The sequence below is a fragment of the Comamonas testosteroni genome (assembly GCF_014076415.1).
Classification (GTDB): domain Bacteria; phylum Pseudomonadota; class Gammaproteobacteria; order Burkholderiales; family Burkholderiaceae_C; genus Comamonas; species Comamonas testosteroni_F.
Map to the genome: position 1 here is coordinate 2,216,566 of NZ_CP043568.1, position 56,638 is coordinate 2,273,203.

A 56,638-nucleotide genomic window follows, 5' to 3' on the forward strand; every position below is an offset into this window, starting at 1 on the left:
GGACAGGTTGCCCATCACAGCGCCTGCGTATTCTTCGGGCGTCTCCACCTCGACGGCCATGATGGGCTCCAGAATCACCGGGTCGGCTCTCTTGCAGGCTTCCTTGAAGCCCAGGATGGCGGCCATGCGGAAGGCCTGCTCCGAGGAGTCCACCTCGTGGTAGGAGCCGAAGGTCAGCCGCACCCGCACGTCGACTACCGGGTAGCCGGCCAGGACACCCGAGTTCATGGCTTCGCGCAGGCCTTTTTCCACGGCGGGAATGAATTCGCGCGGAATCACGCCGCCCTTGATTTCGTCGACGAACTCAAAGCCCTTGCCCGATTCCAGCGGCTCGACGGCCAGCACCACATGGCCGTACTGGCCCTTGCCGCCGGACTGGCGCACGAACTTGCCGTCCACATCGCGGACTGCTTTGCGAATGGTTTCGCGGTAGGCCACCTGGGGCTTGCCCACATTGGCGGCCACATTGAATTCGCGTTTCATGCGGTCGACGATGATCTCCAGGTGCAACTCGCCCATGCCGGCAATGATGGTCTGGCCCGATTCCTCGTCGGTGCTGACTCTGAAGGACGGGTCTTCGGCCGCGAGGCGCGCCAGTGCCTGGCCCATTTTTTCCTGGTCGGCCTTGCTCCTGGGCTCTACGGCCTGGGCGATCACGGGTTCGGGGAAGGAGATTTTTTCGAGCACGATGGGCGCTTGCGGATCGCACAGCGTCTCGCCCGTGCTCACGTCCTTGAGGCCCACGCAGGCCGCAATGTCGCCGGCGCGGATTTCGTCGATCTCCTGGCGTGCATTGGCATGCATCTGCACGATGCGGCCTATGCGCTCCTTTTTACCCCGGGTCGGGTTGTAGACCAGATCGCCCTTGGCCAATACGCCCGAGTAGACGCGTACAAAGGTCAACTGGCCCACGAAGGGGTCGGTCATGAGCTTGAAGGCCAGGGCGGCGAATCTTTCATCGTCGCTGGCATGGCGTATCAGCGTGGTGCCGGCGCTGTCATCTTCGCTATGACCTTCGACGGCAGGAACATCGAGCGGCGAAGGCATGAGCTCGACAATCGCGTCGAGCAGACGCTGAACGCCCCGGTTCTTGAAGGCCGAGCCGCAGAGCATGGGCTGAATTTCGGTGGCGATGGTGCGCAGGCGCAGGCCGGTGATGATGTCCTCGGCACCGAGGTCGCCACTGTCCAGGTATTTTTCGGTCAGGGCTTCATTGGCCTCGGCAGCAGCCTCAACCATCTTCTGGCGCCATTCCTGTGCGCTGGCCAGAAGCGCTGCGGGGATCTCCTGGTACTCGAATTTCACCCCTTGTGACTCGTCGTCCCAGAAGATGGCCTTCATCTTGATGAGGTCGACCAGACCATGAAAATCGGCTTCGGCTCCGATGGGGATGACGATGGGAACGGGGTGGGCCTTGAGGCGGTCCACCATCATCTGGCGCACACGAAAGAAGTCGGCTCCCACGCGGTCCATCTTGTTGACGAAGGCCAGGCGCGGCACCTTGTACTTGTTGGCCTGGCGCCAGACGGTCTCGGACTGCGGCTGCACGCCGCCCACGGAGTCGTAGACCATGACAGCGCCGTCGAGCACGCGCATGGAACGCTCGACCTCGATGGTGAAGTCCACGTGGCCGGGTGTGTCGATGATGTTGATGCGATGGGCCGGGAAATTGTGCTCCATGCCCGACCAGAAGGCCGTGGTGGCTGCTGAGGTGATGGTGATGCCGCGTTCCTGCTCCTGCTCCATCCAGTCCATGGTGGCAGCGCCGTCATGGACTTCGCCGAGCTTGTGGTTGACCCCGGTATAGAACAGTATGCGCTCGGTGGTGGTGGTCTTGCCGGCATCGATATGCGCGGAGATGCCGATATTGCGATAGCGCTCTATGGGCGTGTGGCGAGCCATGATGACCTCCCTGAAACACAGTTATGAAACTGAAGCGCCGGCACCAGGGTTGCGGAGCCGGCAAGCAGAGGAAATGCATCGGAAATACTAGAGAGATGGCTACAAACTCACTGCCAGAGTGGGTATGGCCCGTGGCATAAAACCAAAAAGCAGGCCGTGGCCCGAGGTCTGTAGCCTGGCAGGCATCCGGCTTTCCCTTCATTCAAGAACAAGGACTTGTGAACATGACAGAGCAGAGTATTCAGACAGCCGCCCACAAGATGGTCTACATCCTGGTGGTGGAGCAAAGCTTGCGTGCTGGCGAGGCAATGAGCGAGAAAGCGCTCGCTTCCGACCTGCAAAAGCATGGCATCGGCGAAGGCGAGGGTCAGTCTGCGCTGGACTGGGCCGTCGCCAGGGGCTGGCTGCAAAAAGCAGGCGGCGAGGTGCGCTTGACCGAAGCCGGCTTCGATATGAATTTCACACAGTAGCGGCAGGGCAGCGGCAACCGCCCGTGCACCTATTCCAGATAAACGCCTTTTTCCTTTTTGCGCGCCCGCATGCCGGTGCGCAGGAACAGCTCGCTGCCGCCCTGCACGGCCAGGGGCTGGCCGGGCTTGCCGCCGTCCTGGGCCAGGTGGGCATCGGCGCGCGCATTCCAGTGCTCCCGCAGATCCTGCAGCGCAAGGCGCTCTGTTTCGGTCAACTGCGGATGCTGCTCCAGGAACTCCTGCAGATACTGGCGCGCATCCTGCTCCAGTTGCTCGCGCGTGGTCGCCAGCGAGATATAGCTGATGTCATCGTCGCGCCCGCTGGTGTGCGTGCCCAGCAGATAGCAGCCGATATAGTCGCCCCGGGGCTGACCCACGGCCGGGTCCTGGCTGAGTTTCTTGAACAGACTGAAGGGCCACATGCGCTGAATTCCTTGGGACTGACGCAAACAGGGACGCACGATAGGCATGAAACACCATGCCTGATCCGAGTCTGCGTAGGTCGTTTACCTAACACCGGGCCAGAGCCCAAACAGGTATTGTCGCCCATGACTGGAAGCGATCAGCATGTGGATGTTGCGCACCGGACGCATGACAAGAGGCGATATGGGAGACATCACTTCGGCGGCAGAGCCCTCTGCCCATCCCTGGCTCAGGCGCTCACTGCATCTGGCGGCCGCGGCCTGCGGACTGGTTTTGCTGGCAGGGGCCGCGTTGGCGGTCTATGGCGTGCGGGCCCAGCCGCGCATGGATGGCAAGCTGGTCCTCACCGGGCTTGAGCGCAGCGTGTGGGTCAGACGCGACGAGTCCGATGTCACGCATATCAGTGCCCGGTCGCCGCAGGATGTCTGGCGGGCCCTGGGCTTTGTCCATGCGCAGGAGCGCGGCTGGCAGCTGGAGTTCAACCGTCGTCTCATGCAGGGGCGGTTGTCGGAGATTCTGGGGCCGGCCACGCTGGAGCTGGACAGGCTGATGCGTGCTCTCGATGTTCATGGCGCGGCGCGTCGCCAGTATGCGGCGCTGCCGCCCTCGGTGCAGGAGGCCTTGAAGGCCTATAGCCAGGGTATGGCTGCCTTTTACGCCAGGCCCTCGCAGGCTGCCGCGCCGGAGTTCCTGCTGCTGGGCACCAGGGCCGGCGCCTGGGAGCCGGAAGATACCGTGGGCTGGGCGCTGATGATGGCGCTGGACCTGGGTGGCAACTGGGGCAACGAGTTCGCGCGTCTGAATCTGCTGCAGGTCCTGAGCACCGAGCAGCTGTGGCAGCTGATGCCGGCCTATCCGGGCGAGCCGCCCGCGACGGCGGTGGATCTGGCCAGCCTGTACCGCCAGCTCGGTGTTTACCGGGAGGCGGATGTCCAGCCCAAGGTCTCGGCACCCGCCGGGCAGATGCAATCAGCCTTGCAGCAATGGGCGGCCTCCATGGCGAGGGATATGGGTACGAATGACGGACTGGGCAGCAACAACTGGGTGGTGGCCGGCAGCAAGACCCGAAGCGGCAGGCCCTTGCTGGCCAACGATCCGCATCTGGGGCTGAGCGCTCCGGCCATCTGGTATTTCGCGCGCCTTCAGTCGCCGCAGGGCCGGGCCGGCGACGGCAGCGTCCTGAGCGCGCTGGATGTGACGGGGGCCACCTTGCCCGGCATGCCCTTTGTGGTGCTGGGCCGCACGACGCAGGTGGCCTGGGGCTTCACCAACACCAACCCCGATGTGCAGGACCTGTATCTGGAGCAGATCAACCCGGCCGATGCCAGCCAGTACCGCACGCCCACGGGCTGGGAAAAATTTGCTGTGCGCGAGGAGGTCTTCAAGGTCAAGGGCCAGGGCGATGTCAGGGTGACGCTGCGCAGCACGCGCCATGGCCCCGTGATCAGCGACGCGCAGCAGCAATACGGCAAGGTCATCAACACCGATCGCTATGCGCTGGCCCTGCGCTGGGCGGCGCTGGACACGGACAACCGTACGGTGGAGGCCGGCCTCAGGGCCAACGGTGCCCGGACCGTGTCCGAACTGTTCGAGGCGTTTTCCATCTACCACTCGCCCATGCAAAGCATTGTGGCGGCCGATGTGCAGGGACATATCGGCTTCAAGGCAGCAGGCCGGGTGCCTGTGCGTGCGCCTGACAATGACTTGCGCGGCGTGGCGCCGGCGCCCGGCTGGCTGGCGCGCTATGACTGGCAGGGCTGGCTGGGCTACGACCAGACGCCCCAGGACGATGGCGGCACGAGCGGCTTTGTGGCCACGGCCAACCAGCGCGTGACGGAGGCTGGCTATGCGCATTTTCTGACCCAGGACTGGAGCCTGCCCTACCGTCACCAGCGCATAGAGCAGTTGCTGGCGGCCGGCAACCAGCATGATGTGGCCAGCATGGCGGCGATCCAGAACGATGTGCAGTCCCTGGCCACCCGGGCCTTGCTGCCCGTGCTGCGCAAGGCGCAATCGAGCCACGCCCTGGCGGCGCAGGCGCAGCAACTGCTGGCGGGCTTTGACGGACAGATGGAGCGGGACAGGCCCGAGCCGCTGATCTTCTCGGTCTGGGTCGACGAGCTGACGCGCGCGCTGGTGATTGCGCGCATTGGCGAGCGACGCTTTGCCATGACCTATGGCAAGCGGGACTTCCGTGCCGGGCTGCAGGGAATGCTGGCGCGCAATGACGCCTGGTGGTGCGCGCCGCTGAGCTGCGAGCAACAGGCAGGGCAGGCGCTGACCCGCACGCTTGACAAGCTGCAGGCCGCCTATGGCGAAGACCCGCGCCAATGGCGCTGGGGCGCTGCGCATCCAGCGCTCAGCGCGCACAAACCCTTGGGCGCGGTGGCGGCGCTGGCCGGCGTGTTCAATGTGAGCGTGGCCTCGGGCGGTGATACCTATACCGTCAACGTCGGGCAGTACAACGCCAACCCCCAACCATCCGATGCCAAAGGCCCGCTGGGAGGGCGCTTTGTCAGCCGTCATGCGCCGTCGTTGCGCGCTATCTACGACCTCGGTGATCCGGAGTCATCTCAGTTCATCTACCAGACCGGGCAGAGCGGGCTGGCACTGTCGGACCGCTATGCCGACATGAGCGCGGAATGGGCCGATGGACGCTACCGCAAGCTGCAGATGCAGCCGGGGCGCTGGCGCCATGTGCTGGAGCTGCAGGCTCGGTGATGCATGAGGCACTATGAATAAATGAGCTTGTAGCGCCTGTTCTCATTGGATTTCAGATATATAACAGTTTGAAATCAAATCATGTCATGCGCTAAAAGCTCTTACTTGAATAGCGATTGATCAGCGCAGAAAGTCCTCGATCAGCCTGGCCACGGCCTCTGGCTGGTCGTGGTGCAGCATATGGCCGGCGTCCTGCACGCGGGCTATCTCGCATTGCGGGATGTGGCGAATGCGCTCGTGGTATTGCTCCAGCGTGTAGCGGCCCTGGTGCCACTGGCCCAGGCTGTCGTCCGAAGCTTCGACCGACAGGGTAGGCGCGCTGATGGCAGTCAGGCAGGCCAGGGCTTCGTCCACGCGGTAGAGATAGGGGTTGGAGAGCTTGTGTGCGGCGTCGCCCAGAATATGCCAGCGGCCCTGATCATCGGGGGCCGACCAATGGTGAGCCAGCCATAGCGCCTTGTCGCGTGGCAGGCGGCGATTGGTTTTCTGCAGACGATTGGCAACGGCCTCCACGCTGTCGTAGGGGGAGAGCCCCATGCCGCCTGCCCGCTGCTCGCGCAGCTGATCCATCCATTGGGCCAGACGCCCGGGGGCCTGGTCGGGCGTTGTGGGCGCCATGCCGAAGCCTTCGAGATTGACAAAGCGGCGTATGCGCCCGGGCCGCGCACCTGCAAACATGCAGGAGATGTTGCCGCCCATGCTGTGGCCGACCAGGTCGATGGGCCGATCGGGCGAAATCTGCTCCAGCAGCATGTCCAGATCGGCCAGATAGTCGGTGAAGTAGTAGCTGTCACAGGGCTCGGTGCTGCGGCTCAGGCCGAAGCCGCGCCAGTCGTGGGCAACGATGCGGCGGCCCTGCACAAAGGCGTCACTGAAGGCGTCGACCACAAACTGATAGGAGGCGGCCACATCCATCCAGCCATGGGCCAGCACCAGCACGGGCAATTCGGGATCGATTCCGGAAGCTGGCTCGGGCTCCCAGCTGCGCAGGTGGTAGTGCATATTGCGCACGGGCAGCATCTGCGAGCGCCACTGGCGGCGCGGCTGATAGGGCGGGATATCGGTGAGCTGGCCGGTCTGCGTGGGGGTGTGCGTTGTCATATTGTCTCCGTTGTTTTGATTATTGCTGCGCTTGCAGCATGGCCCGTCGTGCGCGGGACAGCTGTGTCAGCAAAAACAAGGAGTCTGCCCTGATCTTGCCCTGACCTTGTACTCTCAGGCCCTAAACTTGGAAGCATGACTTCTGCTGCATCCACTTCCCGTCTTTCCATGAATCCCGTTGCTCTGGGGCAGAGCGATTTGCGCGTCAGCCCCATCTGCCTGGGCACCATGACGTTTGGCGAGCAGGTCGACGAAGCCGAAGCCTGGCGCATCATGGATCGAGCCGTGGAGCGCGGCGTGGATTTCTTCGACACGGCCGAAATGTATGCCGTGCCCGCCCGTGAGGCCACCTTTGGCGCGACGGAATCCATCATCGGCCGCTGGTTCAAGGCCCGCCCCGGCATGCGCGAGCGGATCACGCTGGCCAGCAAGGTGGCCGGTCCCTCGCGCGGCATGCCCTGGATCCGCGAAGGCTCTGGCCTGTCGGCGGAGGACATCGTGCGCTCCTGCGACGCCAGCCTTGAGCGCCTGCAGACCGAGGTGATCGACCTCTACCAGATCCACTGGCCCGAGCGCCATGTGCCGGCCTTCGGCGCCATGTATTACGACCCGCAAAAGGAAAGTTCGCTCACGCCCATCCACGAGCAGTTGCAGGCGCTGGCTGGTCTGGTCAAACAAGGCAAGATTCGCCATATCGGTCTGTCCAACGAGACGCCTTATGGCGTGCATGAGTTTGTGCGCCTGGCAGAACAGCATGGACTGCCGCGTGTGGCGGCGGTTCAGAACCCTTATTGCCTGATCAACCGCAGCTATGAGAACGGGTTGGACGAAACCTGTCACCGTCTCGATGTGTCGCTGCTGGCCTATTCGCCGCTGGCCTTTGGCCTGCTGACGGGCAAGTTCGACCAGTTTGCACCGAGCGAGGCCGGTGCACCCAAGCAGGCACGCATCGCCAGGTATGAGTCAGTGCAGAGACAGCGCTGGGGTCGCCCCGATGCGCTGGCCGCCGCGCGCCGCTACAACGCGCTGGCGCGCAAGCACGGCCTCACCCCCACGCAGCTGGCATTGGCTTTCTGCTACACCAGGTGGCAGGTGGCCAGCACCATCATCGGCGTGACTTCGGTGGCCCAGCTCGATGAGGATCTCGATGCCTGGGGAACCGAGCTGCCAGCCCAGCTGCTGGCTGAAATCGACCGCATCCGCTGGGAGATGCGCGATCCCGCTGTCTGACGCTTTATTGAGGGAGAATGGCTGATGGCCCATATCGAACATGCGCCACTAGCTATCAAAATTGAATCATGGCAAAAAAAGACAAAAACGCCCATGTGAGCGAGACTCCGGCCACGCAGATGCTCAAGGCCCACAAGGTGGAGTTCACCGAACACCCCTATGACTATGTGGAGCATGGCGGCACCGAGGAGTCGGCGCGTCAGCTGGGGCTGGACGAGCATGCGGTCGTCAAGACCCTGGTGATGCAGGATCAGGATGCCAAGCCGCTCATCGTGCTCATGCATGGCGATTGCAAGGTATCGACCAAGAACCTGGCGCGCCAGATCGGGGCCAAGAGCGTGGAGCCCTGCAAGCCCGAGGTGGCCAACCGCCACAGCGGCTATCTGGTGGGCGGCACCTCGCCCTTCGGCACCAGGCGCGAAATGCCGGTCTATATCGAGGAAACCATACTCGCGCTGCCACGCATCGCCATCAACGGCGGACGGCGCGGCTATCTGGTGCAACTGGCGCCTGAGGTCTGCACCCTGTTGCTCGATGCCCGGCCGGTGCACTGCGCGCTGGCAGAATAGGGGGCTGGTTAGCCGGGGCAGACGCCGGCTGGCAAAAAAGCAAACAACTAGAACATACGCAATCAGGAATCTACAACGGCATTGCTATCGACAAGACAGCATGCACGGTCCGAACTTGCGTAAGTCGTGACAACAATCGGTTCCGCCGACTTTGGTTGGCGAGCCTAAGGGCCAGTCTCTGGCCGAGGAATTCCTTTGAACGCCCTCTATCCCGTTATTGCCGTCATCGCGGCCTATCTGATTGGTTCGCTGTCTTTCGCCGTCATCGTCAGCCGCGTCATGGGCCTGAACGACCCGCGCACCTATGGCAGCGGCAACCCCGGGGCCACCAATGTGCTGCGCTCGGGAAGCAAGGCGGCGGCGGCTGTCACGCTGCTGCTGGATGCACTCAAGGGTCTGGTGCCCGTGCTCCTGATCAAGGCCTTCGGCGAGCCGTTCGGTCTGGGCGACAGCACGGTGGCATTGGCCGGCCTGGCCGCTTTCCTGGGCCATCTGTACCCGGTGTTCTTCGGCTTCAAGGGCGGCAAGGGCGTGGCCACGGCGCTGGGCGTGCTGCTGGGCATCAGCGGCTGGCTGGGTCTGGCGACGGCGCTGACCTGGGTCATCGTGGCCGTGTTCTTCCGCTATTCCTCCCTGGCCGCGCTGGTGGCCTCCGTGTTCGCGCCCGTGTACTACGTGCTGTGCAGCGGCATCGTCTGGGATGCGGAAACGCCCATCACTGTCGCGATTGTGGTGATGGCGATCCTGCTGGTCTGGCGTCATCGCGAAAACATCCAGCGCCTGATCGCCGGCAAGGAGTCCAGGCTGGGCCAGAAAAAGACCGAGGGCTCCAAGCCTGCAGAGGGCGCGGCCCGCAAGAGCGGCAAGAGCAAGCATCGCTAGGGCGCGGCTGCTACATTTCGCCGGGGCCGCCTTCAGGCCTCTTCCATTCAAGCGCAAGAAGCTCCTGATTAAATAGCAAAAAGATATGGCTTCCAGCCCATCGCAGCGCGACTACAGCGCTCCCTGTCCTGGTTGTGGCGCACCGGTCCACTTCGCCAGTGCGCAATCGAGTTTTGCCGTCTGCGAGTTCTGCCGCAGCACCGTGCTGCGCGATGGCGAGACGCTCAAGCGCATTGGCTCCATGGCCGAGGTGTTCGAGGACTACAGCCCGCTGCAGCTGGGCGCCTCGGGCATGGTCAAGCGCAACGGCAAGCCCGAACCCTTCACCATCGTGGGGCGCGCGCAGTACAAGAGCGCGGCTGGCAGCTGGTCGGAATGGGTGGCTGTACTCAGCAATGGCGAGCTGGCCTGGCTGAGTGAGGACAACGGCAGCTTTGTCTTTGCCGTGAACTGGCAGCCGCCGGGCTGGAACGTGACCGAGTTCCAGCAGCGCGAATGGCGCATGGGCCGCGAGCTCAAGGCCGGCACGGAATCCTTTACCGTCACCAGCATTCAGGATGCGCAACTGATGGCGGCTCAGGGCGAGCTGCCCCAGTTGCCCCAGCTGGGCAAGAGCTTCAAGCTGGTGGAGCTGCGCAGCGACAAGAACCAGATTCTCTCCATCGACTTCAGCGACAAGACACCGGCCTTCAGCCTGGGGGCGGCCGTGGCGCTGGAGGCTTTGCAGATGCAGGGCCTGCGCAGCAGCGCCCAGCAGAAAACCCAGGGGCGCCACTTCAACTGTCCCAAGTGCGGTGCCGTGGTGCCCGTGCGCTTTGATACCACCAAGGCCCTGAGCTGCCCCAGCTGCGGCAGCCTGATCGACATGTCCAAGGGCATGGGGGCGGAGCTGAGCTATGCCGAGCAGCGCAGAAAGGTCAAGCCTCTGATCCCGCTGGGCAGCGAGGGCACGCTCGACGGCCTGAAATGGCAGGTTGTGGGCTTTCAGAGGCGCAGCGGGCGTGGTCTGGGCGAAGATGAGGACGACAGCTTCACCTGGGACGAGTACCTGCTCTACAACAAGAAGGCGGGCTTTTCGTTCATCGTCGATTCGGAAGACGGCTGGAGCACGGCCCGCGTCATCACGGGTGCTCCCAAGCTCAGCAAGAACGGCGCCACTGCCACCTATCTGCAGCGCAAATACCAGCGCGACTACGCCTATCTGGCGGAGACGGAATATGCCGAGGGCGAGTTCTACTGGCCCGTCTTCAAGGGCGCCAAGTCCAGCAATGTGGACTTTGCCAATGGCGGCAAGCAGTCCACGCTGGCGCTGGAGACCGCCAATCAGGAAACCACCTGGACCCACGGGCAGCGTGCGTCGGCAGAGACCATTGCCCAGGCCTTCGGCACCGGCAAGCTCAAGGATCGCTCCCAGGTCAGTCCTCTGTCGGGCAGCGGTTTCAGCTGGGGCACGATCCTGTTCTGGCTGTTCCTGCTGCTGTTCATCCTGCCGTTCCTGCGCGCCTGCATGTCCAGTCCCAACTGCGACCCGCGCACAGATCCCAACTGCACATACAGCCGCTCCAGCAGCGGCTCCTACGGTGGTTACACCTCGGGTGGCAGCCATAAATAAGCGTCGCTGCTCTCACAGGCAGGTCCCCTATCTCATTACAGGAGAGACATCATGAATTTCGACTGGTTCAGCGCCCAGAACTTCTTCGGCTCCATCATCTACGCCCTGGTGGGCGTGGTGGTGTTCTGGCTGTGCTTCATCATCATCGACAAGATCACGCCCGTGGACATGTGGGCCGAGATCGTGGAGAAGCACAACAAGGCGCTAGCCATGGTGGTGGCGGCCATGTGCCTGGGGATCAGCATCATCGTCGCTGCGGCGATACATTGAGGCTCCCCCTGAGGCGCTGCGCGCCTTGCTCCTCTCTCTACGCGCTGGGCGCTAGGGGAGGGAGACGACAGCTTCGCTGCGGGGCGGCGGGGCCGCCCAGGCCCTTGCTCGCTGTCCCTGGCAGGCAGAGGACGGCGCGCCTGTTTTACGGTTAAAGGAATTAGATGACTTCGATGGTGGCCGAGGAGCATAGCGCTGGCCAGGGGCCGCGGCCCATTGATGTGGCGCTGCTGGCCAGCGTGTTCGTGATTGCGGCCTGCGGCCTGCTCTATGAGCTGGCAGCAGGCGCGCTGGCATCCTATCTGCTCGGCGATTCGGTGCTGCAGTTCTCCACCATCATCGGCACCTATCTGTTTGCCATGGGCATAGGCTCGTGGCTTTCGCGCTATTTCGAAGACCAGCTGCCCGCGCATTTTCTGCGTGTGGAGCTGATGGTGGCGCTGGTCGGCGGTGCCTTGCCGGCCGTGCTGTTTCTGGCCAATGCCTATGCGCCGGGCGCGTTCCGCTTTCTGCTCTACGGCATGGTGATGGTGGTGGGCACGCTGGTGGGGCTTGAGATTCCGCTTGTCATGCGCATTCTCAAGCGCAATGCATCGCTCAAGGATCTGGTCTCCAAGGTACTGACCTTCGACTATCTGGGTGCCCTGGCCGTGTCGCTGGCGTTTCCCATCGTGCTGGTGCCCAAGCTGGGGCTGGTGCGCACAGGTCTGCTGTTCGGCTTCATGAACGCGGCCATTGCCGTGTGGGCCCTGGTGCTCTTCAAGCATGAGCTGCGCAATCTGCGTGCCCACGCCTGGGCCTGTGCGCTGGTCCTGCTGGCCCTGGGCGGCGGCATCGCAGGCGCGGATCAGCTGACCCGGCTGGCCGACGAGCATTTCTACCAGGACCGCATCGTGCTGAGCAGCAGCTCGCCCTATCAGCGTATTGTGGTGACGCAGGGACGCCAGGGCGCGCGCCTGTATCTGAACGGCAATCTGCAGTTTGCCCAGAGTGACGAGTACCGCTACCACGAAGCGCTGGTCCACCCCGCCATGGCCGCACATGGCGCACCGAAGAAGGTGGCGGTGCTGGGCGGCGGCGACGGCATGGCCGTGCGCGAGGTGCTCAAGTACCCGGGCGTGGAATCCGTCGTGCTGGTGGAGCTGGACCCGGTCATGACCGATTTGTTCAAGAGCAATGCCATGATGACGGCGCTCAATGGCAATGCGCTCAACGACGCCCGCGTGAGCATCGTCAATACCGATGCGTTTCACTGGCTGCAGGAAACTGCGGACACCTTCGATGTGATCGTGGTGGACTTTCCCGACCCCACCAACTTCGCCATTGGCAAGCTGTTCACCAACAGTTTTTATTCGCTGCTGGACAAGCGTCTGGCAGCCAGCGGCTATGCCGTGATTCAGACCACCTCGCCGCTGATTGCGCGCCAGAGCTTCTGGACCGTGGTGCAGACCGTGGAGTCCGTGGGTCTGACGGCCAGGCCCTATCACGTGCATGTGCCCAGTTTTGGCGAATGGGGCTTTGTGCTGGCCAGCCACCGTCCCTGGCGCGAGCCAGAGGCCTTGCCTGCCGGCATGCGTTTTCTGACCCTGCCCACGCTGCGCCTGATGTTTGACTTTCCTCTCGATATGGCGCGCGTGTCGACCGTGGTGAATCGCCTGTCCAATCAGGTGCTGGTCAACACCTATGAGCGCGAGTGGGGCAAGGTGGAGCATTGATGCCGAACTATCTGCATCGGCGTGACTGGCTCAGGCGGGCGGCAGCCGGCGCTTTCGGTGCGGCCGGCCTGGCCGGCTGCAGAAAGGAGCCGCCCAGGCTGGAAGATCTGCCGGGTGGCTTCAGCGGCGTGGCGCTGGAACGTGGTCATGGTCTGCGCCCTTTCTGGCAGCGCCTGGCGCAGGGGCTGGAGCTGCCCGCACCTGCCGTGGTGCACCGGGCGCCGGTCGTGATAGCCGGTGGCGGCATGGCCGGGCTGGCGGCGGCGCGCGCGCTGGAGCTGGCAGGCGTTCAGGGCGCAGCCTTGCTCGATACCCAGACCGCAGTGGGTGGCAACAGCCAGGGTGGGCAGGTCAAGGGCATAGCCTGCCCCCTGGGTGCCCACTATCTGCCCGTGCCCGGCGACGATGCCCATGAGGTGCAGGACTGGCTGGAGGAGCTGGGCGTGCGCCAGCGCTTCGCCGGCCGCTGGCGCTACGACGAGCGCTATCTCTGCCATAGCCCGCAGGAGCGTCTGTACTGGCAGGGCGGCTGGCACGAAGGGCTGCTGCCGGTGCAAGGCGTGAGCCAGCGCACGCTGGAGCAATATGCGCTGTTTGAAAAACAGGTCGAGGCAGCGGCTCGGGCGGCGGCTTTCGCCATGCCCTCCATCCGTGTCTGGCAGCGCGAAGCGGGTCTGCCAGCCTCTCATGCCATGCTCGATGCGCAGCGTTTCGATCAGTGGCTGGCAGCGCAGGGCCTCGATGACGAGCGTCTGCTCTGGTATCTGGACTACAGCTGCCGCGATGATTTCGGTGCCGGTCTGAGCCGTGTCTCGGCCTGGGCGGGGATTCACTATTTTGCCAGCCGCCATGGTTTCCACGCGCCGCGTCCGCAGTCCGAGCATGAGAGCGAAGCGGATGGCGAGCAGGTGCTGACCTGGCCACAGGGCAATGGCTGGCTGGCGCAGCAACTGGCGGCGGGACTGAAAGCCACACAGCTGCAGACCGATTGCAGCGTGCTTGCGGTCACCGAGGACGCGGGCGGCGTGCAGATCGAGGTTTATCACCATGGCCGCCAGCAGCATGAACGCTGGCTGGCGCGCCATTGCGTGGTGGCGCTGCCCAGTTTTATTGCTGCAAGAGTGCTGCGCAATGCGCCCGATTTTCTGCGTGCCGTAGCGGCTCGCCTGGACTGGGCACCCTGGCTGGTGGCGAACATCCATATCGACCGACCGCTGGCCGACTACCCCGGCGCCGAGCCCGCCTGGGACAATGTGCTGTACCGCGATGGCAATGCAGGCGGGCTGGGCTATGTGGATGCTGGCAATCAGCGACTGGACCGAATCCGCAGCCAGCCCACGGTACTGAGCTACTACCAGGCGCTGGGGGACTGGGCCGATGGGCGTCGGCAATTGATGCAGCAGCCGTTTGCCTTCTGGCGCGAGCGCATCGTGAACACGCTGAGCGAGCCGCACCCAGACTTGCTGCAGCATGCCACACGCATGGAAATCACCCGCTATGGCCATGCGATGGCGATTCCGCGACCTGGCGATCAGCAGATGTTGAGCGAAATAGCAGTCAAGTTCAGTGCCAGCAAGCGCAACCTGCTATTGAATGGGGAGCGAGTGCAAGGTCTGCCCACGCCTGCGACGGCGCGGCTGAGCTTTGCGCATTCGGACTGGGCCGGCTATTCGGTACTGGAGGAGGCGTTCACGCGTGGCCACCATGCCGGCCTGATCGCTGCACAAGGCGTTTAGAAAGGGTTAGCGTCTGCTGCCCGGCAGCTTGACCATGCGGTACAGCTCGGCATTGCCGCGTGCACTGTGAATGCCCAGCTGTGCCATGGAGCGCAGGTCCAGATCCAGCGTCAGCGACGAACGAGCCAGCGCGGAGGTGATGGCCGGCCTGCGTCCGTCCGGATGCCAGATGGGCGGGTACATGCTGTGGCCGTCGCGGTCGATCACGCTGGCAATCTCGGGTTCTTCCAGGCTTTTTCCGCGGCGCAGCACCACGGCCACTTCGCCATTGTCCAGCTGTACATAGGTGCCGGGCGGGTACAGGCCCACGACATCAATCAAGGCCTGCTTGACCTCATCGGCGTATTGGCCGCCCTGCTGCAGCACTTGCAGAGACTCGGTGGCCGAGCGGCCGCTACGGGTCTTGCGTGGGCTGATCAGGGCTGCATAACGGTCTACCGTGCCCAGAATGCGGACCAGACGCTCCAGCGGCTGCAACTGTGCCAGCGGCGCGGGCTGCAGCACCACATGGTGGTATTGCACGCTGTCCAGCCAGAGCGGGTCACGCACCATGAGCCGCTCCAGCATCAGCCGGCCCTCTGTGGGGTGCTGCTTGACGGCTTCGGCCTGCTGGCTGCTCAGCGGTGTACGTTGCTCGGCCAGCTGGTTCTGCAGCACGGTCATGCCGATGTTCATGGTCAGGGCGGCCCGGATCAGCATGTCGCGCTCGGATTGAGGTAGGTCAAGCTCCTTGGCAAGGATATGGCACAGGCCCGCGCAGACCACGGCGTGAGACGGGCTATAGCCCACGGTTGTCGAGCTGGCACGCTGAAACATCAGATACAGCGCGGCATCGCTGTCCTGCGTGATGAGGTCTTGCAACCACAGATCAAGCTGGTGCAGCTTGATGGCAAAGCCTGGGATGCGCAGCGGCTCGGTCAGCAGAACCGCGAGTGCGGCCTCCAGATCCGACCATAGGCCCAGCAGGTCTTCATAAGGGTCGTCGTAGCGTGCGTGCATGGGCGAGAGGCGGGTTCAGTTCTTTTCCAGAACCATCTCATTGCCCTTGCGGGTCATCTGAAACCGGGTCAGCAGGCTGTTGCCTAGCAGCACATAGGGCATGGACTGGGGGGCAACTACGGCCTCTATGCCGTAGACCTCCATCTCGCCCAGTTTGACGCTGTCGAGCTTGATGCGCCAGCCTTGGGCAGTGCCGTTGGCTGTGCGCATCAGGACGGGGACACCCTGCTCGTAGGGCAGGCCCATGCGATCGGCATCGGCGCGGCCTATGGCAATGGTGCTGGCGCCGGTGTCCACCATGTACTGCATGGTTTTTCCGTTGATATAGCCGCGATCCACAAAATGGCCGCGCGAGTCGGCGATCAGGACCAGCCGGCCCGAGCGCGCGGCGCCGCCAATGCCGCCCCGGCTGCCCACGCTGACCGGAGCATCGCCCAGGCGCACGGTCTGGCGCCGGCCCTTGATATCCACCACGGCGGTGTCGCCGCTGATCTGCAGCAGGCGCACCTCCTTGTGGCTTTCGTTGACGGCCAGCGCCTTGGGGGCACTGCCATCAATGACCAGCAAGGCCTTGCTGCCCAGCACGCCAGTCAGGGCTACGGACTGTCCAAAGACACTGCTGGAGGCCACAGCGACTGAAAGCATGAGCCCCATGCGACGCAGGCGGGAGGCGCTGGGCAAGGAGCTGAGCCGGCCGCGTCGCCCTGTGGCAACGGCCTCGCCCCCCTCCCACAAGGCGAGGGAAGGGGAAGCAGCGGAGCTGCGCAGGGGGGGCTTCATTCAATCGCGGAAGTTGTTGAACGACAGAGGGTGGTCGGCCAGATCCTTGCGGATCAATGCCATGGCCGCCTGCAGGTCGTCACGCTTGGCTCCGGTGATGCGGACCTTCTCTTCCTGAATGGCGGCCTGCACCTTGAGCTTGCTTTCCTTCATCAGCTTCTGGATCTTCTTGGCCAGCTCGGACTCGATGCCGTTCTTGACCTTGATGAGCTGCTTGACCTTGTCGCCGCCAATCTTCTGTGCCTTCTGGATGTCCAGGAAGCGCACATCGACATTGCGCTTGGTCAGCTTGTTGCGCAGCAGATCTTCGACTTGCTGCAGCTGGAACTCGGCATCGCCGTAAATGGTGATTTCCTTGTCCTTGAGTTCGACGGCGGCCGATGTGCCCTTGAAGTCGAAACGGGTGCCAATTTCCTTGGTGGCGTTGTCAACGGCGTTCTTCACTTCGACGAAATCGGCTTCGCAAACAGTGTCAAAAGAAGGCATGTGTAATTCCTATCAGTATCAGAGCGGTAAACAGCCACAGTGCGCCGGGCCGTGATGTGCTGCTTGCCAGCAGCAGAGCAGGCGCAGTGCGACAATTGGATGGATGTTAGTCGAGAAAAATGTTCCCCTGCAGCATTGCAACACCTTTGGCATTGCCGCGCGCGCCGAAACGCTGGTGCGCATTCGTAGCCAGGACGATATCCGTCAGTTTCTCGCCGACCCGCTATGGGGGCGGCAGCCTGTGTTCGTCCTTGGCGGTGGCAGCAATGTGGTGCTCACGGGCGACGTAGCCCCCGTGGTGCTCAAGATGGAAATCATGGGCATGCGGCTGCTGCGCGAAACCGACAAGCACTGGATTGTCGAGATCGGGGCGGGCGAGCGCTGGCATGACATGGTGGCATGGACGCTGGCACAGGGCTATACAGGCCTTGAAAACATGGCCCTGATTCCAGGCACGGTAGGCGCGGCCCCGGTGCAGAACATCGGCGCTTACGGGCTGGAGCTGCAGGATCGCTTCGACTCCCTGGACGCGATCGATCTGGTCACCGGCGAGCAGTTCAGCCTCAATGCCGCGCAATGTGCCTTCGGCTACCGTGACTCGGTGTTCAAGCATGCACCGGCTCAGCCCAAGTACTGGCCCGTGACGGGCTCGACGGCTGTCCCTCGCGGCCTGGGACTCAAGGGGCGGGCGGTGATTACCCGGGTGCGTCTGGCGCTGCCCAAGAGCTGGCAGCCGGATCTGGGCTATCTCGATCTGCAGCGCAAGCAGGCGGAAAAAGGCATAGAGCAGCCGACTGCGCAGCAGATCTTTGAATGGGTCTGCGAGATTCGTCGCGCCAAGCTGCCGGACCCAGAAGTCATCGGCAATGCGGGAAGCTTCTTCAAGAATCCCACGGTGACGACCGAGCAATGCGCGGACATCATCGCGCGCGAGCCAAAGATTGTTCACTATCCCATGGATGATGGCTCCATCAAGCTGGCGGCCGGCTGGCTGATCGATGCCTGCGGCTGGAAAGGCAAGACCATGGGCCGGGCGGGCGTTTACGACAGGCAGGCGCTGGTGCTGGTCAATCGCGGAGATCGCCACAGCCTCGACGCCAGCGTGACCGGCGGCGAGGTGATGACGCTTGCAGGGGCAATTCAGACCAGTGTCTACGAGCGCTTTGGCATTCGCCTGGAGCCCGAGCCGGTGGTGATCTGACTTGGTCGGTGCCAACAAAAAATGGAGCCAGGAGGCTCCATTTCTGATGGTGAAGAGCGCTTATTTCCAGAAGGCTGGGCGCAGCAAAATGCCCGAAATACGGTAAGGAGCCTTGGGCTCGACCGCCAGCTCCATGGGTACAAAGCCCTTGGTGCAGCTCAGCAGCACGCTGGTGGCCAGAGGTGTGGAGCTTTCCATGCGGCCAACCGCCTGGCAACTGCCGACGCCGGCGCGCACGGAGTCCAGGGCTTTCTGCACGGTGTCGATGGGGGAATTCTTGAGGAACTCCTCGTTGAAATTGTTGGCAGCCAGCTTGGACTTGCCGTCCATGGCTGCGACAACTGCCTGCAGGCGCTTGCGCAATGCGGCGTCTGCGGCCGCGGCATCCACATTGGCAGGGGCTGCCTGGGCTGCAGGTGCAGCCTGCGGCGCAGCGGCCTTGGCGGCGTCGGCTGCAGCGGCATCGGGCTGGGCCTGCGCTGCAGTCATGAAGCCGGCGGCAGCCAGCAGGGCGGTCAGACAAACAGCATTGCGTGTTTTGGTGGTAATCATCCGTTGAGCCTTTCGTCAAACAACGAGAGGCACTGTAAACCTTCTGCAAGCTTGATTTCGATAGACGGCAAACTGTTTTTTGTGAATAAATGGCAAAGACCTGATGCTGGCTGTGACGGCGGTGCGACTTTGTTGCAGCGCAGACAAGCTTGTTTGTCAGGGTTACTGCTTGCCGATGAGGCTTGTGCACTGCCTAAAATCTGTTGCACTGCAATAGCTCAATTGACGACGGGGCCGACCCCCAGAACATAAAGGACTTGCGATGCAAGAAAACAAAGAGGGCAAAGAGGGTGATGTCCAGGTGGGGAGCCAGCGAATCATCAAGAAGTATCCCAATCGCCGCCTCTACGACACGAATACCTCTTCATACATCACTCTGGCCGAGGTCAAGCAACTGGTCATGGATAGCGAGCCGGTGGTCATCAGGGATGCCAAGACCAATGAAGACCTGACGCGTTCCATCCTGCTGCAGATCATTCTGGAAGAAGAAGCGGGCGGGGCTCCGATGTTCTCCGAGGCCATGCTGGCCAACATCATTCGCTTCTACGGTCATGCCATGCAGGGCTTCATGGGGAGTTACATCGAAAAGAATGTGCAGATGTTCACGGACTTTCAAAGCAAGCTTGCGGGCCAGTCCCAGGGCATGAACCCCGAGGCCTGGAAGCAGTTCATGAGCATGCAGCCTCAAGCCATGCAGGGTTTGATGGGCAGCTATATGGAGCAGTCCCAGAACATGTTCACGCAGATGCAGGAGCAGATGCAAAAGCAGACGGAACAGATGCTGGGCGTGTTCGGCATCAAGCGCTGAACGAAAACTGCTTTTCCATAGCGGGCCAACGGCCCGCTTTTTTTGTGTCTGTTGCTGGCGTCTGCCTGTGCTAGTCCTAATTGACGATGTTTGCGATTGTCGCTGGTCGAACAATGATTTCGTTGCTTCGGAATCGCGAGTGGGCAAGGAAGAAGAACGATCAGAGAAGTTCAATGACAGGTAGATGCATGGTGGATGCATCCAAGGAGACTAGGCATGAAGTTAGGAGAGGGACCCCGTTTGCTGGCGGTCTTGGCTGCAGGTGCATTGTTTGTTGGGGCGGTCTGGGCCAAGGCGACGCCCGATGAACTGGCCAGGCTGGGCAAGTCGTTGACCTGCACGGGAGGAGAAAAAGCCGGTACAGCCAGTGGTGTGCCCGAGTTCACGGGGAAATGGCTGGGTACGCCACCTGGCATTCAATACAACCCGCATGCTGGCCAGCACCCGGTGGACCCCTATGCCGGTGAAAAGCCTTTGTTCATTATCACGGCTGAGAATCTGGCTCAGCATGCCGAGCGCCTTGCAGAAGGCCAGAAGGCCATGTTTGCCAAATACCCCAGGACCTATCGCATTCCGGTCTATCAGGGGCATCGCGACTTCCGCTTTTCGGATGCCGTCTGCGCGGCGGCCCGAAAGAACGCCCAGGATGCGGTGATGAACGCAGACGGTCAGGGCACAACGGGTGCGGTCAAGGGAGCGCTGCCCTTCCCGTTCCCCAGAAACGGACTTGAGCTGGCCTTCAACAATCTTTTGCCATCGCGTGCTTTCACCGAACACACGCTGCGTGACAACGCCAATGTGCTGGCCGATGGAAGCATCGTCTGGGGTCGTGCCGACAATCGCGCCTTCAGCCAGGTCAACGACCCGGCCAACGCAGGACAGCCACTGAGCAGTCCCATGTCCCAGGGCATGAATGCAGTCAAGCTGCCAGAGCGTGAGAAGGGCGGCGTCAGCGTAGTGTCCGAGCCGGTTGAATTTGGCAAGGAAAAGCGCCTGGGCTGGAGCTATGACCCCGGCACACGTCGTGTGCGCCAGATTCCCGAATACGGCTTCGATCAGCCTCTGTCGGGCACCGGCGGCAAGCTGACGATTGACTCCGATCGTCTGTTCAACGGCTCGCCCGAGCGCTACAACTGGAAGTCACTGGGCAAGAGGGAAGTCTATGTGCCGGCCAATGCCTACAAGATTCACGGCAGCAACGTGAAGTATGCCGATCTGCTCAAACCCGGTCATGAAAACCCCGACTACATGCGCTACGAGCTACGCCGTGTCTGGGTGCTGGAGGCTTCGCTCAAGGATGGCTATCGCCACATGTTCGGCAAGCGCGTGCTGTTCCTCGATGAAGATACCGGCCAGGCGCTGATGAGCGATTACTACGATGCACGTGGCCAGTTGTGGCTGCAGGCGGTGGTCAATCATTACTACGCCTTCGACGCCCGGATCTGGCATGCGGGCACCAGCTTTTATCACGACCTGAACTCTGGCGGCTATGTGGCCTACAACCTGTTCCAGGAACGCCCCCAGGGGCCTGTCTTGAACAAGGGCAATATGACTGCGGCCATGTTTACGCCCGAAGCGGCGCGTAACGCGGGCAACTAAAAAATGAATCCGGTAAACAGCCTGTGGCGTACTTTGTGTGGCTGTGGGCTTTTGCCATTCAAGCCAGGAGGCGCTTGCACCTCCTTTTTTATCTGGCCGTAGCAATGCCCTGCTCAGGGCTTGGAAAAAATCAAGAGGAGACAGAGGATGACAAATCGTTTGCAGGGCAAGGTGGCGCTGGTCACTGGTGGTGCCAGTGGTGTGGGTCTGGAGGTGGTGAAGCTGCTTCTTGGTGAAGGCGCCAAGGTCGCATTCAGCGATATCAATGAAGCGGCGGGGCAGCAACTGGCGGCTGAATTGGGAGAACGCTCCATGTTCGTCCGCCATGACGTGAGCAGCGAGACGGACTGGACGCTTGTGATGGCGGCGGTGCAGCAACGTCTTGGCCGGCTCGATGTGCTGGTCAACAATGCCGGCATCCTGCTGCCTGGCGATATGGAAACCGGGCGTCTGGAGGATTTCAGCCGCCTGCTCAAGATCAACACCGAGTCGGTCTTCATCGGTTGCCAGCAGGGCATTGCGGCGATGAAGCAGACAGGGGGCTCCATCATCAACATGGCCTCGATATCCAGCTGGCTGCCCGTGGAGCAATACGCCGGCTATAGCGCCAGCAAGGCAGCTGTGTCGGCACTGACCCGTGCCGCTGCCCTGAACTGTCGCAAGCAAGGCTATGCAATTCGCGTCAATTCCATTCATCCTGATGGCATCTATACGCCCATGATGCAGGCTTCGCTGCCAAAGGGCGTGAGCAAGGAAATGATCTTGCATGACCCCAAGCTCAACCGCGCCGGCCGCGCCTATATGCCTGAGCGTATCGCGCAGTTGGTGCTGTTCCTGGCCAGCGACGAGTCCAGTGTCATGAGCGGTAGCGAGCTGCATGCCGATAACTCGATTCTGGGCATGGGACTATAGATGAGAGCTTGAACCTGACCGTCCCCGGAAGGCCTTGAAGCGTTTTCAAGGCCTTTGCCGTTTTGCTGGGTAGGATGATGCAGGCAATGGTCTTGGACGGTAAAGATGCAGCCGTTCAAGTTCGGTTGGGTTTTGAGAGGATACCTTCATGAAATTGGGTTACACAATCATCTACGTCCCGGATGTCTCGGCATCGCTGGAATTCTTTAACCGGGCATTCGGCATACAACAGCGTTTTCTGCATGAATCCGGAACCTATGGCGAGCTCGAGACAGGGCAGACCACGCTGGCATTTGCCGTCCATGAGCTGGGCGCGTTGAATTTTCCTGGAGGCCATGTCGAAGCGCACAGCTCTGCCAAGCCATTGGGATTTGAAATCGCGCTGGTCACTGAGGATGTGGAGGTGGCCCATAGGAGCGCGCTGAGCGCAGGCGCCATCGAGATGGCCGCTCCGACGGCCAAACCCTGGGGGCAGATGGTGTCTTATCTGCGTTGCCCTGACGGCACCGTGGTGGAGCTTTGTACGCCCATGGCTGCCTGAGCCGGAGAGATGCTTGCCCGCAAAGGCGCAAGGTCCGGGTCGGGTCTCCCGCACTGTTTGCAAGATCGCAAACATGCGGTGCAAGTTGCACGCTGGCAGAGTTCGAGCAGGCAGATCTCTGTGCCGCCTGGCCCGAGCGAGCCTCGAGCAGCAATGCTGTCCCGAGACAAGAGACACTGCGCGGGCACATGGCGGCTCTGTGACGATGGGCCAGGACCAGCCCCATCGGCAGTCATTTCCATGCTGAGGCGGTTTAGTATGGTTTTGATAGCTGTCAACGCTTTATGGGCAAGGTATTGCTTCTATATACTCACATTTTTTTGTGAACAGGGGAAGCAATGCTTGCGCGATGGTCTGGTGCTTTGGTGCTGTCGGCTTGGCTGTCAGTTTTGGGTTGTGCGCAGGCTCAGCCCAGCGAAATGGTCAATGCCGCGAAGACAGGCGATGTCGCGGCACAGTACGAGTTGGGAAAGGCCTATCTTTACGGCAATGGCGTGGAAAAGAATGCCGACGATGCCTTGCGCTGGCTACGTCTGGCTGCTGAGCACAATCACGCGCCGTCTCAGTATCTGCTGGGTCTGGTCTATGTGCTGGGTGCCGAAGGTGTGAAAAAAGATCCTGAGGCAGGCCTGGCACGCATTCATCAGGCTGCAAACGCTGGAAATCTCGATGCGCAGAACCTGCTGGGAACGATCTATCTAAAAGGCGAAACAGTTGAGAAGGATGCCGCAACAGGTGTCGCATGGCTGGAGCGCGCCGCACGGCAGGGCTCTGTGACGGCACAAAATGGCCTGGGCTTTGTCTACCGCAAAGGCGAGTTGCTGCCTCAGGATTTGCAGGCCTCGTTTCGCTGGTATCTGAAGGCGGCCCAGCAGGCCGATGTGCTCGCGCAGTTCACGGTGGCCGAGATGTATTACCTTGGCGAAGGCGTGGAGAAGAATCGTGCCGAAGCCGCGAAATGGCTGGCCCCGCTGGCAGACAAAGGCGTGCAGAAAGCCCAATTGCTGCTGGGAAAGATTTGCTTCGAAGGCCAGGGTGTGGACCCCGACTACAAGCGGGCCGTGCTGCTGCTGCACGCTGTGGCCATCCGCGGCTCGGGCGAGGCTTACTATGAACTGGGCCGCCTGTTCGAACAGGGAGAGGGCGAGTATCGCAACGAGAAAGAAGCGATTGCCTATTACACCCAGGCGCTGAAGTACCAGCATGCGGCGGCGGCGCAGCGGCTGGGGCAACTCTCCGCTTCATCGCCCAAGTCGGCGGAGTTTGCGCAGTCCATGGAATACATGGAGAACCTGAACTCGGCACTCAAGGGCAATGTTCTGGCCCAGTACAACGTCGGTGTCTTTCAATATCTTGGCAAGGGCTTTGCACAACCCAACTACACCGAGGCCGCCAAGTGGTTCACCATGGCAGCCAATCAAGGCTATGCCAAGGCCCAGTACAACCTGGGCACCTTGTATGAAAACGGCGAGGGTGTGGGCAAGAGCCTGGCTCAGGCGCTGAAGTGGTATCGGCTGGCCGCCGAGCAGCAGGATGCCCCTGCCCAGTACGCGCTGGGAACTTTGTACCGGGACGGTCTGGGTGTGAAGAAGAATGCCAAGCAGGCTCGTGAGTGGTTGCAGCGCGCCGCAGAGCAAGGCCATGCACCGGCACAAAAGGCTTTGGCACAGCTCTGACCGGGTGCCGGGGGGCATGCCTCCCGGCCTCGGTTGATCGGAGTTATGGCGGCTAGGCCAGCTCCGAGATTTCGATGAGGTTCAGGTCGGGATCGCGCAGATAGATGGAGCGGATTCGGGATGTGGCTCCGGTGCGCATCACGGGACCTTCTGCGATGGGGATGGACAACTGCTCCAGGCGTTTGATGACCTCGTCCAGCGGCACGGAGGCCAGAAAGCACAGATCCAGAGCTCCGGGTACCGGCGTATGAGCCTTGGGTTCGAACTCGTGCCCTTTCACATGCAGATTGATCTTCTGCTGACCGAACACAAAGGCCTTGCGCTCCACGGGCGGAGTGCCGCCGATGAAGGATTCCAGTCGCATGCCGAGGACTTCGGTGTAAAAGCGTATGCATTGCGCTTCATTGGCCGTGGTGAGAACCAGGTGGTCGAGGTGACTGATCATGACAAGGCTACTCTCTGGTTGTGAAAACGAGTGTGAGGGCACGCGAGCTCGCGTTGCAGGGGAACGGCATGAGCATGGTGCAGCTGGAGGCAGGCATTGCCGTTAAGGCTGCAGTCCGGGTCGATTCTGTCAGGCTGTTGCCGTTGCGTCCTGGCGCATGACGCCCTGCAAAAACGCCTGTTCGGCAAGCTGTGCCAGCGGGGCGCGAGGGATGCGACCGCGGCGTTCTCCATCGATGAGCGCGATCACGGTTCCCAGCCATAACTCGGTCAGCGTTGCGGCACTGAAATCGATGCGGAACACGCCTTCTTGTTGGCCGCGCAGGAAAAAGGCGTCGACCTTGGGTTCCCAGATCGCATTTTCCTCCATGGGTTTTTCGACTTCGTTCCAGTAATAGGTCAGGAACAGCGTGAATTCGCGATGTTCAAGATGCTTGGCATTGAGGCGCTTGAGTGCTTCGAGCACCGGCCCTTCCTCGATACGGGCCTCATCCAGCGCTTCGTCCAGCGTGCGCAGGCTTTGCTCCAGCAGGCGCTTGATCAACAGATCGCGTGTGGGGCAGAAGCGATAGAGGGTCGCCTTGCTGATGCCTATGGCCTTTGCCAGTTCCTGAAGCGTGGCGCGCGGGTGGTTGACCAGGGCCAGGGCCAAGGGGGGGAGGATTGCTGTGTTGTCGTGAGGGGCTGTCGTCATTCGTGGCTCCGGTTGGGGCGGATACGGATGAACCTATTTTGATTCAAGCAGCGTGCCTGAAAGCTTGGGATAGCAACTTTACTTGGTATCAAAATGCCATGAATCAATATAGGTCTTAATGAATCAAATTTGATTCAAAAAATATTTTCATGCATCATGCGCTTCTTTCAAGATTTGACAAGACTCAAAAGCCATGAAGAAGAACAGCCAGAATGTGCGTGCCTGGCCGGCCCTGGCCGCATTGGCGGCCGCAATGATGTTGGCCGGCTGCATCAAGTCGGAAGCGGGCGCCCCGCCTCAGGAATTGCCGCTGGTGGATGTGGTGACCGTCAAGCCCAGGGCGCTGAGCATCAGCGCTGAACTGCCCGGGCGGGTCGAGCCCGTGCGTGTGGCGGAGGTGCGTGCGCGGGTGCCGGGTATCGTGCTGAGCCGCAACTTCAAAGAGGGTGCCGATGTGAAGGCCGGCGAGGTACTGTTCAACATCGACCCTGCGCCGCTGCGCGCGGCGCTGTCGCGGGCCCGGGGCGAATTGGCACGAGCCGAGGCCGCGCTTTCCGATGCTCAGTCCGTGGTGCGTCGTTACGAACCGCTGGTTGCCCAGGAAGCCGTCAGCCGCCAGGATTTCGATAGTGCCAAGGCTGCGCTGCACAGTGCCATGGCCACGCGTCAATCTGCTCAGGCCGAAGTAGAGGCGGCACGCCTGAACCTGGACTATGCGACGGTGAGGGCCCCGATTGCGGGCCGCATCGGCCGTGCGCTGGTGACGGAAGGCGCCCTGGTCGGTCAGGGGGAGGCCACACCGATGGCTGTGATACAGCAGCTCGACCCCATTTATGCCGATTTCCGCCAGACCGCAGCGCTGGCCACGCGCTTGCGTTCACAGCAGCAGGGGGAGCAGTCGCAGAGGAGTGCTTCCGTGACGCTGGTGGCGGACGGCCTGGACGAGAAGCGTCAGGGTCGCATGCTGTTTTCGGATGTGACGGTGGATCGCGGCACCGGCCAGCTTGCGCTGCGTGGTGAATTTCCCAACAAGGATGGCTTGCTGTTGCCCGGCATGTATGTGCGTGTGACCCTGGGGCTGGGTGAGGATCCCGCGGCCATTCTCGTGCCTCAGCGTGCGGTGCAGCGCGGCAGCGATGGACTGGCCCATGTCTTGGTGCTCGATGAGCGCAACACTGTGCAGGCTCAGAAGGTGAGCACCGGCGCCATGTACGGATCCGAGTGGCATATCACCGAGGGCCTGAAGGAAAACGCCAGGGTGTTGGTCGGGGGCCTTGCTGCAGCCGTGCCCGGCACCAAGGTGCAGGTCAGAGCTGCCGCTGCAAATGTCGCGGACGCCGTCAAAGACGCGGAAGCCGCTGTAAAAAAATGAGCAGTATGCGCTGGTCCTGAAAGCGCTGAATGCCCAAAAGACAAGCCTTATTCAAGGATAGATAATGTCCCGGTTTTTTATTGATCGCCCCAAGCTGGCCTGGGTGGTCGCGATCTTCATCCTGCTTGCCGGCCTGCTGGCGATCCCGGCCTTGCCCGTGGCGCAGTTTCCCAACGTGGCGCCGCCGCAAATCTCCATCTCTGCAACCTATCCGGGGGCATCGGCCACCACGGTAATGGAGTCGGTGACCAGCGTCATCGAGGAGGAACTCAATGGCACCAAGGGTCTGCTGTACTTCGACTCGTCCAGCGGTGCCACGGGTCTGGCCGAAATCACGGCCACCTTCGCGCCTGGTACCGATCCCGCACTGGCCCAGGTCGAGGTGCAGAACCGCATCAAGAAGGCCGAGGCCAGGCTGCCCGCATCGGTCATGCAGATGGGTCTGCAGGTAGAGCAGGCCAGCGCCAACTTCCTGCTGATCTATTCGCTGACCTACAAGGGTGACGACAGCGGCAAGAACGAGGTCCGCCTCTCCGACTATGCGGTGCGCAACATCAATAACGAGATTCGCCGCGTGCCCGGGGTGGGCAAGGTGCAGTACTTCGGCGCCGATGTCGCCATGCGGGTCTGGGTCGATCCGCAGAAGCTGCTGGGCTACGGCCTGTCGGTGGCGGACGTGAATGCGGCCATTGCCGCGCAGAACGCCCAGGTGCCGGCGGGCAGCTTCGGCAGCCAGCCCGGATCGTCCGAGCAGGAGCTCAGCGCCACGATTGCCGTCAAGGGCACGCTGAGTTCGCCCGAAGAGTTCGGTCAGATCGTGTTGCAGGCCAGGGCCGATGGCTCGGCCGTGCACCTGGCCGATGTGGCGCGTCTCGAGGTCGGCCAGCTCGATTACAGCTTCGCCTCGCGCGAGGACGGCCACAAAGGAGTGGCGGCCGCCGTGCAACTGGCACCTGGTGCCAATGCGATGCAGACCGCCAAGGCGGTCAAGGCGAGGCTAGCCGAGCTGTCGCAGAACTTCCCCGACGATATTCAGTACGCCGTGCCCTACGACACCTCGCGCTTTGTGGAAGTCGCCATCGGCAAGGTGATCCAGACCCTGGTCGAGGCCGTGGTGCTGGTGTTTCTGGTGATGTGGCTGTTTCTGCAGAACCTGCGCTATACGCTGATTCCCACCATCGTGGTTCCGGTGTGTCTGGCCGGTACCCTGGCGGTGATGTATGCGCTGGGCTTCTCGGTCAATATGATGACCATGTTCGGCATGGTGCTGGCCATCGGCATTCTGGTCGACGATGCCATCGTGGTGGTGGAGAACGTGGAGCGTCTCATGGCCGAGGAGGGCCTCTCGCCGCTGGCCGCCACGGTGAAGGCCATGCAGCAGGTCTCGGGGGCCATCGTCGGCATCACGCTGGTGCTGGTGGCCGTGTTCCTGCCTCTGGCCTTCATGAGTGGCTCGGTGGGCGTGATCTACCGTCAGTTCTCGCTGTCGCTGGCGGTCTCCATCCTGTTCTCGGGCCTGCTGGCACTGACATTCACGCCAGCACTGTGCGCTACGCTGCTCAAGCCGGTTGCCGAGGATCACCACGAGGAGAAGAAAGGCCTCTTCGGCTGGTTCAACCGTCACTTTGCCAAGCTGACAGAGCGTTTTTCGCTGCTCAACCAGCGTCTGGTCAGGCGCACGGGCCGCTATATGCTGATCTATGCGGCCATCGTGGGCGGGCTGGGCTTTGCCTATACGCGCATGCCCGAGTCCTTTGTGCCCTATGAAGACATGGGCTACTACATCGTCAGCGTGCAACTGCCTCCTGGTGCGACCGAAGCACGTACCGAGGCCGTGGTGCGCGACATGGAAGCCTATGTGCAAAGCCGCCCCGCCACGGCCCAGGCCGAGTTCCTCATGGGCTACAGCTTCTCGGGCATGGGGCAGAACGCGGCCATGGCCTTCGTCACGCTCAAGGACTGGTCCTTGCGCGGCAAGGGCCAGGCGTCGTGGGATGAGGTCCAGGCCTTCAATCAGCGCTTCGGCAGTCTGTCCGACGGTGCGGCCATGGCTGTGGATCCGCCACCCATTGACGGCCTGGGCAATTCAGGCGGTTTTGCGCTGCGTCTGCAGGACCGCGCCAATCTGGGCCGCGAGGCCCTGGTCGCCGCGCGCGACGAGCTGCTGAAGAAGGCCAATGCCTCGCCGGTGATCGCCTACGCAATGATGGAGAACCTCGAAGACGCGCCGCAGCTGCGTCTGGACATAGACCGGCGCAAGGCCCAGGCCCAGGGCGTAAGCTTCGCGAGCATCAGTGCCGTGCTGTCCACGGCCTATGGCTCGGCCGTGATCAACGAGTTTCCGAATGCCGGGCGCCTGCAGCGCGTGGTGGTGCAGGCCGACACGGCCGCGCGCATGACGCCCGAGGCCCTGCTGCGCCTGTATGTGCCCAATGCCCAGGGCGAGCAGGTGCCGCTGGCCTCGTTTGCCAGCGTGGAATGGGAGCAGGGGCCGGTGCAGATCTCGCGCTACAACGGCTATCCGGCCTTCCGTATCGCGGGTGATGCCAAGCCCGGGCACACCACGGGCGAGGCCATGGCCGAGCTCGAACGCATCCTGGGCGAGATGCCGCGCGGCATAGGCTACGAGTGGACGGCGTTGTCCTATCAGGAAAAGGCTGCTGGCGCACAGGCCCCCAAGCTGTTCGCACTGGCCATCGTGGTGGTGTTCCTGCTGCTCGTGGCCCTGTACGAAAGCTGGAGCATTCCAGCGGCCGTGATGCTGATCGTGCCCATAGGTGCGCTGGGCTCGGTGCTGGCCACTTCGGCGCTGGGTCTCTCGAACGATGTGTACTTCAAGGTCGGCCTGATCACCATCATCGGCCTGGCGGCCAAGAACGCCATCCTGATCGTGGAGTTCGCCAAGGACCTGCACGAGCGTGGCCATTCGCTGGCGGAAGCGGCATTGCAGGCAGCCCGTTTGCGCTTCCGTCCCATCGTGATGACTTCGCTGGCCTTCATCCTCGGGGTGGTGCCGCTGGCACTGGCCACCGGGGCGGGAGCCTCCAGCCAGGCCGCCATCGGCGTCGGCGTGATCGGCGGCATGCTCAGCGCCACTTTGCTGGGTGTGCTGTTCGTGCCCATCTTCTTTGTCTTCGTGCTCTCTCTGCGGCGCAAGCGCCGCGCAGTGCCGGAGGAAAAAAACACAGACTCCGAAGGAGAACCCGCATGAACGGGCGAAACCCCATGCGTACCGCAGCGCTGACGCTGATTGCCGCAGTGCTCTGCGGCTGCTCTTTTGCACCGACCTATGACAGGCCTGCTGCGCCCATTCCCGGCACCTGGAGCGCGGCATCATCGGCCTCGACTGCATCGGTGCAGAGTTTGCACTGGAAGGAGTTCGTGATCGATGAGCGCCTGCGCTCGCGTATCGAAACGGCGCTGGCCCACAACCGCGATCTGCGTCAGACACTGCTCAATGTACAGACTGCTCGCGCGGCCTATCGCGTGCAGCGTGCGGACCAGTTGCCCGGTCTGGAGGCTCAGGCCGGGGGCAACCGCCAGCGCCTGCCTGCCGACCTGAGCGGCACAGGAGCGGCCAGGGTGCAGAGCAACTATCAGGCGGGTGTCGGGCTGATGGCTTTCGAGCTCGATCTCTTCGGCCGTGTGCGCTCGCTGTCCGAGGCCGCGCTCATGGAGTATCTGGCCACCGAAGAGGCCGCGCGCAGCGTGCAGATCAGTCTGATCGCAGAAGTGATCCAGGCCTCGCTGGCCCAGGATAGCGCGCGGCAGCGCCATGCCCTGGCGCTGCGCACCTTGCAGGCGCGCGAGAAGGAATGGCAGCTGATGAGCGAGCGCAGAAAGACCGGCACTGCAAGCCGTCTGGACGAGCAGGAGGCGCAAGGACAGCTTGAGCTGGCGCGCGCAGAAGTCGAGCGCTTCGAGCGCGAGCTGCGCCAGGCCGCAAACGCACTGGACTGGCTGGTGGGTGATGGCGCGGTGCAGGCTGTCGTGGATTTGAATGCCAAACCCATGGTGCAGGAGATCGGCGCCGGTCTGCCGTCCGAGCTGCTGGTGCTGCGTCCCGATATCCGAGCCGCCGAATATCAGCTGCGCTCACGCAATGCAAGCATTGGCGCGGCGCGGGCCGCGTTCTTTCCGCGTATCTCGCTCACGGGCTCCTATGGCTCGGCCAGTGCCGAGCTCTCCGATCTGTTTGCCGGCGGTCAGCGCTCCTGGTCCTTTATGCCGCAGCTGAGCCTGCCGATTTTTGATGGCGGCCGTAACCGCGCCAATCTGGAAGTCGCTCAGCTGCGCAAGGACATGGCGATCGCCAGCTACGAGCGCAGCATTCAGACGGCGTTTCGCGAAGTCAGTGATGCACTGGCCTCCGTGGAGACGCTGAGGCGCGAGGAGCTTGCCCGCCAGCGCCTGGTGCAGACCAGCGCGAATACGCTCAAGCTCGCCGAGCTGCGCTATCGCGCGGGGGTGGACAGTCATCTGCGCTATCTGGATGCGCAGCGCACCGATTTTGCGCAACAGATGGCTCTGATCGAGGTCAGCACGCAGCGGCAGATGGCTCTGGCCACGCTGTTCAAGGCCTTGGGTGGCGGCTGGGGTCGAGCAGCTGGTTGAGTGTTGCTGGGCTGGTTTCCCGTCAACCAGCTTCGCGCGAGCTCGCCAAGCGAGAGCGGCCGCCGGGAGCAATCCGGCGCTGCCGGTGCAAGAGCCAGGACGAAGTCCTGGCTCTTTTTTTGCGCGTGGGTGGCGGCAAGACCATGCCGTCCCTCACACTTGCCGGCGCCAGGCTGGATACGCGTGGTGCTAATGCTGCACCGTGAATTCAATTCGCACTCACGCTCGAATGCGGTGAAAAGAAAAAAGGCCTTGAATTGCTTCAAGGCCTTTTATCATTTGGCGGAGCAGGCGGGATTCGAACCCGCGGTGGGCTATTAACCCACACACGCTTTCCAGGCGTGCGACTTAAACCACTCATCCACCGCTCCACAGCGATCCCAAAATACTTCATTTCTGAAGTAAAAAATCAAGTGTGGTCGACTTGATTTTAAAATCTGGCGGAGCAGGCGGGATTCGAACCCGCGGTGGGCTATTAACCCACACACGCTTTCCAGGCGTGCGACTTAAACCACTCATCCACCGCTCCGTGTGATGAAGCCGCTATTCTAACCAGAAATTTCGACCTCAAAATGAAAGTGCAGAAAGTTCTTTTCTGCGTGCAGCGTGAAGCGAGCAGGCTCAGGCGCTCTTGCCCACCTGAACCATCTTCATGGCAGAGGCAATCAGGCCGGAGACCTCGGTCATGTTCGCAGGAATGACCAGGGTGGTGTTGGAGTCCGCAGCCACCTTGCTGTAGGCCTCCACGGCGCTCTCAGCCACCTTGAGCTGAACGGCCTGCTCGCCACCGGGCTGGCGAATGGCCGTGGCCACTCGCTCCAGCGCCTGTCCGGTCGCTTCGGCCACGGTGGTGATGGCGGCAGCTTCACCCTGCGCCTTGTTGATGGCCGCTTGCTTCTCGCCTTCGGAGCGGGCGATGAAAGCTTCGCGCTCGCCGGTGGCGATGTTGATCTGTTCCTGGCGGCGACCTTCGGAGGCGGCGATCAAGGCACGCTTTTCGCGTTCGGCCGTGATCTGGGCCTGCATGGCACGCAGAATTTCAGCGGGCGGTGTCAGGTCCTTGATTTCGTAGCGCAGCACCTTCACGCCCCAGTTCAGCGCAGCCTCGTCGATGGCATTGACGACCTGGGCATTGATCATGTCGCGCTCTTCAAAGGTCTTGTCCAGTTCCAGCTTGCCGATCACGCTGCGCAGCGAGGTCTGGGCGAGCTGGGTGACGGCCATGATGTAGTTGGACGAACCATAGCTGGCGCGCATGGGGTCGGTAACCTGGAAGTAGAGAATGCCGTCCACGGTCAGCTGCGTGTTGTCGCGCGTGATGCAGACCTGGCTGGGTACGTCCAGGGGAATTTCCTTGAGGCTGTGCTTGTAGGCGATGCGATCCACGAACGGGATCAGAAAGTTCAGGCCGGGTGTGAGCGTGCCTGCGTATTTGCCCAGGCGCTCCTTGACCCATGCATGCTGCTGGGGAACCACCTTGATCGAGCGGACGATGAAGATGACGGCAATGATGGCGATGGCGAGAGGGACTGCGTAATCCATATTGTCTCCAGCCCTTGTGGGGCGTTGGTGTGAAGAAAGAGAGCGAAGCGTTGCAGCGCCCAGCATAACCATGCCGGGGCTGGCTGGTGATCAGATCTTGTCAACCAGAAGGCGGTTGCCAATGACTTCGGCCACGCGATGCGGGCCCGGGATGGGCAGGGCGCCCTGACGTCCCATGACGGTCCAGGTGGCGCCGCGATAGCGGACCTGGGCCGTGCCGTCGGCATTCCACTGCTCCACGACCACGGTTTCGCCCACATCCATGTTGACATCGCGATTGCTGGAGGAGGGCAGTCTGCGCGGGCTGCGCTTGCGCAGCAGATAGCAGACGAGGACGGCGCCCGAGCCCAGCAGGGCCGCGGCGACGATCTGGTTGCTGGTGCCCAGGCCGAAGTGAGCGCAAAGCGCACCGGCAATGGCACCAAGAGCCAGCATGAGGAGATAGAAAGTACCGGTCAACAGCTCCGCAATGACTAGCAAACCGACAAGCAACCACCACGCGGTGGAGTGATCCATACCTGAGCTCCTGTTAAGGCCTGTATTTAGTGCACCACATTCTGGGTTAAAAACAGCCTGTTTCAAAGCCGCAATAAGGATATTCCTTACACTTCGCGGCTGTTTCGTTTTTTAGGCCTGATTGGTACGGAGGCTGTTCATGAAGTTTCGCTTTCCCATCGTCATCATCGACGAGGACTATCGTTCCGAGAACACCTCGGGACTGGGTATCCGCGCCCTGGCTCAAGCCATTGAAGAAGAGGGCTTTGAAGTCCTGGGCGTGACCAGCTATGGCGATCTGTCGCAGTTCGCCCAGCAGCAAAGCCGGGCCAGCGCCTTTATTTTGTCGATCGACGACGAGGAATTCCAGCTCGGCGGCGACAAGGACCCCATCATTCACAGCCTGCGCGACTTCATCGGTGAAGTGCGCCGCAAGAATGAGGAGGTGCCCATCTATATCTACGGCGAGACCAAGACCAGCCGTCACCTGCCCAACGACATTCTGCGTGAGCTGCATGGCTTCATTCACATGTTCGAGGACACGCCCGAGTTCGTGGCCAAGCACATCATCCGCGAAGCCAAGAGCTATCTGGAGAGCGTGCAGCCCCCGTTCTTCAAGGCGCTGCTGGACTACGCCGAAGACGGCTCCTACAGCTGGCACTGCCCCGGTCACTCGGGCGGCGTGGCCTTTTTGAAGAGCCCCGTGGGCCAGATGTATCACCAGTTCTACGGTGAGAACATGCTGCGCGCAGACGTCTGCAATGCCGTGGAGGAGCTGGGCCAGCTGCTGGACCACAACGGCGCCATCGGCGAGTCCGAGCGCAATGCCGCGCGCATCTTCAATGCCGACCACTGCTACTTTGTGACCAATGGCACATCGACCTCCAACAAGATCGTCTGGCACCACACCGTGGCACCTGGCGATGTGGTGGTGGTGGACCGCAACTGCCACAAGTCTATCCTGCACTCCATCATCATGACGGGTGCGATTCCGGTGTTCCTCAAGCCCACGCGCAATCACTTCGGCATCATCGGCCCGATTCCGCAAAGCGAATTCAGCGTGGAGTCCATACAGGCCAAGATCGCCGCCAACCCCCTGCTCAAGGGCGTGGATGCCAAGGCCGTCAAGCCCCGCGTGCTGACGCTGACGCAGTCCACCTACGACGGCGTGCTCTACAACACAGAAACCATCAAGGGCATGCTGGACGGCTATGTGGCCAATCTGCACTTCGATGAAGCCTGGCTGCCCCACGCTGCCTTCCATCCCTTCTATGGCAGCTACCACGCCATGGGCAAGAAGCGCAAGCGCCCGATGCACTCGGTGGTCTATGCCACCCAGTCCATCCACAAGCTGCTGGCCGGCATCAGCCAGGCTTCGCATGTGCTGGTGCAGGACAGCCAGACCGAGAAGCTGGATCACCCGCTGTTCAACGAGGCGTATCTGATGCACACCTCGACCAGCCCCCAGTACAGCATCATCGCCAGCTGCGACGTGGCTGCTGCCATGATGGAGCCGCCCGGCGGCACGGCGCTGGTGGAGGAGTCGATTGTCGAGGCGCTGGACTTCCGCCGTGCCATGCGCAAGGTGGAAGACGAGTTCGGCGACGACGACTGGTGGTTCGAGGTCTGGGGCCCTGAAGCCCTGGCCGAGGAAGGCGTGGGCACGGCCCAGGACTGGATCATCCGCGGTACGGACGCATCGACCAAGACCCGCTCCAAGAAGAACGGCAAGGAGTTCGACAACTGGCACGGCTTTGGCGATCTGGCCGACGGCTTCAACATGCTGGACCCCATCAAGTCCACCATCGTCACGCCCGGCCTGGACCTGGATGGCGACTTTGCCGACACCGGCATTCCCGCGTCCATCGTCACCAAGTACCTGGCCGAGCATGGCGTGGTGGTCGAGAAGACCGGCCTGTATTCCTTCTTCATCATGTTCACCATCGGCATCACCAAGGGCCGCTGGAACACCATGCTGACGGCGCTGCAGCAGTTCAAGGACGACTACGACCGCAACCAGCCGCTGGCGCGCATCCTGCCCGAGTTCTGCCAGCAGCACCGCCGCTACGAGCGCATGGGCCTCAAGGACCTGTGCCAGCACGTGCACGAGCTGTATGCTAAGTACGATATTGCGCGCCTGACGACCGAGATGTATCTGTCGGATCTCAAGCCTGCGATGAAGCCCTCGGATGCCTATGCGCATATCGCGCAGCGCAAGACCGAGCGTGTGGAAATCGACCATCTGGTCGGCCGCACCACCGTGGGCCTGGTCACGCCTTACCCACCCGGAATTCCGCTGCTGATCCCCGGTGAAGTCTTCAACAAGAAGATCGTGGACTACCTGGTGTTTGCGCGTGAATTCGCCAAGGAATGCCCGGGCTTCGAGACCGATATCCACGGCCTGGTGGAGCTGGAAGACGAAAACGGCGAAATCCGCTACTACGCGGACTGCGTGGCCGGGGAAGGCGTCAAGCCTGTGGCAGTGAAAAAGACTGCTGCGGTGAAGAAGCCCGCTGCAAAGAAGACGGCAGCCAAGAAGACGGCTGCGGCGCCCGTAGCCACGACCGTTGCCAAGACGCCTGCCAAAAAGGCGGCAACAAAGCCGGCAACAAAGGCAGCGGCCAAGTCCACCGCAAAGCCGGCAGTGAAGGTCGCGGCCCAAACTGCACGGAAGGCTGCATAAGCCTTGGCTTTTGCAAGGTCGGGGTGACCCCGGCCTTTTGCACATCAGCCCGGAGTGCCTGCACTTCGGGCTTTTTCATATCCCTGCCATGCATCCATTCCTGCAACCGGCTGGCCCCGTGCCTCTGTGGAAGCTGCTGGCGGCAGCCAGCCTGGGCTGGGCCCTGTTCATGCTCTGGGGCTGCCTCAATGAGACAGGCAGCAGCGGTGGGCTGATTCTCAGGCTGTTCCCGTTTCTGCGTGGCTTCGAGCACGCGGACAAGCTGGTGCATGCCGGCCTGCATACGGTGCTGGCGGGTTTGCTCTGCTGCGCGGGGCTGGCGCGTGCGCATGCTACGGGCTTGCGCTGGAGCGCCGGGCAAGCACTGGCCGTGGTGCTGATCTGTGCCGGCTATGGCGGCATGATCGAGTTGCTGCAGGCCGGCTTCTCCACCACGCGGTCAGCCGAGTGGCTTGATGCGCTGGCCAATGCCGCAGGCGCGAGCCTGGCCGTGCTGTTCATTCAGGGGCTGTGCTGCATGAAGCAAAAATAGTAGCTGCTTGCGCTTGACCTGAGTTGCGTACAGGCATGAACCTATTTGAGAAACAGGTGGTTATTGCGCAAGCCGCTCCTGCTTTTGATGACTATTCCAGAGTGATCTTCGCGTCGCGGATCAGCGCGGCCCAGCCTGCCTGCTCCTTTTGCAGATAGGCCTGGGCATCCTGAAGGCTGCCCCCCATGGGTGTGCTGCCTTCGGACTGCAACTGCTTGAGCACTGCAGGGTCCTGCAAACCGGTGTTGACTGCGGCGTTGATCTTCTGCGCCAGCGCTGCAGGCGTGTTCCTGGGAGCCACGATCAATTTCCAGTCCACGGCTTCAAAGCCGGGAAAGCCGGACTCGGCCACGGTGGGTACCTGGGGTAGGATGGCTAGACGCTTGGCCGAAGTCACGGCCAGTGCGCGCAGGCGCTGGCCCTTGATCATGGGGTAGACCGCCTGAGGCGTGCCGAACATATAGTGGGTCTGCTTGCCCAGCAGATCGGTCACGGCCGGCGCGGCGCCCTTGTAAGGCACGTTGAGCACATCGATCTTGGCCTTGAAGGACAGCATTTCCCCTGCCAGATGCCCGACGGTGCCCGTGGAAGCCAGACCTTGCTTGATGGCTCCAGGCTGGGCCTTGGCTGCGGCGATCAGGTCCTGCAGCGATTTCCAGGGCGAATCGGTGGGCACGACCAGCACCACGGGCTGAGAAGCCACCAGCGCCACGGGAAGCAGATCGGTCTTGGCGTTGAACGGCATGCTGGGCAGCAGCGAGGGATTGATGGCCAGATTGGCAGTCTGCCCCATGCCGAAGGTATAGCCGTCGGCCGGTGCCTTGGCGACAGCATCGAGACCGATATTGCCGCCTGCGCCAGGCTTGTTGTCCACCACGATGACCCAGCGATTCGCGGTCGCCATGCGTTCGCTGATCTGGCGCGTCACCGTGTCGGTGCCGCCGCCAGGCGTGAAGGGCACGACCATGCGTATCGACTTGGCAGGCCATTCGCCGGGCTGGGCCGCAGCACTGCCGGCGGCCAGCGTCATGGCCGTCAGCGCGCATGCTGCCATCGCCAGGCGGCGGTTCGGGTGTCGGGAAGAGGGGCTGTACGGCATGGTCTTGTCTCCTGAATGATGGAAATGGGGCGAAAGAATCCCCGCAGGGCGCGCGTGGGCGCCCTGTTCTGGGGTGGGTGAGTCGTGCGGGGCGATGGCCCCGCAGGGCCGCTCAGTCGGGCTGGCCCTGTGCCAGCGCCTGGGCCTGGGCCTGGCTATAGCCCAGCGCCGTCAGAATCTCCAGGCTGTGCTCGCCGAGTCTGGGCGGCGAGAGGCGCACCTGCAGATGCTTGCCGTCCAGGGTCAGCGGCAGCAGCACGGTCTTGCTGTCGCGGCCGTCCGGCAGGGTGATGGGGGCCAGCGCACCGGTGGCGTTGAGGTGAGGGTCCTCGAGCAGATCGTGCGGGCGGGCGATGGGCGCAAACGGCAGGCCCTTTGCCTCGAAGACGCTGGCGATATGCGCGGCGCTGTAGCCGGCCATGGTTTCGCGCAGCAGCGGCATCAGCCAGCTGCGGGCCTGCACTCGATCGTTGTTGCTGCCAAGGCGCGGATCGTCACGCAATTGCTCCAGGCCAAAGGCATCGCAGAACTCGCGCCAGGCGCCGTCGCTGACCACGGCCAGAAAGATCTGCTCGCCGCCCTGGACTTCGAACACGTCGTAGATCGCCCAGGCCGAAATGCGTGCGGGCATGGGGGCTGCGGGCTTGCCAGTCACCGCGTACTGCATCATGTGCTGGGCGATCAGAAACACATTGTTCTCGAACAGTGCGCTTTGCACTTCCTGGCCCTTGCCCGTCTTCTCGCGCTGGGCCAGGGCTGCCATGGCTCCCATGGCGCCGAACATGCCGCCCATGATGTCGTTGACGCTGGTGCCCGCGCGCAGCGGGTCGCCAGGGCGGCCCGTCATATAGGCCAGGCCCCCCATCATCTGCACCACCTCGTCCAGGGCCGTGCGGTGTTCGTAGGGGCCGGGCAGAAAGCCCTTGTGGCTCACATAGATGAGGCGTGGAAACTGCTGCTTGAGGCTTTCATAGTCCAGGCCCAGCTTGGTCATGGTGCCGGGCTTGAAGTTCTCGGTCACCACATCGGCTGTGGCGATCAGCCGCAGCGCGGCCTCCTTGCCCTCGGGGGTCTGCAGATCCAGCGTCAGGCTTTTCTTGTTGCGGTTGAACAGCGGGAAAAAGCCCGAGCCCGAGCCCAGCAGCTTGCGCGTGGCATCGCCGTTGCGGCCGTGACCTACGGGCTCGACCTTGATGACTTCGGCGCCCAGGTCGGCCAGCATCAGGCCGCAGCTGGGGCCCATGACCATATGGGTGAATTCCACCACGCGGATGCCTGCATAGGGCAGGGGAGCAGCGCTGGTGCTGGCGGATTCGGTTGAGGAGTACATATTCATCTCTTGTGGTGCTCGACTCATCGGTATGAGCCGAGGCGTGATCAGTAACGGTGAGGCACAAAGCCCTTGGGCAGGCCTGCAGGTGGCAGCATGCCGTACAGCGCCTCCCCGGGCAGGCCGGCGGCCAGCGTTTCTCGCGCTGCAAGCAATCGCTCAATATCAATGCCGGTGCGCAGCCCCATGGCTTCGAACATGAAGACCAGATCTTCGGTCACCACATTACCCGAGGCGCCGGGAGCATAGGGGCAGCCGCCCAGCCCGGCCTGGGAGGCGTCGAAAGTGCGCACGCCCGCCTCATAGGCGGCCAGGCAGTTGGCCAGGCCCAGGCCTCTGGTGTTGTGCATATGCGCAGCGCCCGCCCTGTCGCCGAGTTCGCTGCGCAGGCGCGTGAACAGGCGCTTGACCTGGGCCGGGTTGGCCATGCCCGTGGTGTCCGACAGGCCCGATTCGTCGGCGCCGGCAGCCACGCAGGCTGCTGCCAGAGCGATCACCTCGTCCTCGGGCACCAGGCCCTGCAAGGTGCAGCCGAAGGCGGTGGAGATGCCGGCCTCGATATGCACGGCAGGGGCCATCTCGTCGCGAAGCCTGGCGATGGCGTGCACTTCCTCCACCATCTGTGCGGGTGTCTTGCGCACATTGGCCATGGAGTGCGCGGGGCTGGCCGATACGGGCAGTGTGATCTTGTGCGCGCCGGCGCGCATGGCGGCTTCGGCTCCCTTGAGATTGGGCACCAGGGCCATGATGGTGACGCCGGGGTGGGTGACGGCGTGGCGCACGACCTCGGCGGCATCGGCCATCTGAGGCAGCAGCTTGGGCGAGACAAAGGAGCCGACTTCGATTTCCTGCACGCCCGCTGCCACCAGGGCATCGATCCAGGCGTATTTATGGGCCGTGCTCATGGTGGCAGAGACCGACTGCAGGCCGTCGCGGGGGCCGACTTCGCTGATCAGGAGATCGAAGCGGTGGGGGAATGACATGGTTGCCTCACTTGGATTTCATGCTTGCATTGCAGCTGACACAATGCTTTAATGGTGTTCTATCTAATAGAACTTAATTCTTTCTATTGAAATATTGCCTTGCGTCCTGATGCCCTGTCAAGATGCGGGGCAGGAGTTTTTCATGCCGCGTAAATCCCTGAATGAATCCGTAGCCGACGAGAATGCCGCGCCTGGCGGTGTGGCAGCCGTGGACCGCGCCCTCAGTGTGCTGGGCGCATTCCAGGATGGCGATGCCGCGCTGAGCCTGGCCGAGCTGGCCGAGCGCACGCGCCTTTACAAGAGCACGGTGCTGCGATTGCTGGCTTCTCTGGAGCATGGCGGCTGGGTTCAGCGCCAGGATGACGGGCGCTATGCGGTGGGCCCGGCCGTGGCCAGGCTGCATGCGGTTTACGAACAGAGCTTCTCGCTGGACAAGCTGGTCATGCCGGTGCTGCGCGCACTGGTGCAGGCCACGGGCGAGAGCGCTGCCTACCATGTGCGCCAGGGGCGCGAACGCCTGTGTCTGTACCGCGTGGATTCGCCGCATCCGGTGCGCGATCATGCGCGCACCGGCGATCTGCTGCCCTTGGACAAAGGCGCGGGCGGGCGCGTGCTGGTTGCTTTTGACCCGGAGCTGGGCGACTGGTTGAAGAAAAATCGCAACCACTATGCGCGTGTACGGGCTGATGGTTACGAAGCCCTGGTGGGCGACAGGCACAGCGAGATCGCCGGCATCTCGGCACCGGTCTTTCGCCGCAACGGGGAGCTGGCGGCCGCCCTGACGCTGACCATGCCAGCGCATCGCTATGACGAACGCTATGTCAAAAACGTGTTGCAGGCCGCGCGCGACCTGGGGGCGCAACTGCCGTAGCCTTGGGCGCCGTTGGCATGAGGCGCATGGTCGGCAGTCGCAGACGGAGATGAAGCCCGAGTCACGGGCCTGCCGGCTCGGGCTGAAAGCCCGGTTCGCTGCGTATGCGCAAAAAGCGGGCAAAGCGCGGCAGGCCGCTTTTTTCGTGCAGGCCCTGGTAGCGGTAGGTGACCCAGCTGCCCAGCGCAGGCGGGCTTTTGCGCATCTGTGCCGTCAGCCCGGAGCCCAGTGAAAACTGCTTGCCGTCCGGGGTCTGCACCAGCAGCGCACCCGTCATGCCCTGCCATTGTCCGCGTCCGCTTTTGTAGCCTATGACCCGGGCTTCGGCATCATCGAAGGGCTTGAGCTTGAGCAGATCGTCGCTGCGGCCCGGGCGATAGGGTGCGCTGCCCTTGTGCAGCATCAAGCCCTCGCCGCCGCCTTTGACGACTGTGTGCATCCATTGCCGCAACTCGGCTTCCGAGCCCAGCTTGCGCTGCTCCACCATCTGCACCCAGTCCTGGGCAATGGCCCCGACGGTGCGCTGCAACAGCGGCAGGCGCTGGTCAAAGCTGCCCGGAGCTGCGGGCAAATCGAACACCATGAATTTCATCTGGCGCCAGGCCCTGTCGTCCGGGATGGCCTGTGCCGTGGTGGACTGGGCATGGGCAAACCGGCCGCGTCCGGCCCAGAGCTCGCCATCCATGGGGGTGGCAGGCCAGTCCCGAACAAACCACTCTGGCGTCGCGATCCGCTGCCCGCCACGGCTGACGAGCTGGTGGCCGTTCCAGTAGCCGCGTACGCCGTCCAGTTTTTCGCTGACCCAATAATCCTGCAGCGGCAGGCCGCTGCGCCAGACCTGGGCCAGCATCAGCGAAGGCGGCTGTGCCGTGGTCTGGGCCCGCACGGCAACAAAGCCCATGCAGAGACAGGCACAGACCAGCCAGAGAATGCATTCCCGCAGGGATCGGTGCCGTGGTTCAGGCATGGCTATCTCCCGGTAAAGAGGCAACTCATGCTAGAGCGCGCAGCCTATGCTGTCGATGCGGGTACGAACCCATGTCAAAGAACATAGCTATCAGCGGCTTATCTATCAAGGATTGTGTTGATTCCAATGAAAAAGCCGCTGCGGCCAGGCAGCGGCTTTGTCCCGGGGCAGGGCCTTCAGTCGCGGCTGATAACGGCGCAGGCGATGCGCGCGCCGGCATTGCCCGTGGGCTGGGTGGTGTAGTCGTCGGGCTGTGCATGGACGATGACCGCCCGGCCTATGACATTGCCGGGGCCGGCCAGCAAGGTGATGTCTGCCGACTGTACGTTGACGGTGGCCACGCCGTTGGAGTCGGCCTTCAGGCTGGGCAGGTCGCCCATATGGTGCTGGGTCGAGTCATATTTGCCATGCGGATTGCCCAGTGGGTTGAAGTGGCCGGCAGCGGCATTGCCGTTGTCGCCGCAGTCGCCCTTGTCGTGGATGTGAAAGCCGTGCTCGGAATTGGGCTTGAGGCCGTGAATCACGGCATTGACCACCACCTGCTGGCCGGTCTTCTGGGTGAATTTCACATCGCCGCTGACCTTGCTGCCCGAAGTGGCCTGCAGCCTGGCGATGGCCTGGGCGGGCTGGGGCTCGGGGGTGCTGCAGGCCGTCAGGGCAGCAGCGGATGCGGTCAGGATGAGAAAACGATATGGCATGTAAGCTCCTCTTGAATATTCGTCAGAACCATAGAGAAAACACTGTGAACCATAGCGTCAGTGCTTTGCCGCGCTTGTAGGGCAAGGGCCAAGATGTCGGCAGCGGTCTCAAAAAACAAAGCCCCGCAGGCTGCTGAGGCCTGCGGGGCTGGTGTCGTCAAAAGCCTGGGGCTCAGACCTGATCGGCAGACAGGCCTGCAGTCTGGCTGAAGCCGCCGTCCACATAGGTGATCTCGGCGGTCACGCCGGAGGCCAGGTCGGACAGCAGGAAGGCCGCGACATTGCCCACGTCTTCAATGGTCACATTGCGGCGCAGAGGAGCGGCATCGGCCACGCGGCCCAGCAGCTTGCCGAAGTCCTTGATGCCGGAGGCGGCCAGGGTCTTGATGGGGCCGGCGGAGATGCCGTTGGCACGGATGGCGCGGCCGTCGGCAGTGCGGCCCACGGCTTCTGCCAGGTAGCGCACGGATGCTTCCAGCGATGCCTTGGCCAGGCCCATGGTGTTGTAGTTGGGGATGGAGCGCAGAGCCCCCAGATAGGACAGCGTCAGCAGCGAGGACTTGTCGTTCAGGTAAGGCAGGGCAGCCTTGGCCATGGCTGGGAAGCTGTAGGCGCTGATATCGTGGGCGATCTTGAAGTTCTCGCGGCTCAGACCGTCGAGGAAGTTGCCGGCAATGGCTTCACGGGGGGCAAAACCGATGGAGTGCACAAAGCCGTCGAACTTGCCCCAGGTGGCACCCAGGTCGGCGAACAGCTTTTCAATCTGGGCGTCGTCGCCCACGTCGCAGTCGAACACCAGCTTGGAGTCGAAGTCGGCAGCAAATTCGGTAATGCGGTCCTTGAAGCGTTCACCCACATAGCTGAAAGCCAGTTCTGCGCCTTGCTCGTGGCAGGCCTTGGCAATGCCGTAGGCAATGGAACGGTTGGACAGGACGCCCGTGATCAGCAGCTTTTTACCGGCGAGAAAACCCATTGTTGTTCTCCAAAGAAAATTGAAAGAGACGATGGCTGCATCTGTGGCAGACGCGCCATCTTTGAAAACGTATCTGTTCGAACTGGGTGCGAACCAGTCGGGGTAGGGCAGAATTGTCGCATGCGCCATTGGATGATTTGCTCAGCCCTGATTGTCAGCAGCCAAGTTGCCACGCCTGCCCTGGCAGCACATGGCTATGCGCTCTGGGGGCAGCCCAGGTACGCGGTCGACTTCAAGCACTTTGACTATGTGAACCCTCAAGCGCCCAAGGGCGGCGAGTTGCGCATGGTCAGCAATCTGCGCTATTCGACCTTCGACAAGTACAACCCCTTCACCATCAAGGGCTCGCCGCCTGCCTATCTGGCGGACATGCTGTTCGAGACCCTGCTGACCCCCAGTCTCGACGAGACGGCTACGGGCTACGGCCTGCTGGCCGAGGATGTGGATGTGGCGGCCGACGGCCTGTCCGCGACATTCAAATTGCGCAAGCAGGCGCGCTTTCACAACGGAAAGCCGGTACTGGCTCAGGATGTGAAGCACAGCTACGAGACGCTGCTGAGCAAATATGTCTCGCCTGGCTACAAGACGCTGTTTGCCGAGGTGGCTGCCTGTGATGTGCTCGACGAGCGCACGGTGCGTTTTCGCTTCAAAAAGCCCAACCGTGATCTGCCGCTGACCGTGGGCGCTCTGTTGCCGGTGTTCAGCCGTGACTGGGGGCTGGGCGCGGATGGCAAGCCCAAGGCCTTCGATCAGGTGGTGATGGACACGCCTATCGGCAGCGGGCCCTACAAGATAGGGCCGGTCAAGTTTGGCAAGGACATCAGCTATGTTCGCGATCCTCAATATTGGGGGGCAGCCTTGCCGGTGCGTGTCGGCCTGGCCAATTTTGACCGAATCACCATCAAGATCTACAAGGACAACACGGCGCGGCTGGAGGCACTCAAGGCCGGCGAGTTCGATCTCATGCGCATCAACAGCGCGGGCGACTGGGCCAGGCGTCTGACGGGGCGGCGCTTCGCCTCGGGCGAACTGGTCAAGGGCGCGTTCGAGAACAAGCTGCCCTCGGGCTTTCAGAGTTTTTTCCTGAATACGCGGCGTGAGCTGCTCAAGGATGTGCGTGTGCGCGAGGCCTTGGGCCTGGCTTATGACTTTGAGTGGATGAGCCGTCAGATGTTCTATGGCGCATATCAGCGCGTGCATGGATTGTTTGGCAATACCGCTTGCGAAACCACGGGCGATCCCAGCGATGCCGAGCTGGCCCTGCTCAAGCCCTACGAGAGCAGTCTGCCGCCAGGCACGCTGGGGCAGATGGCCCAGCCGCCACGCACCGATGGGCCTGATGGCCTGCGCGGCAATCTGCGGCGTGCGCAGAAGCTGCTGGCCGATGCCGGCTGGACGGTCAGGGATGGCGCCTTGCGCAATGCCGGGGGCGAGCCCATGGTGCTGGAATATCTGGACAGCAGCGAGAGTGGTGTCAAGATCGTCAGCAGCTGGATGCGCAATCTGGAGAAGCTGGGCATCACGCTCAAGGTGCGCAATGTGGACTACGCGCTCTATCAGCAGCGCATGGACAAATACGACTTCGACATCGTGACGCTGAACGTGCCCGGTACGCACAACCCGGGTCAGGAATATGCCGAGCTGTTCGGCAGCGCCGCCGCCGATGTGGAGGGAGCCTCGAACTATGTCGGCCTCAAGAGCAAGGTGGTGGATGCCATCATCGCCCAGATGGCTGCGGCCAAGTCCGAGCAGCAGATGCTGCCCGCCTGCCATGCGCTGGAGCGCATCATCGTGCACGGCCATTACCTGATTCCCCAGTATTACTCGGGCACGCACCGCATGGTCTATGACGCCTGGAGGCTGGCGCTGCCGGGGCAGATTCCGGCCTATTCGCCGGGCGAGCTATGGGCGGTCTATGCCTGGTGGGCCAAGTGAAGTCGCCCCCACGCTCCACCGTTGCACGGGTCGCTGCCCCCCAAGGGGGCTGGCCTTGCTTGGGGCGGCCCGGCGCTGCGGCCATCGCCACCACAGCTGAAAACAAGGGTTGATCGAAGATGTTTGCCTATATTCTCAAACGCATTTTGCTGATGATCCCCACGCTGCTGGGCGTGCTGCTGCTGACCTTTGTGGTCATCCAGTTCGTGCCCGGCGGCCCGGTGGAGCAGTATCTGGCCGAGGCCAAGGCCGGTGCCGGACATGGAGCCGAAGGCGCTTCCATGAGCTATCGCGGCGGCCAGGGCGTGGATCCCAAACGCCTGGAGGAGATCAAGGCGCTGTACGGCTTTGACAAGCCGCCGGTTGAACGATTCGTGCAGATGCTGGGCCAGTTCGCACGCTTCGATCTGGGCACCAGCTTTTTTCAGAACAAAAGCGTCTGGGCGCTGGTCAAGGAAAAACTGCCGGTCTCCATCAGCCTGGGGCTGTGGACGTTTTTCATCAGCTATCTGGTGGCCGTGCCACTGGGCGTGGCCAAGGCCGTTCGGGCCGGCTCGCGCTTCGACCTGGCGACCACCATTGTGATTCTCATCGGCTATGCCATCCCGGGCTTTGTGCTGGGCGTGGCGCTGCTGGTCGTCTTTGGCGGGCAACTGCAGTGGTTTCCGCTGCGCGGGCTGACTTCGGCCAATTTCGACGAACTCAGCACCATGGGCAAGGTGGCGGACTATCTCTGGCATATCGCGCTGCCTGTGACGGCCATGGTGGCCGGCAGCTTTGCCGTGACAGCCATGCTGACCAAGAACTCGTTTCTCGAGGAGATCCGCAAGCAATATGTGCTGACGGCCCGTGCCAAGGGGCTGTCCGAGCGCCAGGTGCTCTACAAGCATGTGTTTCGCAATGCGCTGATTCCCATCGTCACGGGCTTTCCCTCGGCTTTCATCGGCGCCTTCTTTGCCGGCGCGCTGCTGATCGAGACCCTGTTCTCGCTCGACGGTCTGGGTCTGCTCAGCTATGAAAGTGTGATCCGGCGCGACTTTCCCGTGGTGCTGGGCACGCTGTATCTGTTCACGCTGATCGGTCTGGTGACCAAGCTCATCAGCGATCTTTGCTATGTCTGGGTAGACCCCCGGGTCAAGTTTGACTGATTTATGCAAGATAAGCCTCAAACCAATGCCCTGCAAGCGCAAGCAGCTATGAATTCAGGAGTTGATGCCATGCAGACTGTGTCTGCTGCCCAATCCGAGTCCCCGGGGCGCCGGGCCTGGAGGCGTTTCAGATCCAACCGGCTGGGCTTTGTCAGCCTGCTGATCTTCACGGTGCTGGTGCTGCTCAGCCTGTTTGCAGAGCTGCTGTCCAACGACAAGCCGCTCATCGTGCGCTACGAGGGGCAGACCTATTTGCCGCTGCTGCACGATTACCCGGAAACCACGTTTGGCGGCGACTTCCATACGCCTACCGATTACCTTGATCCCTTCATCCGGCAAAGGCTCGGCGAGGGCGACAACTGGGCGATCTTCCCCCTCAACCGCTATGGCAAGTCCACCATCAACTACTTTGCCAAGTCACCCAACCCTTCTGCGCCGTCGACCGACAACTGGCTGGGCACCGACGACCGGGGGCGCGATCTGCTGGCCCAGCTCATCTACGGTTTTCGCGTCAGCGTGCTGTTCGGTCTGGCGCTGACGGCCGTGGGCGTGCTGCTGGGCGTGCTGGCGGGGGCGATACAGGGCTTTTTTGGCGGCAAGACGGATCTGGCCTTTCAGCGCCTGACGGAAATCTGGGGCTCCATGCCCGAGCTCTACCTGCTCATCATCTTCAGCGCGCTGTTTGCTCCCAGTGTCTCGCTGCTGCTGATTCTGCTGAGCCTGTTCGGCTGGATGGGGCTGGCCGACTATGTGCGCGCCGAGTTCCTGCGCAATCGCCAGCTCGACTATGTGAAATCCGCCCAGGCCCTGGGTGCCAGCAATCGCTCCATCATCTTTCGCCACATCCTGCCCAACAGCATGACGCCGGTGATCACCTTTCTGCCGTTTCGCATGAGCGGGGCCATCCTGGCACTGACCTCGCTCGATTTCCTGGGCCTGGGCGTTCCCCCGGGCACGCCCAGCCTGGGCGAGCTGCTGAGCCAGGGCAAGAACAATATCGATGCCTGGTGGATTTCCCTGTCCACCTTTGGCGTGCTGGTCGTCACGCTGCTGCTGCTGACCTTCATGGGGGACGCCCTGCGCGATGCGCTGGACCCGCGCAAGCAGGCGCGCACGCATGCAGCAAAGCGCGCGGGAGGCAAGCCATGAGCCAGGAGAAATACGGGATGGAGAGCCGCAGCCGGCTGCTGAGCGTACACGATCTGAGCGTGTCTTTTGCGGGCAAGCCCGTGGTGCAGGGCGTGAGCTTCGAGCTTGCAGCTGGTGAAAAGCTGGCGCTGGTGGGGGAGTCCGGCTCGGGCAAGTCGGTCACTGCGCTGTCGCTGCTGCGCTTGGTGGGAGACGCCCAACTGGGTGGCCGAGCCCTGCTGGACGGGCGCGATCTGCTGCAGCTTTCGGAGCGCGAGATGCAGGGCATACGCGGCGGCGATATCGCCATGATCTTCCAGGAGCCGATGACGGCGCTGAACCCGCTGATGACCGTCGGCGCGCAGGTGGCAGAGGTGCTGCAGCTCAAGCAGGCACTGAGCCGTGCCCAGGCCCAGACGCAGGCGGTGGAGCTGCTGGCCACCACCGGCATCCCCGAACCGGGGCGCAGGGCGCAGAGCTTTCCGCACCAGCTCAGCGGTGGCCAGCGTCAGCGCGCCATGATTGCCATGGCTCTGGCCAGCCGTCCCCGGTTGCTGCTGGCCGACGAGCCGACAACGGCGCTGGATGTGACGCTGCGTGGCCAGATCCTGGATTTGCTGGCCGATCTGCAGCGGCAGACCGGCATGGCCGTGCTGATGATCACGCATGACCTGAACCTGGTGCGCCGCTTCGCCGACCGTGTGGCGGTCATGGAAAAAGGCCGCCTTGTGGAGCAGGGCGCTGTGGCCGAGCTGATGCGAAACCCGCAGCACGCCTATACCCGCAAGCTGCTGGCCAGCAGGCCGGTGCGCAATGTGGCCGATGGGCCCGTGCCGGCCGGTGAGGCTGCCGTGGTGCAGACCCAGGCCTTGCAGGTGAGCTATGCCACGCCCTTGCCCGGCATTCGTGGCTGGTTCAAAAAGGGGGCGTTCGTTGCGGTCAAGGGCGCGGATATGCTGCTGCGGCCCGGTCGTACCCTGGGTGTGATCGGCGAATCGGGTTCCGGTAAATCCACGCTGGCCCAAGCCGTGCTGGGGCTGTTGCCTGCGGCCGGGGAGCTGCAGGTGGCCGGCAGGCAATGGCAGCAGCCGGCAATCCGCAACAGCGCCGCCAATCTGGCGCTGCGGCGCAAGATCCAGGTGGTGTTTCAGGATCCGTTCTCCTCGCTCTCTCCGCGCATGACGGTGGAGGAGATCGTTGGCGAAGGCCTGCAGATCCATGCCCCTGAGCTCGCTGCCGCGCTGCGGCGCGAGCGCGTACTCAAGATGCTCGAAGAGGTGGGCTTGACCGAGGCCCAGTTTCCCGGCCTGCTGCAGCGCTATCCGCATGAATTCTCGGGCGGGCAGCGGCAGCGCCTGGCGATTTCGCGCGCGCTCATCATGGAGCCCGAGGTCCTGGTGCTGGATGAGCCCACGAGTGCACTCGACGTCACCATTCAGCAGCAGGTGCTGGCCCTGCTGCAGCGGCTGCAGAAGGAGCGTGGCCTGGCCTATCTGCTCATCACCCATGATGTGGATGTGATTCGCGCCATGGCCCATGAGGTGCTGGTCATGAAGGATGGGCAGATCGTTGAGCAGGGCGGCGTGCAGGCGGTGCTGACGGCGCCGCGGCAGGCCTATACGCGCCAGCTGGTCGAGGCCGCCGGGGTCGTTGCCGAGTCGCCGGCGGTCTGAATTGATAGCGAGCAGCGCTTTCCCTTCAACGGCTTGAGGCTTTGAATGCCCGCAATTGCTGTCGATTCGCTGATGCGCGAGGCGGGCATTCGCTGAAAAACACTGAATCCGCACTCGAAAGTTCGTATTTATTTGGCGCGAATTCTCTGGCTGTGGCCTAATTGATCCTTTTCAACCTCCCAATTGAGAATTCGACATGGGCAATAAGATCGTTACCGAAGCAGACCGCAAGGCCACTCCCCGTCCCCAGGCACCCAATGGCGTGACCCTGCCCACTCCCGGCCGTGGCCAGCGCGTGAGCCTGGAGCGTGGTTCGCACACTCGCAGCAAGAAGCAGCCCGGCAAGCGCCACGGCTAATTCCTGCAGCAGGCTGCGCCCCGGTGCGGCCCGCAAAAAAGCCCTCGTCACTTCGGTGCGAGGGCTTTTTGCTTTTCACGGCTTCAGAGCGTTGGTTTGCTTATCCCTGCAGATTTTTCAGCTTGCGGCGCAGCTGCTGCACTTCCTCGATGAGGTCGGTGGTCAGGGCGGCGAGCTGGGGGTCGGCGTCGAAGCTGTGTTCCAGCTGGGCAATGCGGCGCGCACGCACCAGCGTCTGGCTGCTGAAGCGCCATTGCTCATGGCTGATCTCGCGGATCTGGCCGGCGTTGTCGTAGCTGATGACGCCTGTCTGCACATGCTCGATGACCCATTGCGGGCTGGTGCAGCAATGGCGGGCCAGCTCGTGCAGATCGAGAGCGGCCTGCTCCAGCAGCTCGGCAGGTTCGTAGAAAGGGTAGTGGGAGGTGCTCATGGGAAAACCTTTCAACTCAGGCTGCGGGCATCGAACTGCGGGAAGGCCTTGGCAAAGTCGGCATAAGCCTGCTTTTGCGCGGGTGTCGCGGCGGGCGGGAAGACCACATCCAGCACCAGATACAGATCACCCGGCGTGGCGGCGGGCAGGCCCTTGCCCTTGAGGCGCAGCTTGCGACCCGAGCGATAGCCGGCGGGCACGGTGACTTCCAGTTCCCCGGCCAGCGTCTTGAAGGGGACGGGGCCGCCCAGCTCGGCCTCCCAGGGTGCGAGTGGCACTCGCTGGTACACATCCTTGCCCTCGGACCACCAGCGTGGGTCGCTGCGAAAGTGCACTTCCAGCAGCAAATCTCCTGGGGCACCCTTGCCCAGGCCTGGGTTGCCCTGACCGGCAAGGCGAATCATCTGGCCCTCGCGCACGCCCTTGGGAATGGTGACCTGCAGCTCCTTGTTCTTATGGGTGGGGATGCCCTGGTCATCGAGCGCGGTGCTGCGCAGATGCAGCGAGCGCACGGCTCCGCTGTAGCTGTCCTGCAGATCCAGCTCTATGCGGGCATGCTGGTCCTGGCCGCGCATATCGGGCGTGCTGCGTGCGCTTTGCTGGCCTTGATGGCGTCGTGCACGCGCGGCCTGGCCGAACATCTGCGAGAAGAACTCGCTGAAATCGGCGTCGCTGCCGGCATCGCCATGACTGCTGAAGTGAAAATCCTGCTGATCCCAGTCGGGTGGCGGGCGAAAGCCTCCGCTGCCCTGGGCTCTGGCATTTTGCGCAAACTGCATCTCGTCGCCCATGGCGTCATAGGCCGCGCGTTTTTCGGGGTCGGAGAGTACGGTGTTGGCCTCGTTGACTTCGGCCATGCGGGCGTCCGCATCTTTTTCCTTGCTGATGTCGGGGTGGTATTTGCGGGCGAGTTTGCGATAGGCCTTCTTGATGTCCTCGGTAGAGGCCTTCTTGTCCACGCCAAGTATCTTGTAATAGTCCTTGTAATCCATGGAGTCACCAATCTTCTTGTCAAAAGATGGGCGCAAGACTGTTGCCTTGGCTGCCGCCATTGCTGCGCCCGCATTCAGGAAAATAATAGGGATAGAGTGCGGCAGCTTCAAGGGTCTCAATGCGCGCTGGTAGGGTGATGAACGGGGTTTGAGTCCTTGGGGGCATCTGGCGCTACCATTGCCGGGATCAATGCAAGGGCGTGTGCGAAGGCCTGCCCAGAGTTTGTGAAATGAAACAAGAAATTACAAAAGCAGACGCATGGCTGGTTGTCTGCCTCTGTGCTGACTGGTGCGGTACCTGTAAACAGTACCGGCAGCCCTTCGAGGCTCTTGCTGCCCAGTTTCCGCAGATGCGTTTTGTCTGGCTCGATGTGGAAGACCGTGAGGATGTCGCTGGCGATCTGGACATAGAAACCTTCCCGTCCATCTTGGTGGCGCAGGGCGAGCAGGCCAGATTCCTCGGGCCTGTGCTTCCGCAGTCGGGGGTGCTGGCGCGGATGCTGCAATCCCTGCCCGTAGATGCAGCGGCGAGGCCAGCCGATGTGCAGGAGGCCCAGGATTTGCTGCAGCGATTGTTGCGCGCCGATGACCTGGAGGAAGTCTTGCGTTGATCGCTGTTTTATGCGAGACACTTTTTGCGAAAACAATGGTTTGCGGCTACAATCACGGCTTCACGACCAAACGGGCGGGTACATACCGCCCGTTTTTTTTGGGCAATTCATGGCGAAACCTGTTTCTTGCAGAGCTAAGTCCATGATTTGACAGATTTTTCGGGATTGAACTGAATACACGTGGCACTACAGCAAATCGTTGAACAAACCGTGACAGGTCTGGGCTATGACCTGGTTGAAATCGAGCGCTCGGCCGGCGGCCTGCTGCGCATCACGATTGATTTGCCTTGGCAGGCGCCGGAGGAAGGTGCGCCTGAGCTGCCCGAGCAGTTCGTGACAGTGGAAGACTGCGAAAAGGTCACGCGCCAGCTTCAGTTTGCGCTGGAAGTCGATGGTGCGGACTATGCCCGCCTGGAGGTCTCTTCTCCAGGCATCGATCGTTTGCTGCGCCATGAGCAGGACTTCATCCGCTTTGAAGGCTCGGAGGTGGATCTGACGCTCAAGGCTCCCATCGGGGCTGCCGGTGGCGACAAGATCAATGCAAACCGCAAGAAATTTCGTGGCACGCTGGAACGGACTGAAGAAGGTGGCTGGCAGATCGTCTGGAGCGATGAGCCGCCTCCCAAGCCGGGCGTGCGCGTCAGCAAGAAGCGTGAGCCAGCGCCATTGAACGCGATGGGCTTTACGCTTGACGAGTTGCGCGAAGCTCGTCTGGCACCGATTGTGAATTTCAAAGGACGCGCAGCCAAGCCCGAATGAGGCAGCTGAAGCGTTGGAATCTTTTGGGGCAAAGAGGTCGCATGCAAATCCTCTTTGTGTGATTGAAATAGGAGAGTCGTCGCATGAATCGCGAACTGTTGATGTTGGTTGAAGCCATTTCGCGTGAAAAGAACGTGGAACGCGATGTGGTTTTTGGTGCCGTGGAATCTGCACTGGCACAGGCCACCAAGAAGCTGTACCAAGGTGAAGTAGACATCCGCGTGTCCATCGATCGCGAAAGCGGCGACTACGACACCTTCCGCCGCTGGGTGGTGGTGTCTGACGATGCCGGTCTGCAGAACCCCGACGCCGAAGAAATGCTGATGGATGCGGAAGACCGCGTGCCCGGCATTCAAATTGGTGAGTTCATTGAAGAGCAGATCGAGTCGCTGCCCATCGGTCGTATCGGTGCCATGGCTGCCAAGCAGGTCATCCTGCAGAAGATTCGCGACGCCGAGCGCGAAATGCTGCTCAACGAATTCCTGGCCCGTGGCGAGAAGATCTTCACCGGTACCGTCAAGCGCATGGACAAGGGCGACATCATTGTCGAATCCGGCCGTGTGGAAGGCCGACTCAAGCGCGGCGAGATGATCCCCAAGGAAAATCTGCGCAATGGCGACCGCGTGCGTGCCATGATCATGGAAGTCGATGCCACCTTGCGCGGCGCTCCCATCCTGCTGTCGCGCTCGGCTCCCGAATTCATGGTGGAATTGTTCCGCAATGAAGTGCCCGAGATCGAGCAAGGCCTGCTGGAGATCAAGAGCTGCGCACGTGACGCCGGCTCTCGTGCCAAGATCGCCGTACTGAGCCACGACAAGCGCGTGGATCCTATCGGCACCTGCGTCGGCGTGCGTGGTACCCGTGTGAACGCCGTGACCAACGAACTGGCCGGCGAGCGTGTGGATATCGTGCTGTGGTCCGAAGACCCCGCCCAGTTCGTGATCGGTGCTCTGGCTCCTGCCAATGTCTCTTCCATTGTCGTGGACGAGGAAAAGCACGCCATGGACGTGGTGGTGGACGAGGAAAATCTGGCCATCGCCATCGGTCGCGGCGGTCAGAACGTACGTCTTGCCTCCGAGCTGACAGGCTGGAAGATCAATATCATGGACGCTGCCGAGTCTGCTCAGAAGCAGGCCGACGAGTCGGCTGTCTCGCGCAAGCTGTTCATGGAAAAGCTGGATGTGGACGAGGAAATCGCCAACATCCTGATCGAAGAAGGTTTCGAGACCCTGGAAGAAGTGGCCTATGTGCCGCTGCAGGAAATGCTCGAAATCGAATCCTTCGACGAAGAGACGGTGAACGAGCTGCGTAGCCGCGCCAAGGATGCACTGCTGAGTCAGGAAATTGCTCGCGAAGAAAATGTGAGCAAGGCATCCGAGGATCTGGTGTCTCTGGACGGCATGAGTGCCGAACTGCTGGACAAGCTGGCGCAAGCTGATGTGCACACCCGTGACGATCTGGCCGACCTGGCGATCGACGAGCTGACCGAAATCACCGGTCAGACCGCCGAAGAAGCCAAGGCCTTGATCATGAAGGCGCGTGAGCACTGGTTTACCGATGGGCAAGAGTAAGGTCAGGGAGGTACAGAGCATTTATGTCGAGTAATACGGTTGCAGAATTTGCGAAAGAGCGCAACACGACCCCTGATACCTTGCTGCAGCAGCTCAAGGCCGCCGGGGTTGACAAGGCAAATGCCGCTGATGCGCTGACCGAAGGTGACAAGCAGCGCTTGCTGTCTCACCTGCAGGCAAGCCATGGCAGCGGTGCCAAGAAGATCACGCTGACCAAGAAGTCCACCAGCGAAATCAAGCAGGCGGATTCATCGGGCCGTGCCCGTACGATTCAGGTGGAAGTGCGCAAGAAGCGCACTTTCGTGAAGCGGGAAGACACTCCCGCCGAGGCTCAGGCCAATGCGGAAAGCATGGCTAAGGCTGTGCAGGAGCGTGCCGCTAGTCAAGAGCTGGTACGCCGTGAAGAAGATGCTCGCCGCGAGGCCGAGCTGTTGAGCCATCAGGAAGAACAATTGGCCAAGGAACGTCAAGAGCGCGAAGAGCGCGAGCGCCGCGAGCGCGAAGCCGAGGAACGTGCTGCAGCCTATGCAGCCGCGGAAGTCGCCAAGGTGGCTGAAGCCAAGGCGGCAAAGGAAGAGGAAAAGCGCGAGCACGCCGCAGGCGCTGCCGCACGTGCAGCGGCCCAGGCCGAGGCACGCGCCAAGGCGGAAGCCGAATCCCAGGCCAAGGCTGCTGAAGAAGCCAGCCGCGCCAAGGATCTGGATGAGCGCCGCCGCAAGGCCCTGGCCGAGGCGGAAGCCATCCGTGCCATGATGGCTGCGCCCAAGAAGGTGCTGGTCGCCAAGAAGCCCGAAGAGCCCAAGAAGGCTGCTCCGGTCGCTGCGGATGCCAAGAAGCCTGTTGCCGCCAAGGATGGCAACAAGCCTGCAGGCGGCGCTGGTGCAGCCAACGCTGGTGGTGGCGCCCGTCCCGGCAAGGAAGTCAAGTCCGCCAAGCTGTCTTCGAGCTGGTCCAACGACGCGGCCAAGAAGAAGGAAATCAAGACCCGTGGCGACAGCTCCGGTGGCGTGGCTGGCCGTTCCAACTGGCGCGGTGGCCCCAAGGGCGGCCGTCGTGGCAATGACCGTCACGAGCAGCAACAGCAGCAGGCTCCCGAGTTCCGTCAGCTGGAGATTTCGGTGCCCGAGACCATCACCGTGGCCGAACTGGCCCACAAGATGGCCATCAAGGCATCCGAGGTCATCAAGGTTCTGATGAAGATGGGCCAGATGGTCACCATCAACCAGCCGCTGGACCAGGACACCGCCATGATCGTGGTGGAAGAAATGGGTCACACCGCCAAGGTGGCAGCGCTGGACGATCCCGAGGCCTTCACTGCCGAGGAAGTTTCCAACTCCGAAGCCGAGCAACTGCCTCGCGCTCCTGTGGTGACCGTCATGGGCCACGTGGACCACGGCAAGACCTCGCTGCTGGACTACATCCGTCGCACCAAGGTGGCATCGGGCGAAGCCGGCGGCATCACGCAGCACATCGGTGCCTACCATGTGAAGACGCCTCGCGGCATCATCACCTTCCTGGACACTCCCGGTCACGAGGCCTTCACGGCCATGCGTGCTCGCGGTGCCAAGTCCACCGACATCGTGATTCTGGTGGCTGCTGCCGATGACGGCGTGATGCCCCAGACCAAGGAAGCCATCAAGCACGCCAAGGCAGCTGGTGTTCCTATCGTGGTGGCCATCACCAAGGCTGACAAGCCCGAAGCCAACCCCGACCGCGTCAAGCAGGAACTGGTCGTGGAAGAGGTGCTGCCCGAGGAGTACGGCGGTGATTCTCCCTTCGTTGCCGTGTCCTCCAAGACTGGCCAGGGCATCGACGAGCTGCTGGAGCAAGTGCTGCTGCAGGCCGAAGTGCTGGAACTCAAGGCGCCGGTGGAAGCCGCTGCCAAGGGTATCGTGATCGAAGCCCAGCTGGACAAGGGCCGTGGTACCGTGGCTACGGTGCTGGTGCAGTCCGGTACGCTGAAGGTCGGCGATGTGGTGCTGGCTGGCCAGACCTATGGTCGCGTGCGAGCCATGCTCGACGAAGACGGCAAGCAGACCAAGGAAGCCGGTCCTTCCATCCCTGTCGAGATCCAGGGTCTGAACGAAGTGCCCCAGGCGGGTGACGACTTCATGGTGCTGAGCGACGAACGCCGTGCCCGTGAAATCGCAACCTACCGTGCCGGCAAGTTCCGCAATACCAAGCTGGCCAAGCAGCAGGCTGCGAAGCTGGAAAACATGTTCGCCGAAATGTCCGCTGGCGATGTGCAGACTCTGCCCATCATCATCAAGGCCGACATGCAAGGCTCGCAGGAAGCTCTGGCAGCCTCGCTGCTCAAGCTGTCGACCGACGAAATCAAGGTTCAGCTGGTGTACTCCGGTGTGGGCGGTATTTCCGAGTCCGACGTCAACCTGGCTCTGGCTTCCAAGGCCATCATCATCGGCTTCAACGTGCGTGCGGATGCTCAGGCCCGCAAGACCGCCGAAGGCAACGATGTCGACGTTCGCTACTACAACATCATCTACGACGCCGTGGATGAGGTGAAGGCTGCGATGTCCGGCATGCTGGC

General features: G+C 62.2%; 49 protein-coding genes and 2 tRNA genes (2 of these 51 running past the window's edge). 30 read left to right on the forward strand and 21 right to left on the reverse strand.

Annotation, left to right across the window (positions count from 1 at the left end):
- Nucleotides 1-1,902, reverse strand: the 5' portion of a protein-coding gene (gene fusA / locus F0P97_RS10125) for an elongation factor G (RefSeq protein ID WP_182286606.1). 231 nt of this gene lie to the left of the window's left edge; 1,902 of the gene's 2,133 nt are visible here — the first part of the coding sequence; its start codon is at nt 1,900-1,902; the stop codon falls past the left edge of the window.
- Nucleotides 1,903-2,126: 224 nt separating this feature from the next.
- Between fusA and F0P97_RS10130 the strand changes: the two genes are divergently transcribed.
- Nucleotides 2,127-2,372: a hypothetical protein gene (locus F0P97_RS10130; RefSeq protein ID WP_182286607.1), complete on the forward strand. Its 246-nt coding sequence runs from the start codon at nt 2,127-2,129 to the stop codon at nt 2,370-2,372.
- 29 nt (nt 2,373-2,401) lie between these two features.
- On the opposite strand, the gene F0P97_RS10135 is transcribed toward F0P97_RS10130, so the two are convergent.
- The gene (locus F0P97_RS10135) at nt 2,402-2,794 is read right to left on the reverse strand and encodes a hypothetical protein (RefSeq protein WP_182286608.1); all 393 of its coding nucleotides are present in this window, start codon (nt 2,792-2,794) and stop codon (nt 2,402-2,404) included.
- A 184-nt stretch (nt 2,795-2,978) separates the two neighbouring features.
- Here F0P97_RS10135 and F0P97_RS10140 point away from each other — a divergent pair, with 184 nt between their 5' ends.
- Entirely contained in the window at nt 2,979-5,516 is a 2,538-nt protein-coding gene (locus tag F0P97_RS10140) for a penicillin acylase family protein (protein WP_232538186.1), read from the forward strand.
- A gap of 120 nt (nt 5,517-5,636) precedes the next feature.
- Here the strand turns inward: F0P97_RS10140 and F0P97_RS10145 are convergent, their stop codons facing one another.
- Entirely contained in the window at nt 5,637-6,617 is a 981-nt protein-coding gene (locus F0P97_RS10145) for an alpha/beta fold hydrolase (RefSeq protein WP_182286610.1), read from the reverse strand.
- A 168-nt stretch (nt 6,618-6,785) separates the two neighbouring features.
- Here F0P97_RS10145 and F0P97_RS10150 point away from each other — a divergent pair, with 168 nt between their 5' ends.
- From F0P97_RS10150 to F0P97_RS10180, 7 genes are all read left to right on the forward strand, one after another.
- Nucleotides 6,786-7,847, forward strand: a complete 1,062-nt coding sequence (locus F0P97_RS10150; RefSeq protein ID WP_182287161.1) for an aldo/keto reductase — start codon at nt 6,786-6,788, stop codon at nt 7,845-7,847.
- Between the two features lie 68 nt (nt 7,848-7,915).
- The gene (gene ybaK, locus F0P97_RS10155) at nt 7,916-8,416 is read left to right on the forward strand and encodes a Cys-tRNA(Pro) deacylase (RefSeq protein ID WP_182286611.1); all 501 of its coding nucleotides are present in this window, start codon (nt 7,916-7,918) and stop codon (nt 8,414-8,416) included.
- A 195-nt stretch (nt 8,417-8,611) separates the two neighbouring features.
- Entirely contained in the window at nt 8,612-9,298 is a 687-nt protein-coding gene (gene plsY / locus F0P97_RS10160) for a glycerol-3-phosphate 1-O-acyltransferase PlsY (RefSeq protein WP_182286612.1), read from the forward strand.
- 85 nt (nt 9,299-9,383) lie between these two features.
- On the forward strand, nt 9,384-10,910 hold the full coding sequence (locus tag F0P97_RS10165) for a DUF4178 domain-containing protein (protein ID WP_182286613.1): 1,527 nt from the start codon (nt 9,384-9,386) through the stop codon (nt 10,908-10,910).
- 51 nt (nt 10,911-10,961) lie between these two features.
- Nucleotides 10,962-11,180, forward strand: coding sequence for a DUF350 domain-containing protein (locus F0P97_RS10170; protein ID WP_003063240.1), 219 nt, complete (start codon nt 10,962-10,964; stop codon nt 11,178-11,180).
- Nucleotides 11,181-11,344: 164 nt separating this feature from the next.
- Nucleotides 11,345-12,895 carry a polyamine aminopropyltransferase gene (locus F0P97_RS10175; protein WP_182286614.1) on the forward strand — a complete coding sequence of 517 codons (1,551 nt, stop codon included), beginning with the start codon at nt 11,345-11,347 and terminating at the stop codon, nt 12,893-12,895.
- Nucleotides 12,895-14,631, forward strand: a complete 1,737-nt coding sequence (locus F0P97_RS10180) for an NAD(P)-binding protein (protein ID WP_182286615.1) — start codon at nt 12,895-12,897, stop codon at nt 14,629-14,631. The genes F0P97_RS10175 and F0P97_RS10180 overlap by 1 nt, the downstream gene beginning before the upstream one ends.
- A 6-nt stretch (nt 14,632-14,637) precedes the next feature.
- On the opposite strand, the gene F0P97_RS10185 is transcribed toward F0P97_RS10180, so the two are convergent.
- From F0P97_RS10185 to F0P97_RS10195, 3 genes are all read right to left on the reverse strand, one after another.
- Nucleotides 14,638-15,630 (reverse strand): HD-GYP domain-containing protein, encoded by a 993-nt coding sequence (locus tag F0P97_RS10185; protein ID WP_182286616.1) that lies wholly within the window; start codon nt 15,628-15,630, stop codon nt 14,638-14,640.
- A 15-nt stretch (nt 15,631-15,645) separates the two neighbouring features.
- Nucleotides 15,646-16,275 carry a retropepsin-like aspartic protease family protein gene (locus F0P97_RS10190; protein WP_232538187.1) on the reverse strand — a complete coding sequence of 210 codons (630 nt, stop codon included), beginning with the start codon at nt 16,273-16,275 and terminating at the stop codon, nt 15,646-15,648.
- A gap of 135 nt (nt 16,276-16,410) precedes the next feature.
- A complete protein-coding gene (locus tag F0P97_RS10195) occupies nt 16,411-16,896 on the reverse strand; it encodes a YajQ family cyclic di-GMP-binding protein (RefSeq protein WP_003063225.1) in 486 nt (161 codons plus the stop codon).
- Nucleotides 16,897-16,999: 103 nt separating this feature from the next.
- On the opposite strand from F0P97_RS10195, the gene murB reads away from it, so the two are divergent.
- Entirely contained in the window at nt 17,000-18,097 is a 1,098-nt protein-coding gene (gene murB, locus F0P97_RS10200) for a UDP-N-acetylmuramate dehydrogenase (protein ID WP_182286617.1), read from the forward strand.
- Between the two features lie 60 nt (nt 18,098-18,157).
- Here the strand turns inward: murB and F0P97_RS10205 are convergent, their stop codons facing one another.
- Nucleotides 18,158-18,649 carry a hypothetical protein gene (locus F0P97_RS10205; RefSeq protein WP_182286618.1) on the reverse strand — a complete coding sequence of 164 codons (492 nt, stop codon included), beginning with the start codon at nt 18,647-18,649 and terminating at the stop codon, nt 18,158-18,160.
- Nucleotides 18,650-18,911: 262 nt separating this feature from the next.
- Here F0P97_RS10205 and phaR point away from each other — a divergent pair, with 262 nt between their 5' ends.
- The 5 genes from phaR to F0P97_RS10230 all read left to right on the forward strand — a co-directional run bounded on the left by phaR (nt 18,912) and on the right by F0P97_RS10230 (nt 24,185).
- The gene (gene phaR / locus F0P97_RS10210; protein WP_052263658.1) at nt 18,912-19,457 is read left to right on the forward strand and encodes a polyhydroxyalkanoate synthesis repressor PhaR; all 546 of its coding nucleotides are present in this window, start codon (nt 18,912-18,914) and stop codon (nt 19,455-19,457) included.
- 216 nt (nt 19,458-19,673) lie between these two features.
- Nucleotides 19,674-21,056 carry a DUF1329 domain-containing protein gene (locus F0P97_RS10215; protein WP_182286619.1) on the forward strand — a complete coding sequence of 461 codons (1,383 nt, stop codon included), beginning with the start codon at nt 19,674-19,676 and terminating at the stop codon, nt 21,054-21,056.
- Between the two features lie 147 nt (nt 21,057-21,203).
- A complete protein-coding gene (locus tag F0P97_RS10220) occupies nt 21,204-21,968 on the forward strand; it encodes an SDR family oxidoreductase (protein WP_182286620.1) in 765 nt (254 codons plus the stop codon).
- Nucleotides 21,969-22,116: 148 nt separating this feature from the next.
- A complete protein-coding gene (locus F0P97_RS10225) occupies nt 22,117-22,509 on the forward strand; it encodes a VOC family protein (RefSeq protein ID WP_182286621.1) in 393 nt (130 codons plus the stop codon).
- A gap of 419 nt (nt 22,510-22,928) precedes the next feature.
- The gene (locus tag F0P97_RS10230; RefSeq protein ID WP_232538188.1) at nt 22,929-24,185 is read left to right on the forward strand and encodes a tetratricopeptide repeat protein; all 1,257 of its coding nucleotides are present in this window, start codon (nt 22,929-22,931) and stop codon (nt 24,183-24,185) included.
- 52 nt (nt 24,186-24,237) lie between these two features.
- Here the strand turns inward: F0P97_RS10230 and F0P97_RS10235 are convergent, their stop codons facing one another.
- Nucleotides 24,238-24,630: a VOC family protein gene (locus F0P97_RS10235; protein ID WP_182286623.1), complete on the reverse strand. Its 393-nt coding sequence runs from the start codon at nt 24,628-24,630 to the stop codon at nt 24,238-24,240.
- Between the two features lie 129 nt (nt 24,631-24,759).
- Nucleotides 24,760-25,323 carry a TetR/AcrR family transcriptional regulator gene (locus tag F0P97_RS10240; protein WP_182286624.1) on the reverse strand — a complete coding sequence of 188 codons (564 nt, stop codon included), beginning with the start codon at nt 25,321-25,323 and terminating at the stop codon, nt 24,760-24,762.
- A 193-nt stretch (nt 25,324-25,516) separates the two neighbouring features.
- Here F0P97_RS10240 and F0P97_RS10245 point away from each other — a divergent pair, with 193 nt between their 5' ends.
- From F0P97_RS10245 to F0P97_RS10255, 3 genes are all read left to right on the forward strand, one after another.
- On the forward strand, nt 25,517-26,695 hold the full coding sequence (locus F0P97_RS10245) for an efflux RND transporter periplasmic adaptor subunit (RefSeq protein ID WP_182286625.1): 1,179 nt from the start codon (nt 25,517-25,519) through the stop codon (nt 26,693-26,695).
- Between the two features lie 64 nt (nt 26,696-26,759).
- A complete protein-coding gene (locus F0P97_RS10250; protein WP_182286626.1) occupies nt 26,760-29,906 on the forward strand; it encodes an efflux RND transporter permease subunit in 3,147 nt (1,048 codons plus the stop codon).
- Nucleotides 29,903-31,309: an efflux transporter outer membrane subunit gene (locus tag F0P97_RS10255; RefSeq protein ID WP_182286627.1), complete on the forward strand. Its 1,407-nt coding sequence runs from the start codon at nt 29,903-29,905 to the stop codon at nt 31,307-31,309. The genes F0P97_RS10250 and F0P97_RS10255 overlap by 4 nt, the downstream gene beginning before the upstream one ends.
- Nucleotides 31,310-31,589: 280 nt before the next feature.
- Here F0P97_RS10255 and F0P97_RS10260 read toward each other — a convergent pair.
- The 4 genes from F0P97_RS10260 to F0P97_RS10275 all read right to left on the reverse strand — a co-directional run bounded on the left by F0P97_RS10260 (nt 31,590) and on the right by F0P97_RS10275 (nt 33,367).
- Nucleotides 31,590-31,680, reverse strand: a tRNA-Ser gene (locus F0P97_RS10260).
- Nucleotides 31,681-31,747: 67 nt separating this feature from the next.
- Nucleotides 31,748-31,838 (reverse strand) — tRNA-Ser (locus tag F0P97_RS10265).
- A 92-nt stretch (nt 31,839-31,930) separates the two neighbouring features.
- Complete coding sequence (locus F0P97_RS10270; RefSeq protein ID WP_003063190.1) at nt 31,931-32,851, reverse strand: SPFH domain-containing protein; 921 nt, start codon at nt 32,849-32,851, stop codon at nt 31,931-31,933.
- Nucleotides 32,852-32,941: 90 nt separating this feature from the next.
- Nucleotides 32,942-33,367 (reverse strand): NfeD family protein, encoded by a 426-nt coding sequence (locus F0P97_RS10275; RefSeq protein ID WP_114862288.1) that lies wholly within the window; start codon nt 33,365-33,367, stop codon nt 32,942-32,944.
- 139 nt (nt 33,368-33,506) lie between these two features.
- Here F0P97_RS10275 and F0P97_RS10280 point away from each other — a divergent pair, with 139 nt between their 5' ends.
- Both F0P97_RS10280 and F0P97_RS10285 read left to right on the forward strand, forming a co-directional pair.
- The gene (locus tag F0P97_RS10280; protein ID WP_182286628.1) at nt 33,507-36,029 is read left to right on the forward strand and encodes an arginine/lysine/ornithine decarboxylase; all 2,523 of its coding nucleotides are present in this window, start codon (nt 33,507-33,509) and stop codon (nt 36,027-36,029) included.
- 88 nt (nt 36,030-36,117) lie between these two features.
- Complete coding sequence (locus F0P97_RS10285) at nt 36,118-36,561, forward strand: VanZ family protein (protein WP_182286629.1); 444 nt, start codon at nt 36,118-36,120, stop codon at nt 36,559-36,561.
- A gap of 91 nt (nt 36,562-36,652) precedes the next feature.
- Here the strand turns inward: F0P97_RS10285 and F0P97_RS10290 are convergent, their stop codons facing one another.
- The 3 genes from F0P97_RS10290 to F0P97_RS10300 all read right to left on the reverse strand — a co-directional run bounded on the left by F0P97_RS10290 (nt 36,653) and on the right by F0P97_RS10300 (nt 39,973).
- Nucleotides 36,653-37,615, reverse strand: a complete 963-nt coding sequence (locus tag F0P97_RS10290) for a Bug family tripartite tricarboxylate transporter substrate binding protein (RefSeq protein WP_232538251.1) — start codon at nt 37,613-37,615, stop codon at nt 36,653-36,655.
- A gap of 157 nt (nt 37,616-37,772) precedes the next feature.
- On the reverse strand, nt 37,773-38,990 hold the full coding sequence (locus tag F0P97_RS10295) for a CaiB/BaiF CoA transferase family protein (protein WP_371878529.1): 1,218 nt from the start codon (nt 38,988-38,990) through the stop codon (nt 37,773-37,775).
- A 47-nt stretch (nt 38,991-39,037) separates the two neighbouring features.
- The gene (locus F0P97_RS10300) at nt 39,038-39,973 is read right to left on the reverse strand and encodes a hydroxymethylglutaryl-CoA lyase (RefSeq protein WP_182286632.1); all 936 of its coding nucleotides are present in this window, start codon (nt 39,971-39,973) and stop codon (nt 39,038-39,040) included.
- Between the two features lie 142 nt (nt 39,974-40,115).
- Between F0P97_RS10300 and F0P97_RS10305 the strand changes: the two genes are divergently transcribed.
- Nucleotides 40,116-40,844: an IclR family transcriptional regulator gene (locus tag F0P97_RS10305; RefSeq protein WP_182286633.1), complete on the forward strand. Its 729-nt coding sequence runs from the start codon at nt 40,116-40,118 to the stop codon at nt 40,842-40,844.
- Between the two features lie 61 nt (nt 40,845-40,905).
- Here the strand turns inward: F0P97_RS10305 and F0P97_RS10310 are convergent, their stop codons facing one another.
- The 3 genes from F0P97_RS10310 to fabI form a co-directional block, all read right to left on the reverse strand.
- Nucleotides 40,906-41,811 carry a DNA ligase gene (locus F0P97_RS10310; RefSeq protein ID WP_182286634.1) on the reverse strand — a complete coding sequence of 302 codons (906 nt, stop codon included), beginning with the start codon at nt 41,809-41,811 and terminating at the stop codon, nt 40,906-40,908.
- A gap of 176 nt (nt 41,812-41,987) precedes the next feature.
- On the reverse strand, nt 41,988-42,509 hold the full coding sequence (locus tag F0P97_RS10315; protein WP_182286635.1) for a superoxide dismutase family protein: 522 nt from the start codon (nt 42,507-42,509) through the stop codon (nt 41,988-41,990).
- Nucleotides 42,510-42,681: 172 nt separating this feature from the next.
- A complete protein-coding gene (fabI, locus tag F0P97_RS10320; protein ID WP_003063172.1) occupies nt 42,682-43,482 on the reverse strand; it encodes an enoyl-ACP reductase FabI in 801 nt (266 codons plus the stop codon).
- A 120-nt stretch (nt 43,483-43,602) separates the two neighbouring features.
- Here fabI and F0P97_RS10325 point away from each other — a divergent pair, with 120 nt between their 5' ends.
- The 5 genes from F0P97_RS10325 (at nt 43,603) to F0P97_RS10345 (ending at nt 49,724) form a co-directional block, all read left to right on the forward strand.
- Nucleotides 43,603-45,417, forward strand: a complete 1,815-nt coding sequence (locus F0P97_RS10325; RefSeq protein ID WP_182286636.1) for an extracellular solute-binding protein — start codon at nt 43,603-43,605, stop codon at nt 45,415-45,417.
- Nucleotides 45,418-45,536: 119 nt separating this feature from the next.
- Nucleotides 45,537-46,565 carry a microcin C ABC transporter permease YejB gene (locus F0P97_RS10330; RefSeq protein WP_034351795.1) on the forward strand — a complete coding sequence of 343 codons (1,029 nt, stop codon included), beginning with the start codon at nt 45,537-45,539 and terminating at the stop codon, nt 46,563-46,565.
- A gap of 69 nt (nt 46,566-46,634) precedes the next feature.
- Nucleotides 46,635-47,714 (forward strand): ABC transporter permease, encoded by a 1,080-nt coding sequence (locus tag F0P97_RS10335; RefSeq protein ID WP_420093900.1) that lies wholly within the window; start codon nt 46,635-46,637, stop codon nt 47,712-47,714.
- Nucleotides 47,711-49,366, forward strand: a complete 1,656-nt coding sequence (locus tag F0P97_RS10340; protein WP_182286638.1) for an ABC transporter ATP-binding protein — start codon at nt 47,711-47,713, stop codon at nt 49,364-49,366. The genes F0P97_RS10335 and F0P97_RS10340 overlap by 4 nt, the downstream gene beginning before the upstream one ends.
- Before the next feature lie 196 nt (nt 49,367-49,562).
- Nucleotides 49,563-49,724 (forward strand): hypothetical protein, encoded by a 162-nt coding sequence (locus tag F0P97_RS10345; protein WP_003056362.1) that lies wholly within the window; start codon nt 49,563-49,565, stop codon nt 49,722-49,724.
- Nucleotides 49,725-49,824: 100 nt separating this feature from the next.
- Here the strand turns inward: F0P97_RS10345 and F0P97_RS10350 are convergent, their stop codons facing one another.
- A complete protein-coding gene (locus F0P97_RS10350; RefSeq protein ID WP_182286639.1) occupies nt 49,825-50,157 on the reverse strand; it encodes a chaperone modulator CbpM in 333 nt (110 codons plus the stop codon).
- 11 nt (nt 50,158-50,168) lie between these two features.
- The gene (locus F0P97_RS10355) at nt 50,169-51,149 is read right to left on the reverse strand and encodes a DnaJ C-terminal domain-containing protein (RefSeq protein WP_182287163.1); all 981 of its coding nucleotides are present in this window, start codon (nt 51,147-51,149) and stop codon (nt 50,169-50,171) included.
- A gap of 230 nt (nt 51,150-51,379) precedes the next feature.
- Between F0P97_RS10355 and F0P97_RS10360 the strand changes: the two genes are divergently transcribed.
- The 4 genes from F0P97_RS10360 to infB all read left to right on the forward strand — a co-directional run.
- The gene (locus F0P97_RS10360) at nt 51,380-51,760 is read left to right on the forward strand and encodes a thioredoxin family protein (RefSeq protein ID WP_182286640.1); all 381 of its coding nucleotides are present in this window, start codon (nt 51,380-51,382) and stop codon (nt 51,758-51,760) included.
- Nucleotides 51,761-51,940: 180 nt separating this feature from the next.
- Nucleotides 51,941-52,519 (forward strand): ribosome maturation factor RimP, encoded by a 579-nt coding sequence (gene rimP, locus F0P97_RS10365; protein WP_003080490.1) that lies wholly within the window; start codon nt 51,941-51,943, stop codon nt 52,517-52,519.
- A gap of 83 nt (nt 52,520-52,602) precedes the next feature.
- Nucleotides 52,603-54,090: a transcription termination factor NusA gene (nusA, locus tag F0P97_RS10370; RefSeq protein ID WP_003080487.1), complete on the forward strand. Its 1,488-nt coding sequence runs from the start codon at nt 52,603-52,605 to the stop codon at nt 54,088-54,090.
- A gap of 23 nt (nt 54,091-54,113) precedes the next feature.
- A protein-coding gene (gene infB / locus F0P97_RS10375; protein ID WP_182286641.1) for a translation initiation factor IF-2 crosses the window boundary here: on the forward strand, nt 54,114-56,638 show its 5' portion. Its footprint extends 310 nt past the window's final position; 2,525 of the gene's 2,835 nt are visible here — the first part of the coding sequence; the start codon lies at nt 54,114-54,116; its stop codon lies off the right edge, out of view.

Coding starts and splice junctions, on each gene's coding strand:
- F0P97_RS10130 (WP_182286607.1), top strand. CDS start 2,127: ATGACAGAGCAGAGTATTCAGACAGCCGCCCACAAGATGGTCTACATC.
- F0P97_RS10135 (WP_182286608.1), bottom strand. CDS start 2,794: ATGTGGCCCTTCAGTCTGTTCAAGAAACTCAGCCAGGACCCGGCCGTG.
- F0P97_RS10140 (WP_232538186.1), top strand. CDS start 2,979: ATGGGAGACATCACTTCGGCGGCAGAGCCCTCTGCCCATCCCTGGCTC.
- F0P97_RS10145 (WP_182286610.1), bottom strand. CDS start 6,617: ATGACAACGCACACCCCCACGCAGACCGGCCAGCTCACCGATATCCCG.
- F0P97_RS10150 (WP_182287161.1), top strand. CDS start 6,786: ATGAATCCCGTTGCTCTGGGGCAGAGCGATTTGCGCGTCAGCCCCATC.
- ybaK (WP_182286611.1), top strand. CDS start 7,916: ATGGCAAAAAAAGACAAAAACGCCCATGTGAGCGAGACTCCGGCCACG.
- F0P97_RS10165 (WP_182286613.1), top strand. CDS start 9,384: ATGGCTTCCAGCCCATCGCAGCGCGACTACAGCGCTCCCTGTCCTGGT.
- F0P97_RS10170 (WP_003063240.1), top strand. CDS start 10,962: ATGAATTTCGACTGGTTCAGCGCCCAGAACTTCTTCGGCTCCATCATC.
- F0P97_RS10175 (WP_182286614.1), top strand. CDS start 11,345: ATGACTTCGATGGTGGCCGAGGAGCATAGCGCTGGCCAGGGGCCGCGG.
- F0P97_RS10180 (WP_182286615.1), top strand. CDS start 12,895: ATGCCGAACTATCTGCATCGGCGTGACTGGCTCAGGCGGGCGGCAGCC.
- F0P97_RS10185 (WP_182286616.1), bottom strand. CDS start 15,630: ATGCACGCACGCTACGACGACCCTTATGAAGACCTGCTGGGCCTATGG.
- F0P97_RS10190 (WP_232538187.1), bottom strand. CDS start 16,275: ATGCTTTCAGTCGCTGTGGCCTCCAGCAGTGTCTTTGGACAGTCCGTA.
- F0P97_RS10195 (WP_003063225.1), bottom strand. CDS start 16,896: ATGCCTTCTTTTGACACTGTTTGCGAAGCCGATTTCGTCGAAGTGAAG.
- murB (WP_182286617.1), top strand. CDS start 17,000: ATGTTAGTCGAGAAAAATGTTCCCCTGCAGCATTGCAACACCTTTGGC.
- F0P97_RS10205 (WP_182286618.1), bottom strand. CDS start 18,649: ATGATTACCACCAAAACACGCAATGCTGTTTGTCTGACCGCCCTGCTG.
- phaR (WP_052263658.1), top strand. CDS start 18,912: ATGCAAGAAAACAAAGAGGGCAAAGAGGGTGATGTCCAGGTGGGGAGC.
- F0P97_RS10215 (WP_182286619.1), top strand. CDS start 19,674: ATGAAGTTAGGAGAGGGACCCCGTTTGCTGGCGGTCTTGGCTGCAGGT.
- F0P97_RS10220 (WP_182286620.1), top strand. CDS start 21,204: ATGACAAATCGTTTGCAGGGCAAGGTGGCGCTGGTCACTGGTGGTGCC.
- F0P97_RS10225 (WP_182286621.1), top strand. CDS start 22,117: ATGAAATTGGGTTACACAATCATCTACGTCCCGGATGTCTCGGCATCG.
- F0P97_RS10230 (WP_232538188.1), top strand. CDS start 22,929: ATGGTCAATGCCGCGAAGACAGGCGATGTCGCGGCACAGTACGAGTTG.
- F0P97_RS10235 (WP_182286623.1), bottom strand. CDS start 24,630: ATGATCAGTCACCTCGACCACCTGGTTCTCACCACGGCCAATGAAGCG.
- F0P97_RS10240 (WP_182286624.1), bottom strand. CDS start 25,323: ATGACGACAGCCCCTCACGACAACACAGCAATCCTCCCCCCCTTGGCC.
- F0P97_RS10245 (WP_182286625.1), top strand. CDS start 25,517: ATGAAGAAGAACAGCCAGAATGTGCGTGCCTGGCCGGCCCTGGCCGCA.
- F0P97_RS10250 (WP_182286626.1), top strand. CDS start 26,760: ATGTCCCGGTTTTTTATTGATCGCCCCAAGCTGGCCTGGGTGGTCGCG.
- F0P97_RS10255 (WP_182286627.1), top strand. CDS start 29,903: ATGAACGGGCGAAACCCCATGCGTACCGCAGCGCTGACGCTGATTGCC.
- F0P97_RS10270 (WP_003063190.1), bottom strand. CDS start 32,851: ATGGATTACGCAGTCCCTCTCGCCATCGCCATCATTGCCGTCATCTTC.
- F0P97_RS10275 (WP_114862288.1), bottom strand. CDS start 33,367: ATGGATCACTCCACCGCGTGGTGGTTGCTTGTCGGTTTGCTAGTCATT.
- F0P97_RS10280 (WP_182286628.1), top strand. CDS start 33,507: ATGAAGTTTCGCTTTCCCATCGTCATCATCGACGAGGACTATCGTTCC.
- F0P97_RS10285 (WP_182286629.1), top strand. CDS start 36,118: ATGCATCCATTCCTGCAACCGGCTGGCCCCGTGCCTCTGTGGAAGCTG.
- F0P97_RS10290 (WP_232538251.1), bottom strand. CDS start 37,615: ATGGCAGCATGCGCGCTGACGGCCATGACGCTGGCCGCCGGCAGTGCT.
- F0P97_RS10295 (WP_371878529.1), bottom strand. CDS start 38,990: ATGTACTCCTCAACCGAATCCGCCAGCACCAGCGCTGCTCCCCTGCCC.
- F0P97_RS10300 (WP_182286632.1), bottom strand. CDS start 39,973: ATGTCATTCCCCCACCGCTTCGATCTCCTGATCAGCGAAGTCGGCCCC.
- F0P97_RS10305 (WP_182286633.1), top strand. CDS start 40,116: ATGCCGCGTAAATCCCTGAATGAATCCGTAGCCGACGAGAATGCCGCG.
- F0P97_RS10310 (WP_182286634.1), bottom strand. CDS start 41,811: ATGCCTGAACCACGGCACCGATCCCTGCGGGAATGCATTCTCTGGCTG.
- F0P97_RS10315 (WP_182286635.1), bottom strand. CDS start 42,509: ATGCCATATCGTTTTCTCATCCTGACCGCATCCGCTGCTGCCCTGACG.
- fabI (WP_003063172.1), bottom strand. CDS start 43,482: ATGGGTTTTCTCGCCGGTAAAAAGCTGCTGATCACGGGCGTCCTGTCC.
- F0P97_RS10325 (WP_182286636.1), top strand. CDS start 43,603: ATGCGCCATTGGATGATTTGCTCAGCCCTGATTGTCAGCAGCCAAGTT.
- F0P97_RS10330 (WP_034351795.1), top strand. CDS start 45,537: ATGTTTGCCTATATTCTCAAACGCATTTTGCTGATGATCCCCACGCTG.
- F0P97_RS10335 (WP_420093900.1), top strand. CDS start 46,635: ATGCAGACTGTGTCTGCTGCCCAATCCGAGTCCCCGGGGCGCCGGGCC.
- F0P97_RS10340 (WP_182286638.1), top strand. CDS start 47,711: ATGAGCCAGGAGAAATACGGGATGGAGAGCCGCAGCCGGCTGCTGAGC.
- F0P97_RS10345 (WP_003056362.1), top strand. CDS start 49,563: ATGGGCAATAAGATCGTTACCGAAGCAGACCGCAAGGCCACTCCCCGT.
- F0P97_RS10350 (WP_182286639.1), bottom strand. CDS start 50,157: ATGAGCACCTCCCACTACCCTTTCTACGAACCTGCCGAGCTGCTGGAG.
- F0P97_RS10355 (WP_182287163.1), bottom strand. CDS start 51,149: ATGGATTACAAGGACTATTACAAGATACTTGGCGTGGACAAGAAGGCC.
- F0P97_RS10360 (WP_182286640.1), top strand. CDS start 51,380: ATGAAACAAGAAATTACAAAAGCAGACGCATGGCTGGTTGTCTGCCTC.
- nusA (WP_003080487.1), top strand. CDS start 52,603: ATGAATCGCGAACTGTTGATGTTGGTTGAAGCCATTTCGCGTGAAAAG.